The following is a 57,671-nucleotide window of genomic DNA, read 5'->3' on the forward strand; positions in this document are numbered from 1 at the left end:
GGAATTTGGGGCATTGACCCTGTGAGATATGGGAGGTTTGCCGCCAGGGAGACATGTGGATCATAACGGCCGCAATATTGTGAAAATGTATGGTTGCGACCGGCATACACATGCACTTCCTAATAATTGAATGTCTGTTTATATTACCCATAAGGACTCATTTCTAATAAATGAAATATTGTGAATAAGTGAGATTTTAAGAGAAAAATGAAGATCATAGAGGGAGGTAAAACTAAACAAAAAATCAACACCCAGCTATCCCCGGTTAAAAAAACCGTGCGCGTACGCAACGGTTCGAACACCATAAAGGCAGGCGCCGCCGGAATTTACAGGAAATACCGGTGGCGCCTATGCCCTATTTTTTATAGGGATTAAACCGCTTGAGACTGAGCGAGTTGGTCACCACCGAGACCGAACTGAAGGCCATGGCGCCGCCGGCAATGATCGGGTTCAACAGGCCCAGGGCGGCAAAGGGAATCCCAAGCGTGTTATAGATAAAAGCCCAGAAGAGATTCTCCTTGATTTTGCGCATGGTCTGCCGGGAGAGGCGGATGGCGGCGGGAATGGTCAGCAGATCCCCCCGCATCAGCGTGATATCGGCGGCTTCCATCGCCACGTCCGTGCCGGTCCCGATCGCCATCCCGATGTCGGCGGTGGCGAGGGCGGGCGCGTCATTGATGCCGTCCCCCACCATGGCAACCACTTTTCCTTGCTTCTTCAGTTTCTCCACTTCTTCCGCCTTGTGCTCGGGCAGCACTTCCGCCAGAACATTGGCAATCCCGACCTGTTTGCCGATGGCGGCCGCGGTACGCCGGTTGTCGCCGGTGATCATATAGACCGCAAGCCCCATCCGCTGCAGTTCGGCGATGGCTTCCTTGGCGTTCTCCTTCACGGTGTCGGCGACCGCAATGATGGCGGCGAGCTTCCGGTCCACCGCCATCAGCATGGCGGTTTTTCCTTCATCCTCCAGTTTGGCGATGGCCTGTTCGCTGGCGCCCAGGGTAATCTCCTGCTCGACCATGAGCTTCCTGGTGCCGAGATAGATTTCTTTCCCCTCCACCACCGCCATGACCCCGCGGCCGGGAAGGGCCGTAAACTGTTCCGGGTCGGGAAGACTCCCGTATTCTTTTTTCCCCTTCTCGTAGATGGCAACCCCCAACGGATGCTCGGAACTTTTCTCCGCAATCGCCGCCAAACGCAGAATTTGGTCCGCCGCAAGCCCCCCTAAGGGCAGGATATCCGTCACCTCGGGCTGGCCTTTGGTGATCGTCCCGGTCTTATCAAAGACCACGGTATTGATCTGGTAGGCCATTTCCAGATGTTCGCCGCCTTTGATCAGGATCCCGCTTTCCGCCCCTTTCCCGGTGCCGACCATGATCGCCGTCGGAGTGGCCAGCCCCAGGGCGCAAGGGCAGGCGATGACCAGCACGGAAACGGCGTTGACGATCCCCGCCGTCAGATCACCAGCCACCAGATACCAAAGGAGAAAGGTAACCGCAGCAATTCCGATCACGACCGGAACAAAGACCCCGGAAACCTGGTCGGCAATCTTCTGGATCGGCGCCTTCGACCCCTGCGCATCCTCCACCAGCTTGATGATCTGGGCGAGGACCGTATCCTTCCCCACTTTCGTCGCTTCAAACTTAAAAGTACCGAATTTATTGATCGTCGCCCCGACCACCGGATCGCCGACTCTCTTTTCCACCGGGAGACTTTCGCCGGTTAACATCGACTCGTCAATGGCCGAGTGCCCCTCGATAATCTTCCCGTCGACCGGCACTTTTTCCCCCGGCCGGACCACGATGATATCGCCGACCTCCACTTCGGCAATGGGCAGGTCGACTTCCTCCCCGTTCCGGATCACCCGCGCCGTCTTCGCCTGCAAGCCCATGAGCTTTTTGATGGCTTCGGAGGTTTTCCCCTTGGCGACGGCTTCCAGGTATTTGCCAAGCAGGATCAGAGTGATGATCACCGCGGCCGCTTCAAAATAGAGCTCTTTCATCATCATCCCCGGCCTCGCCGGTGCAAAGAAACCATTGTAGATGCTAAAGAAATAGGCGGCCGAGGTCCCCATGGCAATCAGCACATCCATATTGGGGCTTTTCGCCCGGAGGGCATGATAGGCGTTTTTGTAAAAACGGAAACCGAGCCCAAATTGAACAGGAGTGGCGATGATGAACTGGAAGTATTCGTTGTGCAGAAACGGCACGTCAATCCCGACTAAACTCAAGACCATCGCCAGGAGTAACGGCGAAGTGAGGACGGCGGAGATGGTCAGTTCCTTCCTGAGGCGCCTGATCTCCTTCTCCCGCGCTTCCTTTTCCCGGTCCCGGCTGACTTCCTCCGCCCGCGCGGCCTGGTACCCAAGCGTTTCCACCGCCCGCAGCATGTCGGTGACTTTGACCTGCGCCGGATCGTATTCCACCACCGCCTGCTCGGTGGCGAAATTGACCGCCGCTTTGGTTACGCCGGCAAGACTGTTTAGCTTTTTCTCAATCCGCGCCGCGCAAGCCGCACAACTCATGCCGGTGATTTTGAGGGTCACCTTTCCTTCCGGCGCCGGATTGACCAGATCGTAACCTAAGTTTTTGATCACTTCCTTAAACTTTTCAACGTTCACCAGCTCTTCTTCATATTCAATGGTTGCCTGTTCGAGGGCAAAATTGACGTTGGCCTGCCGGACGCCCTCCAGTTTGCTCAGGTTCTTTTCGATCCTGGCCGCGCAGGAAGCGCAGGACATGCCGGCTATTTTCAGGGAGGTTTTTTTCACCATGCCAATCCCGACCTTTCACTTTTTTTAATATCACGAACCGTTCTTTTGTAAGCCTACTGCTTCAAAAGACTTTCGTCGTTCGATCCTCGTCACTCGCCAATCGTGTAATTGATTGCCCGCGGGCAAAAGCCGGCGTGGGCGGCTCCCTAGTGACAACTGGCGCCGCCACCGGATCCGATGCTTACCGGTTGGTAGTTTTCCACTTCATTCTTGATCGCTTCCAGATTAATCCGCTCAAGACTGGGCACAACCTTCACATACCCCTGGAGCGTCCCGTCTAAAAAGAGGAGAGTAAAATCGGCGACCGGAGTAAACTGGATCTCATTTTTACCTTCTTTAAGTTGCAGGAGCGCCCGGTATTCCGGCAAGATCAACCCGCTGTTCTCCTCGCTCAGCGTCTCCCCGTTGATCACCCATTTGGTGGGAACTCCTCTTTCCAGAACGAGCACCGCCGGGGATAAACGGTCCGCTTGTACAGAGAGGGTTATATACTGCACCCCGTCTTTAATTTCACCGACCCCGATTTTATCGGTGGGAATGCCGTTCCCCCCGGGGAGCCAGTTCGCCCCCGGGTCTCCGCCGTTCGTGACCGCGTTCAGTTCCTCCTCCGAAACCGCCGCCAGATCGGGCACGACTTTAATCGTACTGCGGATCATCCCCATCCAGCAGGTATATATGATGGTACCTTCCTCCTCGGGCGTGAACTCGATGAGATTATCACCAACCGTCAGTCTTTTCTGGATCCCGTATTTTGGGATGGTGATGGGGTTGTTGCACCCGTTGAGGTCACCCGGTTCCACCCGGATGGTCCATTTTACCGGAATCCCCTTTTGGACAACGATTGGTACATATCTCCCCGGTTCCATTTCGGTGGTGACGACCTGCACATTGCCTTGAATACGCGCAATATTTCCGGAAGCGGACGCCGGAAAACCGGTCCCCAACCCGGACAAGGCCAGTCCCCTGGTGGTCATCACGAGCCCGAGCATTACAATCAAAAGGGCGCTGCCTTGCATCATCTTCCGGGTAAACCTCCGGCTCAGCATGGAACTGACGGCCCCGAAACTAAACATTAAAGGCACGGTGCCGATACTGAAAACCAGCATCGACAATGCTCCCGCCGTAAAGCTTCCGGTCCCTAAGGCGTAAAGTTGCATCGCCTGCAGAGGTCCACAGGGCATCAGTCCATTGAGCAATCCCACATATAAAGGGCCATACTTTCCGGGCTGCCCAGCGATTTGTTTTCCGAAAAGCCGCGGCAGCCGGGGGCTTAGTTTCCGCAGCCAGGGAAAGAGGTCCAGCATATTCAACCCCAGGATCACCATAAAGCCGCCGGCAATAATGGCGACCATCCCCTTCGCCGGACCGGAAAAGCTGATTACGGAACCAAGAGCGCCAACCAAACCGCCCAGGACCGTATAGGAAAGAACCCTGCCGCCGTTATATAAGAGGCTTGGCCTTAACCTTTCAAACTGGCTTTGCCGGCCGTCCTCTCCCCGGGCGGTAACACACTGTGACAGGTTAAGCCCGCCACACATGGCGATACAGTGCAGCGAAGTCACCAGCCCGGTCAGCAAGAGCAGCCCGTAGCCCATTGACTGGTTAACCTCGGGAATAAAATTAAAACCAACGGTCTTCTTGATCATAACATAAAACGCCAAAAGGATCAGCCCTATCCCCAAGAGCTGACCGGCGGTAAGCTTGTCCTTCCCTTCCTGCGGTACCGTTTTGGCCGCCGTCGCTTCCCCGGAGGAGGGTTCGTGCTTAACCATATAGCCCAGTTGCTCAATGGTGGCGATGATCGTCCCGAGGTCAAGATGATGTGCATCATAGGTAATATAAGCATTAGAGCTGCTATAAATGACCTTGGCTTCCACTACCCCATCCAGTTTTTGCAGGGCGTTTTCGATCCGCGCCGCGCAGCTCGTACAAGTCATCCCCTCAATTGGTAATACTTTACGGAGCAAGTTTTGTCCCATCCTCATCCCCCTATATTGACCCGGAAGTATTTCCGGTCCCCTCAGCCCTGGTTACTTTAGTTTTTTCTCGTTCTCCGGCCGGTTCAACTGACAACAATCCAGTGGTCCTTTGGGAAAAGCTTTTTCGTTTTCGTTCGCCAGTTTTTCGAGAAAACGATCGATGGCTTCTTTCAACCGTTTCAGCACCTCAATCTCCCCTATCTCCGCCAGTTGCTAAAGCAACCTTTGTGCGATGCCAAGGAATCTTGGGCGATAACAAGGGATTACCACCCTTTCCGGACTTATTTGATTTATTTATTGAAGAATTTATCACGTTTTTGTGGAGATTTTATGAAGATCCCTGTTTTTCCTTAAATGTGTCAATGGAACCGTCGCCGGTAAACAGCTGCAGGCGCAACTTGGCATAACAATATAAAAAAACCGGGTCGCTTCTACGACCCGAGTTTTTTTATTTACCCCTTTTGCCCCCGGAAACCATCCGTATCTTTTCAGGCAAACATCACCAAACTGGCCGCCATGACGATCATCCCCAGGATCAGACCGTAGATGGCGATGTGGTGCTCCCCGTACTTTTCCGCAGTGGGTAATAACTCATCCAGAGAAATGTAGACCATAATCCCGGCAACGCCCGCAAAGATCAGCCCAAACATGGCCGGAGTAAAGAAGTTATACAGAAGAAAGAAGCCGATAATCGCGCCTAACGGTTCCGAAAGTCCCGACAGGAAAGAATAGCGAAAGGCTGTCCGCCTGTTTTCGGTGGCGTAGTAAACCGGGACCGAGACGGCAATCCCCTCCGGGATGTTATGCAAGGCAATGGCCACGGTAATGCTGATCCCTAAGGCCGGGTCCTGCAGCGCACTGACAAAAGTCGCCAGCCCTTCCGGGAAGTTATGGATCGCAATGGCGAGCGCCGAAAACAAGCCCATGCGTAGCAAAGAGGGGTCCCCCGCCTCCGACACCTCCATTTCGTTCACATCCCGCATGGCGTGGGGGTTTTCAACGTCCGGCACTAACTTATCGATCAGCGCAATCAAGAAGATGCCGCCGAAAAAGGCAATGGTCGTGACGAGAAAACCCGTTGTCGTCCCATAAACAGCCTCCAAGGAGGTTCGGGCTTTCGCAAAGATCTCAATCATCGAAACGTAAAGCATCACCCCGGCCGAAAACCCCAGGGTTGCCGATAAAAACTTCTTATTCGTCTGCTTGGTGTAGAAGGCAAGGATACTTCCAATTCCGGTTGATAAACCGGCGATCACGGTCAATCCGAATGCCATCAATATATTTTCTGTTGTCAACACCATGGCAATGCCTCCTTAAGCTGCTGGACAAGTTTTTACCTCCAGCGATAAAATCGTCCGTTCTTTTCCCCTTCGCAAACGGGGCTGATTGTTTTTCCATTACCCATTCTATTAGTTATTTCCCGCTTTTTTCCTGCCGCCGTCCGCTTGCGTCCCGCCTCTTCTCTCTAAAAAGTCAAATCACATGGGATTGGCGTTCCCGTAATTTGCCTGCTAATTTGCCTGAATTATTGGCTGAGGTATAACCGACACCTCGCAAGGTAAACCTATCGTTATAGAAAACACCTAGTCTGATAATACGAATTGGCGGAGTAGCTCATGGATAAGCAAAACATGCCGAATGATGGGTTAAAAGAGCCCCAAACAATATATACCGTTCCCCATGGAGAGTTCAGCGCGGATCTCCAGACCAATCTGGCGCTAATCAGAAGCAAACTGGGGTCGGACCGGCTTAAGTTCAAATTCTTAAGCGTCGGTAAATTGAACCCAAAAGAGCTTGTCATCGCCTATCTGGAAGGAATAGCCCAGCCCCAACTATTGGAACGGTTAATCACGAAAATTAATGAGTTAAAACTGGACAAACTGGTGGGCGCCGGCCAACTGGAAACCCTCATCAAAGATTTCCCGCGTTCCCTCTTCCCGCAGTTTCAAGCCACCGTAAAGCAGGATCATGCCATCAACAATTTACTGGAGGGAAAATTCCTTATTCTCCTCGAAGGCACACCCGTAACCCTGAGCGCACCGGTCAATTTCTTTGACTTTTTCGCCAAACCGGATGACCTGAATTACAATTGGTTGTTTCGCCCCTTTATCCGTTTCCTGCGTTTTTTGGCCATGGGGCTGGCTATTTTTCTTCCCGCTCTCTACGTTGCCATCATCTCTTTTCACTTCCATATTATCCCGGTTAATTATCTCATCCCGCTGGCCGAATCCCGGGCGCATGTTCCTTTCCCGCCTATCATTGAGGTCTTATTCCTTGAAATCATAATTGAACTCCTCCACGAATCCGCCTTCCGGTTCGCGCCTAGCCTTGACCCCGGCATCGGCATTTTATCCGTCATCTTGCTAGGGGTGGCGGCTATCTCTACGGGAATGGTCAGCGCGGTGACTGTCGCCGTTAGCATGGTAACCCTGATCGCTTCTTTAAGCCTGCCCCCTTATGATCTGGGCGTCTCAACCCGGTTTTTCAAATTTACCGCCCTCTTCTTCGCTGCGCTCTTCGGGGTTCTCGGATTTATCGTAACAGCTTCAGTGACCTTTGCCCATCTGATTACCTTGGAATCCTTGGGGCAGCCTTATTTTCAGCCTTTGATCCCCTTTAAATGGGAAAATATTATTGGAAAAAGGGGCCGCATTGATGGAAGACCGAAATCAAATCACCGCTAAACAGTTGGGAGTTTTCATCTTATCAGCTCAGATCGGGTTGGGGGTAATCGGTTTTCCATCCAATCTTGCTAATGAAATCGGACGCAACGGTTGGCTTTCGATTCTTTGCGCCGGGATTCTGAGCACCATAATCGCTGTTATAATTACAGCCCTGCTGCAAAGGTACTCCGGCCAATCCATCTTTGAAATCAACCAGTATTTATTCGGGAAATTCCCGGGGCAAATCATCAACTACATTTTAATCCTCTACTTAAGTTTTTTAATGGTGATTGGTTTTCGCTATTTTACGGAGTTCATTAAGTTATTTACCTTGGAATCGACCCCCGATCTCTTTCTGGCGCTCTTGATCATTGTCCCGACCGCTTATCTCAGTTGGCACGGGTTAAAACCGGTTGCTCGCTTCTCCCAGATTATTTTTTTCATTCTTTTCTTTATTTTGGTACTGTGCGTGTTAACAATTAAAAGAGTCCGGTGGACTTTCTTAATGCCCGTCCGCGTCCCGGATCCAGCCACCCTCGGACAGAGCATCGTTCCGGCCATACTTGCTTTTATCGGGTTTGAACTAACAATTTTCCTTTACCCTTACATCAGTGATAAACAAAACGCCCGAAAATGGTTGGTTGCCGCCAATCTAGGCGCGACGGTCTTTATTGTCATTATTTTTTTGGTCACCGTAGGAGTGTTCGGCGAAAACCTGGTAAAAACACAGGCCGCCCCGTTGTTTAATCTGGCCCGGTTTTACCGGGCACCTTACTTCGGCCGGGTTGATCTGTTTTTTATCCTCTTATGGTTTCCCCTTTTGGAAGGCACTTTCCGTTCCTATTTCTTCACTACCTACGACAGTCTGCGGCGGTATTCCCCCGGCAAAAACCAAAAACTGGTCTACGGTTTGTATACCGCCCTGACCATTTTGCTCAGCCGTCTTCCCAGGGATCTCATTCAAGCCGTCCAACTGGCGAAGGCCGTCAATCTGGCCGGCATCGGCGTTTTCGGTTTTTTGATCCTCTGCTACCTCTATTCCTTGGTTAATAAAAGGGGCGTCAAAGTGAAATGAGGAAAAGTCTAATCGTCTTCATTACCGTCATCGGCAGTCTGTTTCTTTTTTCCGGTTGTTGGGACCAGAAGCTGGTTGAGCAAACGGGATTTACGTTACAGTTGGGGGTTGAGTTGTCTCCAGAGAACAAACTACTATTAACCAGTTGCTATCCAGCTATTGACGCCAAAGAAAAAAACCGGGATGAAATTATAACCGCCGAAGCATATTTACTGCGGGAAGCTAGAAACAAACGAGAAGCAACCGCCTCCAAAGTAATCGACGGCGGGAAAATCCAACAACTTCTTTTCTCTAAAGAACTGGCCACGTTAGGGATTCAAGAAATAATGGAGATTCTGGAACGGGATCCGCTCAATCCCCCCCTCTCCTATGTGGTAATTGTCGACGGCAGTCCGAAAGAATTGCTGGAAAAGGCACAGACCTTTCCCAACAAGCCCCGGGTGTCGCTTTACATCCACCAACTACTGGTGAACAATATTAACTCCGCATACACACCAGAAACTAAAACCTATGACTTTTTTATCCGTTATTTCGCCCCGGGTCTAGACCCCATTACCCCCCTCATTAGGCTAGACACCGACGGGATCCGGGTTCTGGGGTCGGCCTTGTTTGCCGGGGATAAGCTGGTCGGCACCATCGACACCCAGCAAACCGCTTTCTTGTTGGCCATGATGGGCCAGTTCAAGAAGACGGAATTATTTTTCGCCCCCGTGGCGCCGCAACAGGCTGAATCCATAAAAAAAGGCCTTTCCCTCACCAATGTCCAGAGCCGGCGCAAAATCCGGGTTACCATTGAAAATGATCGCCCGGTCGTCGACCTCGCTTTGGCTTTCACCGCCTCTCTAGTCGAATACCGCCGGGACGGCCTGGACCAACCGCCCGCGCAAGAGCAGATCGAAGAGGGTCTTGCCCGGCAAATAAAAAAGGCATGTCTGGAGATTATCCGTTATACCCAAGAGATAGGCAGCGACCCAATCGGGATCGGCGATCTGGTTCGGGCCAAATATCCCGATTATTGGCAACAGGTGGACTGGCGCACGGCTTACCGGGAGGCCGTCGTAAACCTCAGTGTGAAAATGGACCTATTACAATATGGGGCGATTCACTAACGCCTCTCTCCCGGCTCACTCCAGTTCAAAGGTACCGGTATACAGTTGGTAATAGCGGCCTTTTTTCGCCAGTAACTCCTCATGGGTTCCCCGTTCGATGATCCGCCCGCCTTCCAACAGCAGTATGACATCGGCGTTCCTGATGGTCGAAAGGCGGTGGGCAATGACGAAAACCGTCCGTCCTTCCATTAAGGCATCCATCCCTTTATGAATAATCACTTCCGTTCGGGTATCAATACTCGAAGTCGCCTCATCCAGGATCATCACCGGAGCATCCGCCACCTCGGCCCGGGCAATCGCCAGCAGTTGTTTTTGCCCCTGGGAAAGCTCAGTGCCGTCCCCCGCCAAGACCGTGTCGTAACCCTGGGGGAGCATGGAAATAAAACCGTGGGCATTGGCCTGTTTTGCCGCGGCGTAAACTTCCGCATCGGTGGCCGCCAAACGGCCATAACGGATATTCTCCCGCACCGTTCCGGTGAAAAGGTGGGTATCCTGCAGCACAATCCCAAGGGACCGGCGGAGATCCCGCTTCTTGATCTGATTAATGTTAATCCCATCATAGTGAATTTCCCCGGCCGTTACATCATAAAACCGGCTGAGCAGATTGGCGATGGTCGTTTTCCCGGCCCCCGTCGCCCCGACCAAAGCCACCTTCTGCCCGGGCTTCGCGTAAAGCGAGATTTTGTGCAAGACCTGGTTTTTGCCATCGTAGCTGAAATCCACCTCGTAAAACCGGACGTCCCCCTTCAGCTCCGTGTAAGTAACCGACCCATCGGGCTGCGGCTGTTTCCACGCCCAGATCCCGGTCCGTTCCGGGGTTTCCACCAGTTTCCCGTCGACGAACTTGGCATTAACCAGGGTGACCGTACCCTTATCCTCTTCGATCTCTTCGTCCAGCAGGGCAAAGATGCGTTCTGCTCCCGCCAACGCCATGACCACGGCGTTAAGTTGTTGCGCCACATGGGCAATGGGGCGGTTAAAAGTCCGGCTTAACTGCAGGAAACTGGCGATTGCCCCCAACGTGATGCCGCCGTTTCCCCAGACCGCAAGGGCACCCCCGACGATGGCGACAAAAACATATTGAAGATGACCAAGGTTCCCCATCACCGGCATCAGAATATTGGCATAGCTGTTGGCCTCCGTTCCGTACCGGCGCAGTTCCTCGTTGAGCCGATCGAATTCGGCTTTCGCTTCTTCCTCATAACAAAAGACTTTGACCACTTTCTGGCCGTGGATCATCTCTTCGATATAGCCGTTGGTCCGCCCCAAGGCTTCCTGTTGCCGCATGAAGTATTTCCCGCTGTTGGCCGCTATCCGTTTGGTGATGTATAAATTCAGAATGAGAAAAAGAACAACCACGCCGGTTAAAGAAATACTCGTCGCCACCATGGCCGCGAAGACCGTCACGATCGTAATCACCGACAGGAAAAACTGGGGCAGACTCTGGGCGATCATCTGGCGCAAGGTGTCGGTGTCGTTGGTAAAGCGGCTCATCAGATCGCCATGGAGATGGGTGTCAAAGTATTTAAGCGGAAGGAACTGAAGATGGGCAAACATTTCGTCCCGGATCTGCTTTAAAACCCCCTGGGCAATGATGGCCATCATCCAGTTGAAGAGAAAAGTAGCCGCCACTCCGACCAGAAAGACCCCGGCCATCGCCGTGATCGCCTGCAATAACCCGCCAAAATCCGGATCGGTCACCCCCAGCAGCGGGGTGATATAGTCGTCGATTAAGACCCGGAGGAAAAGTGAGCCCGCCACCCCGGCCAGCGAACTTAAGACTAGACAGCCCAGGACCAAGACCAAATGCCACTTGTATTTTCCAGTGATATAGGCCAGCAGCCGTTTAACCGTTTGGCGCTGTACTTTGGGCGGCTTTTGCAACGGCGGTTTTCTCAGTTTAGGCGACATCATGGCCATCTCCCCTTCCTTGCCGCTGTGAGGTATAGACCTCTTGGTAGATCCGGTTCGTCTGCAAGAGTTCATCATGGGTCCCGACCGCCACCACCCGCCCGTGGTCCATCACGATAATCTGGTCGGCGTCCATGACGGAAGCCACCCGCTGCGCAATGATGACCTTGGTCGTCCCCGGGAGCAGCTCCCGAAGGGCTTTCCGGATTAAGGCTTCGGTCTTCATATCCACCGCACTGGTGGAGTCATCCAGGATCAGGATCTTCGGTTTTTTCAGTAAAGCCCGGGCAATACACAACCGCTGCCGCTGCCCGCCGGAAAGATTGACCCCGCCCTGCTCAAGACGGGTGTCATACCCGTCGGGGAAAGACCGGATAAACGCATCGGCCTGCGCCAACCGGCAGGCGGCAACCAACTCTTCGTCGGTCGCGTTTTTGTTTCCCCAGCGGAGATTCTCCTTGATGGTGCCGGAGAACAACACATTCTTCTGAAGCACCACCGCCACCTGCTCGCGAAAGGCCCGGAGGTCATAGTCACGGACATCAACCCCGCCGACCAGCACTGCTCCAGCCGTCACATCATAGAGGCGGGGAATCAATTGCACTAAGGTTGTCTTCCCGCTGCCGGTCCCCCCGATGATCCCGACCGTTTGCCCGGCCTTGATCTCCAAATTCACCCCGGACAGACACAAGTTATCCGGGTCGTTGGTGTAACTGAAACCCACATTCACAAAACGAATATCGCCGTTTTTCACTTCCAGGACCGGATGGTCCGGGTTTTTAAGGTCGCTCTCTTCACTCAGGACTTCGACAATCCGCTCGACCGAAGCCCGGGCGATGGTAATCATGACAAAGACCATCGAGAGCATCATCAGGCTCATCAAGATCTGGAGGGTGTAGGAAAAGAGGCTGACCAGTTGCCCGGTGGTCATCGCGGTCGCCACAATCATCCGCGCCCCGACCCAGGATAAAAAGAGCAGGCAGACGTAGACCGAAAACTGCATCAGCGGCGCGTTTAAAGCCAGGATCTTTTCGGCTTTGATGAAGTTGGAATAGATCGCGGCCGACACCCGGTTAAACTTCTCCTTTTCGTGCTCTTCCCGGACAAACGCCTTCACGACCCGGATCCCCCGCAAATTCTCCTGGACCACCCGGTTTAACCGGTCATAGGCCTGAAAGATCCGTTTAAAGACAGGCAGCGACCACCGGATGATCAAATAGAGCCCCAAGCCCAAAAAGGGGATCACCAGAAGAAAGACCAAGGAGAGCCGGGGGTTGACCTGAAAAGCCATAAAAAGTGAGAAGAGGAGCATCAACGGACTCCGGACCGCAACGCGGATCACCATCTGGTAGGCATACTGCACATGCGTGACGTCGGTGGTAAGACGCGTCACCAAACTGGCCGCGGAAAAACGGTCAATGTTGGCAAAGGAAAAATCTTGTACGGCGTAATATAACCTTTTGCGCAGGTTGGCCGCAAACCCGGCGGAAGCGCGGGCGGCGTAAATCCCGGAGAGCACCCCGAAGGCCAGCGAAAAAAGGGCGGCAATAATTAAGGCCACGCCCAACTGCAGAATCACGTCCATCCGTCCGCCCATAATCCCCCGGTCGATCAGTCCCGCGACCAGAAACGGGATTAAAACCTCCAGGATCACTTCGCCGGTGACGAAAAGCGGGGCCAGAACCGAGGCTTTTTTATACTCCCCGACGCTTTTTAACAACTGCCTGATCATCTAAATCCTCCATCTAGTAGTTGATTAATCCCTTGTTCGCAACTAAATCCTGAACATCTCGATTTTATCATTAACAAAAAATCCCCTTTTCCTGTAACGAAAAAACTTGCCTGAAGTTTCCTCCAGACAGTTTTCCCTCGGTAATAGTCTTTAAATCAGTTTAATCATAATCACTTACGCCGGCTAAATATTTTGGATAACATGAAGGTTTTTTCGGGGTAAGCTAAGAAACCTTAATTAAAACTCCAGGAGCAAAAAAGACCCGAAAAATAACTGACTGGAGGATGACAGTTCATGAAAAAAATCGCTTTGATTGCCCATGACCAGAAGAAACACCAGATCATTGATTTTGTAAAACGGTATAGAAACATCTTTGCCCAGTGCCAACTGGTCGCCACCGGAACGACCGGCCGCCTGATTGAACAGGAGTGTAAAATCCCCGTCCAGCGCATGCAGTCGGGGCCCTTTGGCGGCGACCAGCAGATCGGGGCCATGGTTTCGGCCGGTGAAATTGAGATGGTCATTTTCTTACGCGACCCGTTAACCGCCCAGCCCCACGAACCGGACGTCACTGCTTTATTACGCGTTTGCGATGTCCACAATGTGCCGCTGGCGACCAATCTGGCCACCGCCGAACTGTTGGCCAAAGCCCTGGGCGAAAAGGTGAAAAGCATGGATGATAAGTAAGATCACTACCACTCCGCGATGGACTGCGCCTTGGTTGCCTGGGCAAGAGGATAAAAAGTGGGGATTATGGTAGAGGGTAAAGAGTAAGTCCGGAAAAACATAAAGAGGACTTAAAGAAAAACCCCCCTGCGAAAAGGGGAGCTTTCACTCATGCTGCTTCCGGGGTAACAAAAGATGATAAGCGAAGTCCATCCAAATCCCCGCCGGTTAAAACAGGGTTTAGAAAAATAAAACGACATAAGCCCCAACAGCTAAAAACGGCGCAAACGGAACCGGCTGTCGACGACCGATCCGTCCCTTCCACACCAAAGGAAATAAAAGAACAACCCCGCTTAAACTGCCCCAGAAAAGCGTACGCAGAACACCGTCGACACCCAGGAAGATTCCTAAAAAGGTCAACAACTTAACATCGCCCATCCCCATTCCCTTCGGGTAAAGAAGGCAGATCAAAAATAAGAGCCCGCCACCGACCAAGCCGCCGATGAGGGCCGATCCAAGCGCGTTCTGGGCCCATTGGTAAACCAAACCGCCCAAAATCATTGGGTAAGTCAGACAATTCGGAATCAAACGTGTCTTGAAGTCAATGACCGCAATAACAATCATCGTGTAAGCCACGATCAACCGCCAAAGTTCCGAAACTTGACTGTCAAAACGTAGCGCCCAGGCCACCGTCGTCAAACCGGCAATCAGTTCAACGACAGGATAAGTAATATTAATTGGGCCCTGACAATAACGGCATTTTCCCCGCAACCATATATAACTGAGAACCGGAACCAGATCACCGGCCGCTAGCCGGTGCTGACAAGCGGGACAGGTGGACGGCGGCCACAGAAGCGACCCGCCACGCGGAAGGCGGTAGATAACCACATTTAAAAAACTGCCGATACAAACGCCAACAATCAATGCGAACAGTATACCGCTAAATTCAACCATCCGACCACCCAATCCCTCTCTCCGCGCGCGGGAAAATTTGGCGTTTTACTTTTTCCGCTGTAACCGCTCATTTCGATAGTACAAAATAATATCGGTACTGACCATTAGCCCATTGAGAATGTAAAGATAGATGACACCGTCATAGGCAAAGAAGAGCTTGTGCAAGACCCCGGAGATATACCCGATCAGGATCGCATACAAAAACAATACGCTTTTACCCGCTGTTTTTTTGGAAGTCCATGATTTGTAGATCGAAGCAGGCCACGCGGCACCAAAACAAACCAGCATTAATACTTCAAAAATACTCATTCATCCTACCTCTTTCTTTTTACAATTGTTTTTTGTTTCTTTTCCTTGATATATTTCCGCGCGTTTTTCATCCCGCCGAAACCTTTGAACATCGCATTGAACGTCTTTTTCTCGATTTGTTTAGAATTCATGCCGTTTATCCTTTGGGATGTTCCTGGGCCTTTCTTTAATTATCCCGCGCTCACCTCCCCACCCCCACAGGCTCTCCTTTGCGTTCTTTATACACAAAACAACAACACCCTTCGGGCATTTAAAATTCCTTGTCTTTTTTCTTTTTCGGATTTACTTTTCTTTCACTAGTCAACCCACGAAATCGCCAACTTAGATCCATCCATTATCCGAAAACGCTCTCCATCCTTTTATAGTATAGTAATTAATTATAGCGAAAACAAGAGTATCATTTTACTAGTAATAACAAGACGGGAGAACTTCACGCTCCCCCGTCTCTTACCTGAGTAGTTATTTGTTTACGTTCCCTTTTCCCGAAAAAACACCCATCCCAATTTTCGCCATTTTTTAAGCAAAAGTTTGAACCTGCGTTTCCCGGTATACTTTGCGGTCGCCGCTTTCTTCGGCAAGCGCTTTAATCTCCTGGTATGCCCGCAGATCCGTATAGAGTTCGCCCAGATAAGGATTGCGCTTTGTCTTGACGACCTTGTAAATCATGTAAACAAATACGGCTATATTGGCAACTAACGCAGCAAAACTGGTGATAAATAAGGCAGTTGTATTATACGTGGAAGCAACGGCAAAGGCCCCTTCATCGAGAAAAGCCGGGAAGGTCTGGGCAAACATACACCAGATGGCCAGGGTGTGGGCGCGGTGCTGGAGCCATGCTCCTTTTCCGACCGTAAAGGCGCAGAGCGTCGGGGCCAGCAACAAGGCAAAACCGCAATACCAGGCATGACCCGGTAGACAGTTATAAGTATAAGCGAAGTTCCAGAGATCATAGGCGACGATCCAAAACCAGAGCATATCAGGCCAGAGCATATCTTTACTGCGGTCTTGCGGGGTCTCTTTGCGCAGACAGATCCCGTACCATCCCGTAATGGTGACAATGTTCAGGAGTCCGGCGATGGCATTCATGTAATTCCAAGAACCACCGACCACATACATCGCCTGGTCAGCGAGCATCCCGCCGCCGGCATATTGGATCCCAATCTGAAGGTCGCGGGCGACCGCCTCCAGAATGTTGATCGCCAGGATCAGCGGTGGGTACCATAAAGCCCATTTTTTCTCCACCAACCGCCATTCTTCCCCGGTTGCCTTGTTTTTCCCGCGCAGATGCCGGAGGCACCAAAAACCAAGACATCCGGCAGTGGCGGAATAGACCTTGGCCAAATGGAACCAGTCGGTATAAGTCTTGTCTTTCAGTACGGTAAACCAAAGGACCGAAAGGATAGCCGGCAGTACGGTGAAGCTAAAAAGACCAACATACTTCCAGCGCCGTGAAACTTCATTAAAAACAAAAAGGGCGATAAAGACAATAAGCCAGACACCCCAGACGCTGAATAACGTTGCCCCTGCGGCATAGTTAAAAGTAAACAAACTACCTCCTCCTTTTTGTATCAATTTATAAAATTAATTCTGTTAAATCTATATTACATCTCTGCCCAACGCACGGCAATAGACATTTATCTGAATCTGTCGAGCCATGGGGTTAAACGAACAGCTCTGTAACCAGTTCGATGAAAAACTCCGTTATCAGTTCGATTATTTATACTATGAACTTATTTGTTCTTTTCTTCGTGAAAAGCCGTAATCGCACGGGTAATTCCTCCTCTAATCATGATTAAAAGTTTTTTGAGCACAAGCTCCGGTTCTTCCTTCATCCCTTCCCTCGCCCAGTCGATGATCAACCCATTAAAGGCCCGCCGGTAAAAATTGACTATAAAGCGCCGGTCATTCTCCTCCAACTGGACCCCCAGATCTTCCATGCACTCGCCAATCACCCTGTCCAACAAGCGACTGGAAAGGGTACCACAGTATGCCCTAATCTCCGGCCAGTACGAGGAGTGCAGGACATTTATGATCATCGCGGCATTGTTCCGCAAATAGTTCAACGTGGCCAGAAACCCTTTTTGCCAGGTGCCAAGGGTTTTGTTGGGCCCGACCGCCCTTGCCAAGTCCTCATAAAAAAGAGTTTTAAAGAGGTCCAGTATATTGTCAAAATGGTTGTAAAAAGTCTGCCGGTGGAGATTACACTGTTCGCAAATTTCCTTCACCGTAATCTTGTCTAATGATTTCACCGCCAGCAATTCTTTAAACGCAGCCATCAGAACAGTTCTTGCGACTCTTTTCATCGACTTAATCCTCTTTTTTTACCAATCAACGGCGTCAATTACCGAAATTTAATACCAATGTATCCTAAACTTACTAATACTGAACCATCCTTATTTTACCGGCAAACGGAATATACTTTTGTATTCAATAAAAGATCGGGAAACCCTCCAGAAATCCCCAGAAAAAGGCCTTGGGTGACAAAAAACCGCAATTAAGCAACTTCTTTAAGAAAAACCGCGGTGGGAAAATCCCCACCGCGGATTCGTGAAAAACAGTACCAATGTTTCCTTTAGAGTGCTTGGATTATTTACGGTAACAAGAAGTGGCATTACTTAAAGTAAACTACCCATCACAGCCACAGGCTGGCAATAAAGGTGGCCAAGAGCCCGCCCAAAGCCATGGAGATATTTGAAATGCTCAGCGTTTTTAAACCAGTTTTCATGTCAAAGCCCATGCAGTTGGTGTAGACCCAGAAATAACTGTCGTTCACATGGCAGCAGGAGCGGGCACCGGCACCAGAGGCCAAGAAGATCAGTATTGGATCCAAGCCAAGCTGAGCCGCAATTGGTGCGGAAAGCGTCGCTGCCGTAACGACCGCAACCGTACCCGACCCTTGTACGATCTTCAGGACGGCTGCAATGGCAAACGGGATCAGAATAAACGGTAAGCCGGTATCAATCACCATCTGGGCAAGTTTATCGCCGGCCCCGGAAACCTTTAAGATCTGGCCGAGGGCACCACCGGCAGCTGTGATAAAGACAATCGGGCCCGCATCCTTCAAAGATGCATCCATCGTTTTCATAACTGCTTTCGAGCCCAGACGTTTTCCCAGCAGGGCGATGGCCAGTAATGTACCCATGGCCAACGCAACATTAGGATCCCCGATAAAGCTGGCAACTTTCACGACCAGAGAAGTCTTTGGCAGCAACATATTACAGGTGGTGTTCAAGACAATTAAGACCAGCGGAACCAGTAACGGCACGATCGAGGTGAGGCTACCCGGTAATTTGGCCTCGTCCATCTCCACTTCCTGCTGGGTTTCCGCATCTTCCCGGAAAGTGTAGAAACTCTCAGGTTTATTGCGGAAGTAAATCTCAGCAAAGAGCCAACCGGCACCGGCCATAAAAACCGAAGCAAAAAGTCCATAAAGAATAGCCCGGCCGATATCAATTCCCAGCATACCAGCGGCTGCTAACGGACCCGGTGTCGGCGGCACGTAAACATGGGTGGCCAAAAGTCCGGCCGAAAGGGAGACCGCCAGAATGGCTAAAGGAATCTTCGTTTTTTTCGCGATCGCTTTAACCAAGGGCGAGAGGATAACAAAACCGGCATCACTAAAAACCGGAATTGAGACGATATACCCGGAAATGGCCATCGCCAGGCTGGAACGCTTCTGACCGACCAATTTTACCGTATCCAAAGCCATCCTCGTCGTCGCACTGGAGGCTTCCAGGTAATTACCGAGCATAATACCGAAGATGATCACAATCCCAATACTCTTCACCGTACTGGAAAAACCAGTGGTGATCGCCCCCATCACATCGGTTGCCGGCATCCCGGCCAACAGCCCCATCACCACAGCGGTGCCCAGTAGCGACATAAAAGCATTAACCTTTACCTTTAACGCCAGGAAGAGAAGAAAGGCCATTCCAATTAAGAAGACAATTTCAATTGGCAGCATAAGATACCCTCCTTTTTTATCCTTTTATTCCTTTATCCCCAGTTGGGCCCGGAACAAAGGCTTTATCCCACCGGCAGCCAGGATCTTCGCCGCATGTTCCCCGAGCCTTTCACAGGCTAATACCTCACCCGTCTCCTGGATTTTGACGGTACCTTGGTCCAAATCGACTTCCAGCGTCTGACCGGCTTTTACCTTTTGGCTAATGCCCTGGCAAATCACCAGCGGCAACCCAAGGTTAATCGCATTCCGGAAGAAAATGCGGGCAAAGGATTCGGCAATGACAAGGCTTGCCCCCATATTAATCAAGGCAATCGCCGCGTGTTCCCGACTGGAGCCGCAACCAAAGTTCTTGCCCGCCACCACAATACCGCCGGGTTTAAAATTCGGAGCGATCTCCGGATCAACCCCAGCCAGGCAATGACGGCCAATCTCCTTTGGGTCAACCAGTTCCAGATAACGCCCGGGATAGATCTGGTCCGTATCGATGTTATCTCCCAGAACAATTACCTGCCCAATGATGGTTTTCTGCATCTTTACCCCTCCTTTCTTCCTTAAAGCAATGTTCTGGGATCGGTTAAATACCCGTTCAGCACTGAAGCAGCCACCGTCGCCGGCGAGGCCAGATAAATCTCTGCTTCCGTACTCCCCATTCGCCCCGGGAAGTTCCGGTTCGAAGCGGTTACGCAGACTTCACCCGGAGCCAAGACCCCTTCGTGGGCCCCCAGGCAGGGACCACAGCCAGGACTGGAGAGCGTAGCACCCGCTTCGATTAAAGTTTGGATATAACCCTTCTCCAGACAAGCCTGCATTACTTCGGCTGAAGCGGGAATCACCACAAGGCGGACATAAGGCGGAAGCTTTTTCCCCTTTAAGATCTGTGCCGCCACCGCAATATCTTCTTCCCGCCCACCAGTACAACTCCCGATAAAGCCCTGGTTGATCCGGACCTTTTCCACCGATTCCAGCGGGCGGACATTATCAACGCTATGGGGAACCGCCACTTGGGGGGTTAAGTTACTGACGTCAAAGACATAGCTTTCAGTATACACAAAATCCGCATCGGAATACTGAACTTCAAAGGGCCGGACGGCTCTTTTCGCCACATAGTCCAAGACTTTTTGGTTAGGCTGCATATATGCGGTTTTAGCCCCCATCTCCACCGCCATGTTACAGATGACCATCCGGCCGGCCACGTCCAGCTGTTCAACATAGCTGCCTGTAAAATCAATGGCCTTATAAACGGCACCATCGGCTTTGATCTGCCCCAGAATATGGAGGATCACATCCTTGGGGTAAACCCCCTTCGGCGGAACGCCTTCAATCCGTACCTCAATGATCTCCGGAACCCGGAACCAAAGTTCCCCGGAGATTAAGACCGTCGCCATATCCGTTGCCCCCACCCCGGTCCCAAAGGCACCAAACGCACCGTGGGTCGTCGTGTGGGAATCGGTGGCAACAATAATCATCCCCGGATAGATCACTCCCCGTTCCGGCATTACTTGATGGCAAACCCCGCAGTTGATGTCAAAATGGTAAGTCAGGTTGTTTTCCTGGGCAAAGGCCCGCATTTCCTTATGGATCTGGGCTGACTTAATGGTGGGTGCCGGGGCATAATGATCGAAAACAAACGCCACCCGGTCCTGGTCCCAAACCTTCTTCCCGCCCATCTCGCGGAAAGAGTAAATAGTCTGGAGGTAGAGGTCGTTGATCTCGGCAAAATCCACTTTGGCATTGACGATCTCGCCAGTCGTCACCCGGTCCTTGCCCGCGGCCTTCGCCAGGATCTTCTCAATGGCATGCACTTTCATTCCACCTTTCTAGCGTATTTTCTCTATTCATCAGTATAATTGCATTATACATTTTTCATATCGTATATCGTATACAATTTCTTGTCCTAATCGTACCATTAATTATTTCTCGCGTCAACATCTTTGATTTCAATTCTTAAACATATTATTAAGATTTACATAACATAAGTCCCTTTTTCGCCCCTGCCCTTGCTGGAAAAAAGAATTGAACGTGCCAGATTTTGCGATTATAAAAAGAGGGCTAATGCCCTTCGGCGTTCCCCCTTAATTGACAGTCTTATGGAGCTAATGTTATAGTTATATTTAGGATATTTGGCAGGTGACGACTTTGGAACTGGAACAAGTAGAAATTATGCCCGCCCGGATTCGCGTTGCTTCCATCCTTCGGAAAGCAATTTTAGCTGGTGAATTCCAGTCTGGGCAGAAACTTTCCCTCACCGAACTCGGAAAAAACCTAGGTGTCTCCCGGACCCCAGTGCGCGAAGCATTACAAATGTTGGCCTCCGAGGGCTTGGTTGAATTACGCATGAACAGAACGGCGGTCGTTAAGAAGATCGACACCAAATTTATCATGGACCACTATGAAATGCGCATTCTTTTGGAATGTGAAGCGGTGGTACGGGCCACGAACAACCAGATGGATACCTCCTTTCTCGACGCGCAACAGCAGAGGATCCTTCAAAAAATCAACGAGTTGACACAAGACGAATATGTTGCATATAACCAGGTCTTGCACACCACCATCTGGAAGGCGGCCAACAATCAGAAACTCTACAATTTCCTAATGGATCTCTGGAATGGTCCGTCGATCGGCAGAACCACCAAAGCAACGGATCATCGCCTTAAATCCATTGAAGAGCACGGAGAGATCATTCACTTCATCCAAGCACGAAACCCTGAAAAAGCGAAACAGGCCATGGACAAACATATCCGGCGCAGCATGCATAATATATTGGAAAGCTATAATTTCAATTAAGCTCCGGTCCCTTCAAGATATCCAGTTCCAAGGTGGGCAAGGGTACGCTCTTGATTCCCACTGTAACGGTCATAGATCTCGTTTATCTCTTCATGGATGTCCATAAAAACCTCAACAATATCCGGATCAAAGGCCTTGCCGCTTTCCTCCTGGATGATCTTAACGCTTTCGGCATGGGAAAAGGCATTCTTGTACACCCGTTTAGACCGTAAGGCGTCGTACACATCGGCGATCGCCATGATCCGCGCCGACAAGGGAATGGTCTCCTCCGCCAGGCCGAAAGGATACCCTGTCCCATCCCATTTTTCGTGGTGGAAATAGGTAATCCCAATCGCCATATCCAAAAACCGGTTGTTTGGGAATTTCTCCTTTACCTCCTGGAGGGTCTTCGCCCCGATTGTGGTGTGCTCCTTCATTACCTCATATTCTTCCTCCGACAACCGTCCCGGCTTCAGCAGAATGTAGTCGGGGATCCCCACCTTCCCAATATCATGCAACGGACTGACCTGGGTAATTTTTTCGATAAAGTCCGCATCAATGTAATCTTGGTATTTTTTACGCTTCCGTAAGTTGGTGGCCAGTAACCGGCAGATTTGGGCGACCCGTTCGATGTGAGCACCTGTGCTGTCATCCCGGGATTCGGCCAGTTTAACCAGGGAATAAATCATAGCCAGCTTGGATTCGGCAATCTCTTTTTCCTTTTTTACCCTTTCCTGATACACATGCCGGTAATAGTCGGAGAAAAAACCAATGACAAAGGCGTTTACGGCGTAGATCAGCATGCGGACAATCCAGTTAATCGTCTTTTGACTTATCCCCAACACTCGATCCAAGGGCATGAAGGGGCCAATCAACAAACTGCTTATGATGCCGTGAATCACCCCGTGCCATTTGCCGTGGGTTGACGCCATAATGGCAATAGGGATATACATCAGATTGGCATAGGCGGTAACTGTCCCGCCTGTCCAATAAACAACCGCGGTTATGATGATGGAAAGCAAATAAGCGATGAACCACGCGCTAACTTTCCCCTTCCGCTGCCATGTGTCCCATAGATCTTTCAAAATAGAATCAGAACTTCGCATCGGTTGCCGAGCCACCCCCCTCTTCAGGGCCACGCACTTCCTCACTTTTTCGGCCGCAAATTTTTAACATATAATTTACATATAATTGTGACACAATTTTACCATATCTTTTTCCCTTCGACAATTCTTTTTGCAAAAAAAATCTATTCATGCGGATAGATTTCTTCTCCGAAACTTGTTACCAACATGCGACCCGTCGTATTAAACCGTAGTTCCAGGCAAGATCCATTGCCGAAAGAATTGTATTTTTAATCGGTGATCTCCGGAAACCAGATCGCGATCTCGCGTTCGGCACTGTCGACAGAATCCGACGCATGAACAAGATTTTCACCCTTCGTAAGGGCAAATTGTCCCCGAATCGTCCCCGCCTCCGCCTCCGCCGGGTCGGTCGCACCGTTGATTTTGCGCACCGTTTTGACTGCATTCTCCCCTTCAATGATCAACGCACAGACCTTGCCTCTCGTCAGATAATCAACCAAGCTTTGGAAAAAGGGTTTCTCTTTATGTTCCTGGTAATGGGCTTCCACAATTTCTCTGGTCGGTTTGAGCATTTTCAGCGCAGTGATATTAAGTCCCTTTTCTTCATAAATAGCAATGATCCGCCCAACCAGCCGGCGTTCAACCGCATCAGGCTTGAGTAACACCAGAGTTTTTTCCATTTTCCCACCCCGTTTCTTTATCTTTGCCTATATATTTTTTGTTCTCGGACGCCCATTTTTTCCCTTGTTGAAAGGGAAGATTCTTTTGGGCAGGAATCAACGGTGGTCATCACGAACTGTCTTTGGTAAAAAGGAGGTAGTCTGATGGCCTGCGATTCAAAAGCAAACTGCACTTGTACTTACCCTTGTTCCCGCCGCGGGAAATGTTGCGAATGTGTCGCCTATCACCGACGGTCCGGTGAAGTCCCCGGATGTTTCTTTTCGGCGTCGGGAGAAAGAACTTACGACCGCTCGATCGAGCATCTTTACCGGGATTATTATAAAAAGGGTTAAATAGTTAAGCCCTTTTATGGCCTCAACAAGGGCCGGCATGCGCGCCGCGCGCCTGGCAGGTCGAGCGGGACGGGCGGCTACCCGGCCAGGAACTCTGCACTGGCGGAGGAGGGAAATTGATGCCGAAGGCGAGATTACTACTGTCCGGCATAATCATCATCACCGTTGTCGGGGTAGCGTACCTTCTTAACCGGTTACCGAAGACGGTCGCGGTGATGGAGCCCACGAACTTTCCGTGGCTCTACCACCCGTTAATTGCCCACCGGGGCCTTCATGACAATAATCATCTGGTTCCGGAAAACTCAATGCCGGCGTTTGCCAAGGCCATCGAAGAAGGTTATGCCATTGAATTGGACGTCGCGATGACCAACGATCAGCAACTAGTTGTCTACCACGACAAAAAACTCCGGCGGGGAATGGGGGTCGACCGTTATTTAGCGGAGCTGACCTTTGCTGAACTGTCCGCGTACAAGATTTTTGGTTCGGAGCAAACCGTTCCCCTCTTTCGCGATGTCCTGTCCTTGGTCGCCGGGAGGGTACCCCTTTTCATCGAAGTGAAAAACGAGGGTAAAGTGGGGGAAATGGAACGCCGGCTCTACGAAGAGTTACAAGGATATCCGGGGCCATACGCCATTATGTCTTTTAACCCCTTTACCCTTCAGTGGTTTCGCCAAAACGCACCGGAGGTTCCCCGTGGGCAACTGGCGGGTAGCTTTGAAGTAAGCGATTATGAAGTAGAATACGCGGGAACGACCCGCCTGCCGTGGTATAAAAAGATCGTCTTGGAACATCTGCTCCTAAACTTCATCAGCCGCCCGCATTTCATTGCTTATGAGATAAAAAATACCTCCCCAGACAGGCTGGCGAGGCTGAAAAAATTGGGGATACCGCTGCTTGGCTGGACGGTGAAGAATAAAGCGGAGTATGAAGAATACAAAGGAAAATTTGATAACTTGATTATCGACGCGGTTTTACCCGAATTATAGGTGAGAGATAGTTTAATTCTAATTGAGAATATGAAAAAGGAACCTGGAATACCAAACAAAAACAGCAGGGATCCTCTTTCCTGCTGTTTTTGTTAGACCCGCGCATACCACTGGTTAAGGCAAAATATATTTATATTTCCTTACTCTTGTTCTTTCTTTGCTTCTTCCCCTGCTTCCTCGCGCGTTCGTTTCCGTTTACGCTTTTTTGGCGTCAGGGGCAGTTCCCACCAGGTTATCGTGACGGCAAGCAAAGCATTGGTGATATTGCTGGCCCGGTTGACGATTAAAACCAGTAAAATATGGCCCGGTGGCAGAATTATCCGGCCCCGGAAATTCTGTTCAATCTCACCGCTGGGATAAATGTTACTGAAGTGGACAGGTCCCAGGTCAAAGTCGTCTACCGTCCGCACCAGCAAAGTACTGGTCCTTGGTGAACCGCTCAGGTTATTAACCGGCGTCAAAGTCTCGTCCACATCCCGGACCTGTGGAATCTGCGCTACGAGGAGATCTATGGTTTGTTCGTTGCCGACCCGCTCTCCAGTTACCTCATTGACAAAGATCCCAGCCGCCACCTGTTCCAGATACATCACTTGACCATTGGTAGCCGGGTTTTCAAAAGTCAAAGCGATAAACGGACCGCCCGTCGGCAGGACAATGGAATCAGTGACCGAAAAGAGCCTCCCCGCCTGTGCATAAACGGCAGCGTTCGGCAGGACACTGACCGCTCCCTCCGTATCCACCTGCACCGGCCGGGCGAGACCGTCGATTCCTTGACCACAGCTCAAAACCGAATCGGTTTTACAATCCAGGTAGCGGGTATCCGGTTTAAAGGGCCGATCGTAACTCCGGTCCAAGATCTTCCCCCCTTTTGACCTCATGAACCTCAATAATGCATTCAACCCGCTTCTTGGTCACCTCAACTCTTCCCATCACTTCTTGTTGAAGCTTGGGTATGGTTATGATATGCAAATCATGCCCCCTTGGCCAGCACACAAAGGAACAATTGATTACGGCGGAAGTATAATTTTAAATCTCAACCCGAATGCCGGAAGAGCCAAGCCCGTAAATACTTCAAATCTTCCCGGTTTGGATCGTCGGGCGGGCATTCGACCTTTTCCAGTTCCCGCACCCGTCCGGGATCGGCCGAAAAATAAAGGATCAATTTATGGATGAACTTCATGGTCTCCGGGGTAATGTAGTGTTCCACCCCCTCGACCTGCTCTTCGACCTTAACGTTTTCCGGTGATAAACGGAAAAACTCCTTCAGCTTTTCGTCGCGCCAGACCAAAAAGCGGCCATAGACCATCCCTTTCTCGGTCAATGCAATATTCCGGTACTTTTCGTATTTGATAAAACCGGCTTCATCCAGTTTTTTAATCATCCTGGTCACGGAGGACGGTTTGACCTTGATGGCATTGGAGAGATCGATCGGCCGGATGTAGCCCTGCTGCGCAACGATCCGGTAAAACATCTCCAAATAATCTTCCATACTTTCGGTTAAGACCATTTCCACCGCAAGCGGCCTCCTTACAAAAGGAGCAGGTTCGAAACCTGCCACCAAATGCTTTCCTTTTAGCCTATGCTAACGATCTTGCCTTCAGAACTAAACGAGCCCGGCCAGTCTAACCAGTTGGGTGAGGAGGAAGCAAACCAGGATGGCGACCCCGGTCGGGATTAACGCCGCCAACACCGTCCATTTGGTGCTTTGCGTTTCCTTTCTGACGGTTAATAAAGTCGTCCCGCACGGGAAATGAAGGAGCGAAAAAAGGATCATATTCAAAGCCGTCAGCCAGGTCCAACCGTTGGCCACCAGCAGCGCGCGGAGGGCTTCAATACTATCCAGCTCCAGCATGACCCCTTCCGCCAGATAACTCATGATTAAGATGGGGATAACCAGCTCATTGGCCGGCAATCCAAGAATAAAAGCCAAAACGATGTAACCGTCCAGCCCGATTAAGTGGCCGAAACCCTGCAACCAACCGGCCAGGTGCCCGATGATACTTAGATCGCCTGCCTTGATATTGGCCAAGAGCCAGATGAGCGCCCCGGCCGGGGCCGCGACTGTCACCGCCCGCATCAAAACAAAGAGCGTGCGGTCCATAACCGAACGGATTAACAAACTGCCGATTTTAGGCCACCGGTAGGAGGGAAGTTCCAGGGTGAAGGTGGAAGGCACCCCTTTCAGCAGTGTTCGCGATAAAAGCCAGGAGACAAGCAAGGTCACCGCGATCCCCAGTACCACCACCCCCGCTACGAGGAGCGAAGCGTAAAAGGGACTGGTATTTCCAACCAACGCGCCCAACAGCACCATGGCCATGGTAATCAACAAGGGAAAGCGGCCGTTACACGGTACGAAATTATTGGTCAAGATGGCAAGCAAACGTTCCCGGGGCGATTCAATAATCCGGCAGGCGGTCACCCCCACCGCATTACAACCAAACCCCATACACATGGTCAGGACCTGTTTCCCGTGGGCCCCGGCACGTTTAAAGAGCCGGTCCAGGTTGAAGGCCACCCGCGGCAGGTACCCCAGATCCTCCAAAAAAGTAAAAAGCGGAAAAAAGATGGCCATTGGTGGCAGCATTACCGAGACAACCCACGCGAGGCAACGGTACATGCCCAAAATAAGCACCCCGTGCAGCCAAGCGGGCACGTTTAGCCGCTGGCAAAACGCGGTAAGATGGTCTTGAAAGCCAAAGAGCAGGTTGGACAAGAGTTGTGAGGGATAATTCGCCCCGCTGATCGTCAACCAGAAAATCACGCCGAGCAAGACTAACATAAGCGGATACCCGAAGAGCTTCGACGTCACGACATCATCGATCTTCCGGTCCAAATCATAGGCCGGCCCGCGGCGCCTCACGACCTGGTCGGTGATTAGTCTGGTTTGGTCGTAAATCGCCGCCACGATTAAATCCCGCACGGGCCCCACCCCGGCCCCAAGCGTCTGCGCTTCAGTAATGACCTGCTGTAAACCTTTTTCCCAACTACTTATAGCACTTCACCACCTCAAGCCCGCCGGCCCCTTGCTCCCTTGGCGCCGTCCCCGCGGTCTCCTCTTGGAGGTATTTGGTAATCTCCGCAATAATGGTGGTGTCCCCATCCAACAGCCGCAGCGCCACCCACCGGGCATCAATCTTCCCCTGGAGATACGGTTCCAGTTCCTTTTGGATTTTGGCAACCGCCGCTTCAATCTCCTGGCTGTAACGAACCGGCCGGGGCCGCGGATGTTTGTGCAGAAAGACCATTTGGTGGATGGCCTCTTTCAGGGTGTTCAACCCCACTTTATCCCGGGCGGCCGTCGGCACCACCGGTACGCCTAAAAGCGCCGCCAGTTTATCGTAGTCAACTTCAATCTTCTTCCGTTTGGCCTCATCGATCAGGTTGACACAGAGGATCACCTTTGGTGTTATCTCCATAACCTGCAAAGCCAGGTTTAAATTCCGTTCCAGACAGGTGGCATCGACCACCACCACAGTCGCATCGGGCTTTGCAAAACAAATAAAGTCCCGCGCCACTTGTTCATCGGCCGAATTGGCCAAGAGCGAATATGTTCCCGGTAAATCCACCAAAGTAACCAGTTTGTTCTTATAACGGTAGTTCCCCTTCGCCAAGGTCACCGTTTTCCCCGGCCAATTACCCGTATGCTGGTTAAGCCCGGTCAAGCCATTAAAGACTGTGCTTTTACCGGTGTTTGGGTTCCCGGCCAACGCAACCACCCCATCGCTCCGGGGTGGATTTAGCCTCGCCAAAACCCCCCGGGCACCCACCACTGGGCTCTTCATCGTCTTTACCTCCTTACCGCCAAGGGCCGAACCGTAATCAACCGGCTCTCCTCCGACCGTAAAGCAATAATTGCTCCCCGGATGTTATAGGCTACCGGATCGCCCGCCGGGCTTCTCCGGACGGCTTCCACCACGGTCGAGGGGACCAAACCCAAGTCTAAAAGGCGGTTACGGGTTAAACCCGCCACTCCCACTTTAACCACGCGCGCCCGGTGACCTACGGGAAGAAAAGCCAGGGGTATCTCGGGCTCACCCATCGGCCCCACTCCTTTCGATGCCGAAATGACCTTTGCGCAGTCTTTCGCCACCGGCAACAGTTTTGCCCGCGGCTAAGATCTGCTTTTAATATATGACCCCGGGTGGAGAGCGGTGCACACCCGCCAATAATTCCCATGAAAAAACCACCGCTCACAGACGGTGGTCGACAAAACGGTTACGTTAGTTTGCTTGATACACTGCATAAAATTAAAATTATTGTCGTGTTGTCCCTAAATGCGGTAGCTTTTCTCCGGCTACCGGCTTGGTTAAACAAGCGGCGTTCTTTATTTTTCCGGCGTTAGTGGCTTAAGAGGGTTATTGGCCAAAATCTCCTCTACCTCTTCGAAACCAAGCGGAAAAGCGTAGTTATAGCGGGCAGGCAGGGCAAAAACGTACTTCTCGTTGCGGCCCAGTTCCTGCGGCCCGACCGGTGCCGCCCCGACACTGAATTTCATTCCTTCTAAGTCCGCCCACTGGTCCAAGGTAAAAACCATGATGGGGATATCTTGCCGGGGCTCTTCTTTCGTCCACTCTGGATGCCGGATCTTCAAGAACGGACCGCGGGCCGCCACTTTCCCTTCTTTCTCAGCTTCCAGGGACAAGCCTTCCCATTCCTCGTTCATCACCTGGAAATCCTGCCACCCGGTGGGAAGATTAAAAGTAAACCCGTATGCGGTGTTCGCATAGACGAGATCGGCGGACTCCTCCGGAGCAAAAACCCGAATGCTTTTGGCCTCGGCGGTAACCGGGTAGATCATGAGGCGGGGACCGTCGGTGAAGGTCACTTCGACCGCAACGCCCTCCTGCAAGGCCTCGACCGTCAGGACCTGATCGGTATAGCCTTGATAAATCTTGGTCTTTGACGTAATTTGGACGTTGGCTTGGTCATAACCGCTCAAGATGGTCTTCTTCCCTGCAACAAAGACCGCTTTGACCTTGTTCTCTTCATCAAAGGTAATTTGGGTGATCTTCCCGCTGACTTCAACCGGTTCCAGGGCGGAAATTACCCACTTATGCCCCTCCTGCTCAACCGTCACCGCAGTTTTGGCGTAAGTGGCGTTCTTGGTCGCATCCGTATACTTAAACTCCACCGTATACCGGTATTTCTCCGCACCGGTCCGGTAGACTTCGGTCACCCGGTAACTTTCCACCCATGGACTGGAAGCCCCGGTTGACCAGTTTAAACCGGCAAAATAATCATAAGTTTCCTTTTTTAACACCGGCGCCAGCACGGCGTATTGTAAAGCGCCATTGCGCCGTTTGACCCCTTCGGCCCAGGTTTCCACGGCCACCCGCGGTTCTTCCGGCGTGAAGAATTCCTCCAAGCGCTGGATTTGCGCCGTTAAAAGCTCCCGGTCAGCACCTTCCACATATACTGCACTTTGTTCCTTATCCCAGTGGACGGTCAAACCCAACTTTTCCTCAAGGATCTCCACCGGCAGGTAGAGGTGTTCGTCCACGATACGCAAGGGAAAGTCGGTCTCCACCTGGTTGCCGTTGAAAAACAGTTGCAGCTTGGTGGAATAGGCCCCGGCCGCAAAAGCGGAAGATAACAAGAGGACAGCCAGAACCAGGGCAATTTTTTGTTTCATTGGTATCCCTCCCACCTTGGATGACGTTTCACCACATCAAAAGTTCCAACCGGGAGGGAGACACATCTTACCAGCGGCGTTTTCTCGCGTCGCTTAGCCTAAGCCGTTCAGCTCCCTGCGGATCGCCTTCCAGTCCGGTAAATATCTGGTCAAATAAGCATAAAAACGGGCGTTATGATACCGTTCAAGCAAGTGAAGCATTTCGTGGACAACAACATACTCAAGGCAACGGCGGTTCTTCTTTACCAACTCCAAATTGAACCAGAGCCGGCGGGCTTGTATATTGCAACTTCCCCACTTGGTTTTCATCTTCCGCACGTTCCACTCTTTAACCGAAACACCAAGCTCTTTTTCCCACTTTTCAATATAGGCGGGGATGGCCGTCTTCAATTGCCGCCGGTACCACGCCGTCAAAACCTTCTCCCGCTCATCCCGTGTGCTATCGGGCCGGACATACAAATTCATGACTCCGGCGGCGCTTAACGCCACCCGTGGCCGGCCGCCGGTCTCGATCACGTTGAGGACGTAAGGTTTACCGAAAAAAAAGTGGCTTTCGCCATTAACATAGGTAAAGGCCGGCTGAACCGGCCGGGCGCGTAGCTTGGCTTGTTGTTTTCTGATCCAGTCCAGTTTGGAACGGGCAAAGGCAATAATGGTCTCCTGGTTCATCCGCGCCGGCACGGTCATACGGACGCAACCACCAGGCGGACGCACCGAAAGATAAATATGTTTGATCCTTTTCCGGATCACTTCAATCGCAATGTCCTCAATGATAATCGTCGCCATTAGGAATTTTTCATCATTACGCTCTCAATTACTTCCGAAACCTGTTCACAGGCGTCACAGCATTTCTCCATATATTCCAAGGTTTCACGCCACGCCATAATTTGGATCGGGTCTTTTTCGTTGACAAAAAGGTTCCGCATCGCGTTCACAAACAGGGCGTCGCCCTCTTCTTCCAGGCGATTAATTTCCACAATCAACTGGTGAAGATGTTGGGACTTCCGGAAATTGGCGAACTCGGCTAGCGCTTGCTTTAGCGCCTCACAGCACTGGACGATAATGGCCGCCATTTTAACGGCATCTTCACGCATCGCCGTAATATTGAACATATAAAAGCGAAGCAAAACGTCCTCAATGGTATCGGTCACGTTGTCAATGGCGTCACCCAAGGCGATGATGTCTTCCCGTTCAATGGGGGTGATAAATTCCCGGGCCAGTTTCTTTACCATCGCGTGCCGCCCCTGATCCCCGGCATGCTCGATCTCGTGCATCTCTTTCATTCTTGTTTCCAGTTCTTCCGCCTTGTAATCATTGATGATCGCATTTAAAAGCGCGGCCGCATCACAGGAAAACTGGACCAATTCGACAAAAGTAGTAAAATAATTGTCCTCTTTTCTTCTCGCCATTTACCTTTAACCCCTTTCTCCTTTTGTCCCGTTGATCATTAATGCCGGCAAGACAAGCCTCAAAAGACCCAGATAAAAAATTTGGCCAGGAGATACCCGATCAAGCCACAACCGGGGAAGGTAAGAATCCACGCCGAAATCATCTCTTTGACAATGCCCCAGTTGACCGAGGACAACCGTTTCGCGGCACCAACCCCCATAATCGCGGTGGTCTTCGTATGGGTGGTACTGACCGGAATCCCGGTAATCGAGGCCACAAACAAGGAAAGAACGGCTGCCAGATCAGCGGAGAACCCCTGGTACTTTTCCAGCTTCACCATGTCCATTCCGACTGATTTGATAATCCGTAAACCCCCAATGGACGTCCCGAGCGCCATCACCGACGAACACAGCATCATCAACCAGACTGGAATCTGGAACTTCGTGACCTCCGCTTGCCCCTGGACCAAGAACAGACCCAACATAAAAACCGCCATAAACTTCTGGCCATCCTGGGCCCCATGCATAAAGGCCATCCCCGCCGCCCCGGTTATTTGAGCGTTGCGGAAAAAACCAAAAGTTTTACGGCGGTCCATCCGGTAACAAATTTTCTCGATCAGTTTCACCACCAGCCACCCGGCGCCAAAACCCATCCCGGTCGAAAGCGCCAAACCGTAAAGGACTTTCACCCATTCACTGGGGTTAATCCCGGCAAGCCCGCCCTGCAGGGCAATCGCAGCGCCGGAAATACCGGCGATCAAGGCATGACTTTCACTGGTCGGAATGCCAAACCACCAGGCGGCGGTCGCCCAAATCACAATGGCCATCATCGCCGCACAAAGGGCAACCAGGGCTTCTTGGGAATTTCCCCGGAAATCCACCATTTTATAAATGGTCTGCGCCACCGTGGAATTAATCAACGTCATCACAAAGACGCCTATAAAATTAAAGACGGCCGCCATAATAATCGCAGTCCGCGGACTCATTGCTCTCGTCGAAATACATGTGGCAATCGCGTTTGGCGCATCAGTCCAACCATTAACCAGAATTACCCCCAAGGTTAAGACCGAAATTACCAAAAGCGCCGGAGTTGAGAACAGTTGTCCTAAAAATTCCAGCAGTGAAACGGTCATTCTTTCCCTCCTCTTATTTTACCGTATCCCAATGAGTTCCCCTTTTATCCTTTCCCTGGTGTTTTATATGTTGGTTTATTGTCAAGTGCGGTATCGGTTTGATTAAGATGTATCCAGTATCCATAGGAACATGCCTTTTCAATTGTAAGAAAGTTCAGAGGCAAAGTAAAGTTCTTTAGTGTAAAACTCCGGCCGTCGATGCCTAATTAATGTATTTTTAACAAAGAAAATCCAGAAAATACCTGATCTTTAACGGGAACATACTAAAAAAAAAGAAAAGACGCTTAGCCCGGCCAGCCGCGAACGCCGGCGGACGAACAAGCGTCATTTCCTCACTGGTCACCCTTGCCTTCAGCTTCAACACTGGCTTGTCCATTGGCTTCACCGGTGGCTTCCTTCGGATCACCGTTGGCTTCTTTGACGGGAAATGGTTTGGAATAAACCGTCTTCGCCGTTACATTCGGCAACATACCCAGTTTCCCCGCTAAGGCGCTGATCACATCGTTCGGGGCATCCAACACGATACAAATGATCGAAACCCCCCGTTGCCGGTAGGGTATCCCCAAGCGCCCGATGATGTAGTTGCTATAGTCGTGCAAAATATTGTTAAGTTTGTCCACCACTTCAAGATTTTCCACAATAATGCTGACCGCCGCAATCCTGGTTTGCATCCGTGCTCTCCCTCCTTAGCTTATGACCTCTATTTTAAAAAAAGCAACCCGTTACCGACCCGCCACCCGCTGCTTGTCGCTTCTACTCGATCACAAAATCAAAATATGTATTGGGAAAAGGCTCGTTTTTTAGGCGGTAATGCCACCACTCTTCCTCGTAGGGAACAAAACCGTGTTTGACCATCAAGTCCCTTAACAATCTCCGGTTTTTGGCTTGCTCCTCGGTGATAAGGGGACTGTTATGACGGGAGATTGGTCCGAAGAAATCAAAGGGACTGCCCATATCCAACTCTTCGCCCGTTTCAAGGCGGATAATCGTCAGGTCCACCGTACTGCCCCGGGAATGGGCCGACCGCGAAGCAATATAACCCCGTTTGAACAACTCGCTTTTCTCCAAATCCGGATAGTATTGTTCCTTCATTTTCTGGTCGCGCGGATCCTTCCCCCACTGGAGAAAATCATTAACCGCCCGCACCGGCCGGTAGCCGTCGAAGATCTTAAGCCCCAATCCTTTGGTCTTCAGTTCTTGTTGGACGCGTTGCAGGGCTTGGGCAGCGGCTACGGTCAAAATTGCCCGGTTGGCATTATATCCCGCCACGGGCCGTCCGGTAAAATTATTGCTCCCGTAATACCTGAGCTCTTGCACGATATCGGGAATTACTTCATCCACGTAAACAAAACCTTCCGGTAAGGAGCGGTCCGCTTTCTGCGCCGCCCAGGAAACGGCGGCCAGAGCCGTCCACAGCAAGACAATGACGAGTAAGCCGGTGAGGAGCTGCCTTTGCTGCTTGCGGAATTCCATTCCCATAACCCCCTTAACGATGATCCCCTTTCCTGCCGGTACTTTGGCCAGGACCAGGTTCGCTTTGTTCTTCAGCCTTCTCCCCTTTCTCCCGCCGCGCGGTTCTCCCTTCTCCCCTCTTTACTGCCTAAATTGTCTATTTTCTCCCTGTCCTATCCTTTCCCTTCTCCCCGCACCGAATTGAGTAATCCTCTTGCCAAAACTGCCCGCGTATGGTAAATTTACTAAAAATCAACATACCCTGGCAGAAAAGAGGTTAAGGGGGCGAAAGCTTGCAGATCGTAACCTTGGGCCCGAAAGGAACCTTTTCCGAGGAGGCCGCGCTGCTTTACCAGAAACGGATCTTAGGCCGCATCGAGCCGGAAAAGATCAAGTTTTCCAATATCTACGACTGCCTGCAAGCGGTGGAATCATACCAGGCCGACCGGGCTGTCTTACCCGCGGAAAACATGGTGGACGGGATCATCGGGATTACCTTTGACGCCTTGATCGAGTTCCATGATTTTATCAAGGTCAATGATGAGGTCCATGTGAGCATCCAGTACGTCTTGGCGGGCAAATTGGACCACCCCGAAAAGGTGGAGCAGATCTTTTCGCACCCTTCAGCCCTCAACCAGTGCGCCCAAAACCTGGAAACTCTTTTTCCCGCCATTGTGCCGGTCCCGGTGGCCTCCACGGCGGAAGCAGCCGTCAAAGCCGCGGAAGAACCGGGCGTCGCTGCATTGTGCTCACCCCGCACCGCCCGGGAATACGGTTTGCATATTCTCCATGAAAACCTGGCTGATTATCCCGGGAACGAAACCCGCTTCTTTGTCTGCGGACTAACCGATCATGCCCCCACCGGCAATGACCGCACCCTGCTGGCGGTCCGTTTTGGCGTGAACCGTCCGGGCCAATTGCACGAGATCACCGGTTTCTTTGCGGAAAACGGGATCGACTTGACTTTTGTCCAGTCCCGCCCGTATAAGGTACGCCCCCAGGAGTATGTCCTGCTTTTCGAGGCGGTCGGGCACAAATCCGAACCCAGACTGAAAAAAGCCCTCCACCAAGTGGAACAAACAATCCGGAAGACCAACGGTTGGAAAAAGGTCCTCGGGAGTTACCCCCACCGCCAGAAGGAGGAAAACGGTCTTGACCGGACCGGTGACCGCTGACCACCCGGCCAGCGACGCTATTCACCGGCGCTGATCACCTCCAGGCCATCCCGGTCCAAAATTTCAATCCCCCGCTGCCCTTTCAGCGCGATCAGCCCTTTTTCTTGGAAAGCCGACAGTTTACGGCTCAAGGTTTCCTGGCTCATACCAAGCTGGGAAGCGAAATCCCCCTTGGTCATCTCCAGGACCACTTCCCTCTTCCCAGCCGCCAGATTCAATAAGAAACGTGCTAAACGCTGTTCCACGGTGTTGAGATTAAGTGTTTCAATCAAATGTTCAGCCCATTCCAGGCGCCGGCTCAGTTCTTCCATGATCTTAAAGGCAATCGAGGGGTATTTCTTCATCAGCTCCTTCAGCTTAGCCCCTTCGATCAGACACATGGTACAGTCTTCCAGTGCCTCCCCGTTGTCGGTCATTGGTAAAGAGCTGAACAGGGAGAGTTCGCCCATAAACCCGCCGGGTCCAACCACGCGGATCACCTGTTCTTTACCGTTGGCATTGATCCGGGAAATCTTGACGCGGCCGCTATGTAAGACATAAAGCTTTCCCGCCTGGTCGCCCGCCATGTAAACCAGATCCCCTTTTTTAAAGGTTCTCGCCGTCGTAATGGCGGCAATCTCCCGCCGCTCTTCTTCAGATAAACTGTTAAAGATGGGCACCCTTTCGATGCAACTGGCATGCGCTTCGTGCCGGCAGTGGTCCGCCATGGCCAAGCCCCCTCCAATTTTGTTTTAATTATACACCAAAGAAGCAGTTTTTTGCCATTTGTCAAAACTTTTGGTTACGCTCCATTTGCCCATAAAAAAAGACCGGCGGTCGTTTAGTTTTCCTTTTTCGGAATTGGGTTTATTAATAATTTAAGCCATGGTTGACAAACTAGTAAAAATATGATATTTTGAGAAACCAGTTTGCTAAAATCGGCAAATTTTGTTTTTTACGGGCTACTTCTTGACTTTCGCTGAATAAGTTAACTATAATCCAAGTGATTGACGAGCCGCAAAGACCGTTTCCCTTTTCCAAAGCGAAGTTTTTGCGGTTAAGTATTATCCAGTGTAAATGGGGGATAGATAACTCTGTTGGGGGGTAGATAAATGAAAAAGAACACCAAAATCAAGCTGCACGGATTTAACAACCTCACCAAGACCCTGGCTTTTAGTATGTACGATATCTGCTATACCAAAACAGTGTCCGACCGTAACGCGTATATTGCCTATATTGATGAGCAATATAATGCCGAGAGGCTAACGCAGATTCTGAAAAACGTGACCAAAATCATTGGCGCTAACATTTTAAGCATTGCCAACCAAGATTATGACCCCCAAGGCGCCAGCGTTACACTTTTGGTCTGCGAGGGAAATGGTGGCAATACGATTCAGAAGAAGCAAACTGCGGAATCTTCCTCCCTGGAGCCGGAGGTCATCCTTGCTCACCTGGATAAAAGCCATATTACTGTCCATACCTATCCGGAATACCATCCCCATGACGGGGTGTGCACCTTCCGGGCCGATATTGATGTTTCAACCTGCGGACAGATTTCCCCGCTTAAGGCCTTAAATTACCTGATCACCAGTTTTGATACGGATATTATGACCATCGACTACCGGGTTCGCGGCTTTACCCGGGATATCACCGGCCGGAAGATTTTTAATGACCACAAATTCAATTCAATCCAGGACTATATTGACCAGAGTATTTTAGACAAATACCAAATGATCGACGTCAATATCTACCAGGAGAATATTTACCACACCAAATGCAAGCTCAAGCATTTTGAGTTGGACAATTATCTGTTTGGGTTTTCCGAAAAAGACATTCACCCGGGAGAAGCACAAGAAATAACACGCCGTTTGAAGAAGGAGATGGATGAGATTTTCCACGGCGTCAATCTCCCGTAACGGTAGGTCGGAGGCACTTTTGATGGACTTCATGAAACACTCCGCAACGCCACTTTATACCGGACTGAAAAACTACACCCAGAAAAAAATCGTCCATTTCGATGTCCCCGGACATAAGAAAAACCCGGCCTCTCCGCTGGCGGAGGCTTTCAGCAAACAGATCGTCCTGTTCGATGCCAATTCCACCAAAGATCTGGATGTGCTTTCGAACCCAACGGGGATTATCAAAGAAGCCGAAACCTTGATGGCCGATGCGTACGGTGCCGATTATGCTTTTCTGCTGGTGAACGGTTCGACCTTTGGCGTGATCACGATGATCATGTCCGCCTGCGGGCCAATGGACAAAATCATCATGCCGCGCAATGTCCACAAATCGGCCATCAACGGGGTTATCCTCAGCGGCGCGATTCCCGTGTTCATCGATCCGGAGATCGATCCCGAATACGGGATCACCAACGGGATAACCTTTACGGCGGTGAAGGAAGCGATTAAAGCCAATCCCGGGGTCAAAGCCGTTTTTCTCAATAATCCTACCTATTACGGGACGGTCTCCGATCTCAAGGCGATCGTGCGGCTGGCGCACCGCCACGGCATCCCGGTCTTGGTCGATGAAGCCCATGGTTCCCACTTTCCCTTCCATCCTGATTTACCGGACGCGGCGATGCAAGTTGGCGCGGATATGTCCACGGTCAGCCTCCACAAAACCGGGGGCTCCCTGACCCAGACCTCCGCCATCCTCCTTAAAGAAGGACTAATCAGTAAAGAAAAGGTCCGCACCATCATTAATTTGATGCAGACCACAAGCGCTTCCTATTTATTGCTGGCCAGTCTTGACCTGGCGCGGAAACATTTGGTTTTCAACGGCCGGCAGATTTGGGGGAACCTCCTTGCCCTCAGCACCAAGGCGAAAACAGAAATCAGTAAAATCCCGGGACTAAGTGTCATCATCCGTGACGATTACGTCAACGGCAAAGAGATTTACGATTATGACGAAACCAAACTAGTGGTCAGGGTGAACGAACTTGGCCTGACCGGTTTCGAAGTTTATGATCTCTTTAAGGAAAAGTACAATATCCAGTTCGAACTGGCCGAAACCTATGTGGTCCTCGCGGTCACCGGTCCCGGCGATACAGCCGACAATCTGACGCGGCTCGTCGAAGCCTTTCGGAAATTGAGCGAAGAATATTACGGCAAAAAACCGCCCTTTTACCTGCCGCAGACGGATTGCTTCGTCCGTCCGCAAACTGTGGTCGCTCCCCGCGACGCGTTTTACGGCATAAAGAAGCAGGTTCCCATCGCCGAAGCCTGCGGCGAGATCAGCGGGGAATCGGTCATGATTTATCCGCCCGGGATTCCCCTGGTGATCCCGGGTGAGCGGATCACCAAGCAGATTATCGACCATTATAACTTTTACCGGGAACAGAAGTGTATCATCATGAATGACGACGGAAATTTAGACTTCATTAAAGTCCTTGGCAAATAGCACTTTTGGGCGATGTCGCCCCAAAACCGGACAAGGAGGGTAAATAATGATTGATCTGTGGTTCTCGGAAAATTATACCGATGATGTGCGCTTATCGATTAAAGTTGAACCGCTTTGGTCCGAACAAACAAAGTTCCAAAGGATCGATTTCTTCAAAAACCCGACCTTCGGTACTTTTTTCACCCTTGATGGCCTCATCATGGTGACCGAAAAGGACGAGTTTATCTACCATGAAATGATCTGTCACCCGGCCTTTGCCATCAATCCCGGGATCCAAAGGGTATTGATTATCGGCGGCGGTGACGGGGGGACCGCCCGCGAGGTGGCGCGCTACCCAACAGTTCAGCAGATTGACCAGGTGGAGATCGATGAGCGGGTGGTCCGCCTCTGTCAACAGTATTTACCCCAAACCGCTTCCGTCTTCGCAAACGAACCCCGCCTTCAGTTGCATTTCGTCGACGGGGTGGAGTTTATAAAAAACGCGCCCGATGGGAGTTATGACTTAATCCTGGTCGACTCCACGGACCCGATCGGTCCGGGTGAAGGCCTGTTTACCCTTGAGTTTTACCGCCACTGTCACCGGGCCTTAACCGCCAACGGGATCCTGGTCAACCAGCACGAAAGCCCTTATTACCCGCGTGAAGCCCAGGAAATGAAGCGAGCCCACCAAAAAATTAAAGCCACCTTCCCCATTGCCAGGGTCTATCAGTTTTTTATGCCGACCTATCCTTCCGGCCATTGGTTGTTCGGTTTTGCCGCCAAAACCCTCGATCCGGTCACCGATTTTAAACCCGAACGGTGGCAGCAGTTTAACCTAAAAACCAGATATTATAATCCCGGTGTACATACCGCCGCGTTCGCCCTCCCCACTTATGTCCAGGAGATGCTGACCGAAGATGCTTAAGGCAACCGGTTCAACCTTCATCGGCTGCGCAAGCGATTTTGCCGACGCATCGCTCGTCCTGTTCGGGGCGCCCTTTGACGGGACGGTCTCCTTTCGTCCGGGTACCCGTTTCGCCCCGGCCCAGATCCGGCTGGAATCGGTCGGGCTTGAAACCTACAGCCCTTACTTTGACGCCGATTTGACCGATTTTGCCCTCTGTGATCTGGGCGATCTGGAGCTTCCCTTCGGGACCACCGCAAGAGCACTACAGCTCATCCAGGAACAGGCGCGGCAGATCTTCCAGAACAAGAAGAAGCTGATCATGATCGGCGGTGAACATCTGGTCTCCCTTCCCGCCGTCACCGAAGCAAAACGCCTATATGAGGATCTGGTCGTGCTCCACTTTGACGCCCATACGGACCTCCGCACTGAATACCTGGGCGAACCCCTTTCCCACGCCACGGTTATGCGGCGGATCTGGGAAGTGGTGGGTGACGGCCGGATTTGGCAATTTGGGATCCGCAGCGGAACGCGGGAAGAATTTCACTGGGCCAAAGCCGGGCATACCTTCTTACAACTGCACGATTTTACCGGCTTGGAAGCAGCCATTGCCGGAATTGGCCGCCGGCCGGTCTATCTGACCATCGACCTGGATGTGCTTGATCCTTCCGTACTGCCGGGGACCGGAACCCCCGAGGCCGGGGGCGTATCTTTCCTTGATTTGATGACCGCCCTCCAAGCGGTCTCCAACCTTAATATCATCGGCGGCGACCTGGTCGAACTTGCCCCCCATTATGACCCCAGCGGCGTCTCCACCGCCGTGGCCAGTAAAGTCTTGCGGGAACTGATTTTCACGGTAAGTTTATAGTTGGTGCCAAAGGCGGCTTGTGAAAAAAGCCGCCTTTTTTCTTTGCACCGATAACTTTGTCAGCATACAAATTTAGCCATCAAAGCGGAGCAGGTTGATCTACGCCCTCTCCAATGGTATGATTGGCGTAGTTATAAGCTGGGCAACAAGAAATAACATCTTGGATCGCGAGAGGTCCTTATTTAAGCACAAAAAGGCCTCAAAATTTAAGAGTGAAATTAATGTAAAACCTCTTTTATAATAGAAAATAGAAATATGATCGTTCTCGCTCGCATCCGCCCCATAGTTGCTCCACCTGTCATCATCCTATATAATTCTAAAAGAAAGGAAGTGACTATTTGAACGTTCTGCTCCAAAAATTGAAAGAAGTTCTTTTCGCGGTAATACCGGTCACAGTAATTGTCTTAGTACTCAATTTTACACTTACCCCGCTTGACCCTCACTTACTGGTGCGGTTTCTCCTCGGCGCTTTCTTGATCGTCATCGGACTGACTATCTTCTTGTTCGGTGTTGAGATCGGCGTCACCCCCATCGGTAACTTGATGGGTAATACCATCGCCAAGAGCAACAATGTCTGGATCGTCGGTCTCGCCGGTTTATTTTTGGGTTTTTTTATCTCCATTGCCGAACCCGATCTGCACATCTTGGCCGGTCAAGTTCAGGCGGTAACGGCCGGCGTCCTTTCCCAAGCGAGTATCGTCGTGGTCGTCTCGGTAGGGATCGCCGTTTTACTATCCCTCGGTCTTTTTCGCATTGTTTATAACCTCCCATTAAATAAAATGTTGACCCTCATCTATCTGCTGATCCTGACCCTAGGCATCTTCTCTTCCTCTGAATTTATCGCGATCTCGTTCGATGCGTCCGGTGCCACTACCGGTGCTCTAACCGTCCCGTTTATGCTCGCCCTCGCCTATGGCGTTTCTTCGTTAAAAAAGAACGGCACCGCTTCAGAGGAAGACAGCTTTGGCCTGGTGGGGGTAGCTTCGGCCGGAGCCATTCTGGCGGTAATTGTGATGAGCCTCTTTTCTCAGAACAACGAACTGAGCGGCAGCCTGGAATTGCACATAACTCAGTCGCCTTCTATTTTTGCTCCTTTTCTGCACGAACTGCCTGTCGTCGCCGGGGATATAATCTTGGCCCTTCTCCCGTTATTACTAACCTTTTTGCTCTTTCAAACCCTCTCCTTTCGCCTTTCCCGGCGCGCTTTCAAGAAAATCATGAAGGGCCTGCTCTATACTTTTATCGGTTTGGTTTTATTTTTAACCGGAGTAAACGCCGGTTTTATGGATGTCGGTAGTTTGGTCGGCTATCGTCTCGCTTTATTGGAACAACCGTGGATTGTGTTCCTGGTCGGTTTTATTCTCGGTTTAGTCGTTATCCTGGCCGAACCGGCCGTCTATGTTTTAACGACACAGATCGAAAACGTCACTAGCGGCTACGTCAAGCGTAGGATTGTCTTATTCGCCCTTTCGCTGGGTGTGGGGTGCGCCGTCACCTTTTCCATGGTGAGAATTATCATCCCCGGGGTCCAACTCTGGCATTTTCTGTTGCCAGGGTATTTAATCTCACTTGCCCTCTCTTATGTGGTACCGTCCTTATTCGTCGGAATTGCCTTTGATGCGGGGGGTGTTGCTTCCGGTCCGATGACCGCCACCTTTGTATTGGCCTTTGCGCAAGGAGTCGCCGAAGCAACGGAAGGCGCCAATGTTTTAATTGACGGTTTTGGTATAATTGCAATGGTCGCTTTAACACCATTAATTGCCCTACAGGTTTTGGGATTTATTTATAAAATCAAATCACAAAAGGCGGGTGTTCATCATGAGTAACAACTCCGGAATCGACGAATGGGTTTTGCTATGCGCGATAGTAAATTTCGGCGTTGGGAGCAAAGTAATAAATATTCTTAAGCAGCAAGGAGTCACCGGAGGCACCATCTTTTTAGGTAAAGGCACAGTCAGAAACCATCTGTTGGAAATATTGGATTTAACCGATATCCGGAAAGAAATTGTGCTGAGCGTCACGGTGTCGTCTTTAGCTGACCAGGCACTGGAGGCGCTCAATAAACAGTTGGCTTTATATAAACCGCACCATGGGATCGCGTTTACCATCCCGGTCAAAGGCCAGGTTGGCGTCCATCATCCTGAAGCGCCGGGCCAATCAAAGGAAAGAAGAGGTGTGATTAAACCGATGTATAATGCGATCTTTACGATTGTGGACAAAGGCAAAGCCGAAGAGGTCGTTGAAGCGGGCAAATCCGCCGGCGCGCGGGGAGCGACCGTCATCAACGCCAGGGGCTCGGGGATCCATGAAACACAAAAGTTATTTGCCATGCCGATTGAACCGGAAAAAGAAATCGTGATGATCCTTGCCCAAGTCGAGCTTACAGACGCCATTGTGTCGAAGATCAAAGCACAGCTCCAGATCGAGGAACCCGGGAAAGGGATCATGTTTATCCTCAATGTGGATAAGACTTACGGTTTATATAATTAAAAACAAAGCCCGGTTGGTCACACCAACCGGGCTTTTCGGCTGTATTATCATTTATTCATATTTAATTCCTGTTCGATTCGGCCCAGATCCGCCAATGCCATCTCTGCTTCGCGCAGGACGTGGCTGGCCAGTAAGGGCGAAATCAGACTAAGCACTTTACAGGTTTCTACCAATTCCAAAGCAACCGCTTTAAAATCCCTGATCTCCATGGTGGCCGCGATGACTTCCCCATTAAACCGCTGCAGTCTGGGGATGACGAATGGTTCCTTGAGATTCCCAAAGCCCGGTGGTAACGGCTGGCCCATCATATCGGCCGGTAAGAGGTGGTTTTCATAGTCCCTGGGGACCAGCATTGATTGTAAATCCTCCCCTTGCAGACGCAGGGTTTCAAAATTCATCCCGAATTGGGTCGCCCTCCGGACCAACGGCCGTTCCGATGGATCCAACAAATGGGCAATAAACCTGGCGTGATCCCCCATGATCCGCAGCCAAAAGATCTCTTCTTCCAGCGCCAATTCGGCCAGCGGCGTCTGGATATTGTTGTTCAGTTTCAGCAAGTTTGCCCGGAAACGGATTGCTTCCCGGCGGATGTGGTCCAACAACAACGGATAATTAAAGCCGCCAAGGCGACAGGTGATCATGCGTTTTAACACAAAAGTCTTGAACTCGATGATCCGGTCCAGGGCCTTAATTATATCTTGATTCAGGGCGCAAACCGCCGCCCGGTCGCTGGGCGTCTGGTCGGCGCGGGCTTTTAAACCCGCGAAGATCTCCTCCAGCTGCCGGGCTTCCTCAATTAACGCAGTTTCCATACAGGGTAAGCCTTCGCGGATGAAGAGGGCGTGTTCGGACATGATCTGGGTCCAGAACCGGTCCTGTCTTAATGACTCGGTAACAAAATCATTCCGATCCTTGATTGGTCTCACCTCCCCGTCACCGCTCTCATTTCATTATAGTAGAGACCGGACGGGGATGTGTTCGTCCACCGTGAGACCGAAAGCAGAATTACCGGCCTTCTTCCGCCCGCTGATTTGATTTAATTATAGATTAATTATTATAGAGCAGCCCCCAAGCAATCGAGGGTTTGGTATCTCAAACTCAGACATGCCGCGAACCTTCCATCCCCCGTCGACCCATAGCAGGCTGATTTCATATTCTCCTCCTATCCATCCGGTTGTGGTTTATTTTTTTATAAACACCTCCAAAGGCCGCATCATACCATAACTCTCCAGAAAAATCCCGAATTTCCCATAAAATCCTTATTTTTACCTGTTAGCTTGTCAAGAATTAGAGAAATTTGCCGATATTTTAGGTACCTACATTTTCTTGAAAAAGGGGTTTTTTACATGTCGCTACGGTTCAAATTGCCGCTGATCATCGTCGGAATTGTTGTTATAGCCATCTCCATAACCGGAATTATCATTTTCTATGGTGCGCAAGATATATTATTAAGACAAAGCAAAAAAGAGATGATCTCCGTCGTCGAGCGCGGGACGGAGACAATTTCCGCCCTGCTCGAGGCCGCAATTCGGGAACTTCAAGTCTTAGCCGGCGACGACCTTTTTCTCAAATTGGTAGCAGATAGTCCTTATTCCGGAGAGTTTGGTCAAACCCAAGCCGCAGTCCAAACCAGGCTGAATGCCTATGTCGAAAAATGCGAACATGTAGAAAGGGCGTTCATCGCGGATTTCGCGGGAAAAATTATCGCTGACAGTAACCGTATCTACTTGAATCGACAAATTGGTGATTATTTTAATCTAAACCGTATTTCCCCCAACGAACCCCTCCTCAGCCAGGTCAGGAGAACGGACATCTCTGGTGAATTAATCATCTTCCTCGCATACCCAATAATTAATGCACAAGGGCGGGTCAATGGCTTTATTGGCAGTTCCGTACGGTTAAGTTATTTTTCAAAACATCTAAAGGATATTCAGATCGGCCAGCACAACACCAGTTACGCCTATCTGGTTGCCGCCGACAGGACGATGCTTTACCACCCGGAACCAAGTAAAATCGGCCTTCCAGTGGAAAATGAGACCATCAATCGCGTAGTTACTCAGATCCAAGCCGGTGAACAGATTCAAACCGCCGTTGAAGACTACCTGTATCAAGGCCTGATTAAGCTGGCCGCTTACCGGCTGATCCCGGAGGTGAATTGGCTTTTAGTCGTAACGGGAGACGTCAAAGATATTACTTCTCCTGTACGGCAACTGGCCGGATACATCTCTCTGGTGGCTTGCCTGGTTGCTCTGGGCGCTACTTTAATTGGCGTCGGCATCTCGGCCCGTATTACCAAACCCATCGTTGCCCTGGAAAAATGTTTTCTCCAGTCGGCACAAGGGAATCTCCAGGTTCAAACCAAAATTGAAAGCCGGGATGAACTCGGTCGTCTCTCCGCCAGTTTCAATCATATGATCTCCGAGCAAAAGGAGATTATCGAAAACATCCTCTCCGCTTCCGAATCGGTGCGTAACGGTACCGAGGAGATTGCCCGGGGAAATGATGATCTTTCCCAGCGCACACAAGAACAAGCCGCCACGCTGGAAGAGATCGCCACCACCATGGAGGAGATCCATCAGGCAAATACGACCGTGATGGAAAACGCGGAGCAAGCGGAGAAAATAGTCCAAACCACTTTAGAAGCGGTCTCCGCAGGGGAAAAATCAATCTCCCAAACGCGCACGGCAATGTGGGAAATCTCCGAAAGCAGCAAGCAGATCTCGGAGATTATTCAAGTGGTGAACGACATTGCTTTCCAAACCAACTTACTGGCCTTAAATGCCGCGGTGGAGGCCGCCCGCGCCGGCGAGCATGGCCGGGGCTTTGCCATCGTTGCCGCCGAGGTCCGCAACCTGGCCGGTAAATCCGCCGAAGCGGCCAAAGAAATCGAAAGCTTAATCAATGAAAGTGTGAACCGGGTAGAAATAGGCAATCAATTTATGGAGCATTCCGTCAAAGCATTGCAGCAAATCATCGAAAACGCGAAAAAAACTTCGGCCGTGATTTTGGAAGTAACCAATTCCATCCGGAAACAAACCATGGCCTCACAAGAGATCCAAACATCCATTAACCAACTGAACGAAGTCACGCAGCAAAACGCCGCCATGGTGGAAGAAATCAACGCCACCAGCCAAACACTAAAACACAAAGCGGAAGCATTAAAAGAAAAAGTCAGCCGCTTTAAAGTTTAGGGCACACGTATTTACACTATTTGAAGGGCTTCCGGTCTATAAAGGACAATAGTGACAGGCAATAAAGGGCACCTAATCGCAAAAGGGATTGTTTTATAAAACAATCCCTTTTATCTCTGGACAGTTTCAGAATTCCATCTTCTTCTCCATAATCCACCCGGTGATAAAGAACAAAAGCGCAAACTCAATAAGCATGACGATAAAGGTGATCGACAACGCCTGTAAAGCCCTGACATCCGGAGAAAGCTGGGGAATGTTCAAGGACAAACCGGGAAGAAAAGATAATAACCCGGTCAACAATTCGCTGACTTTGGCGGAGATATACACCAAAAAAACGGTAGAGGCGAAGCTGACCAAGCCGGTAAAACGGTTGACTAACCGGCCGATCAAGTAGGACAGTTGGAGAATGGCCGCCCCCAAAAAGATCCCCAGAGCATAATTCGTGCCGAAGGCCGTCAGGATCTTCATGATCTCCGTAACGGGTGGCAAATCACTTAGCGGCACCCATTCTGCTCCACATAACGGAGCGGCGGCATAGAACAAGCCGGAAAGGGCGAGGCTGGTGAGGTTAAGCCCAACCCATTCGGTAAATGCCGCCAGTAGTTTGGCCCCGATGATACTCCACCCGCTGACTGGTAATGACCGAAGAAATGGCGCTGTTCCTTCCCGCCATTCCCCTCTCGTTAAAGAAAGAGGTCGGAAAAATCCCCAAAAGATTAGAAAAGCCAGGGGGAGAAAGGTAAAGACAAAAGCCGGCTTGTAACCCCAGGCCTTAATTCTGGTGGCCAGAAAAACATCGAGGCTGAGAATGAGACCGCAGAGAATCAGAAAGGTATTCCTTGCCCCACTCAGCTCTTTTCGGTATAAGGACCAAAACATTTTCATGCCAATACCTCCTCAAAAAGTTCCTCCATCGAACGGCCGGTTTCCTCCCTCAGTGTCTCCGCCTCACCTTCGAGCGCAATCCGGCCTTCGCGCAGGAAAACCACATGGTCAAAAATAGGTTCGGCCTCCTTGACTTCGTGGGTTGAAATAACAATCGTCTGCCCTTCCTGACGGAACTCACCAACGAGAGCATGAAGTATTTTCGCCCGGGACGGTGGATCAATTCCGGCCAACGGTTCATCCAGGAGCATTAATTCGGCTTGGCGGGAAAGGCCCACAATTAGCTTGAGCCTGGCCTGCTGACCCTTTGACAGAGCCCCGATTTTCACCTCACCCTTTAGATTCATAAATGACTTAAGCGAGTCCGCCTTTTCAAGATCTAAATCCGGATGGAAGGATTTAACGAATTCAAGTAAGTCATCAACGGTCATCCAGTTATAAAAGGTGTTTACTTCCGGTAAAAAAGCAACCCGTTTTTTGGTCTCAGGCCCCGGGATCATCCCAAACACCCGGACCTGACCTCTGCTGGGCCGTCTTAACCCGGCAACAATCTTCAAAAGCGTAGTTTTTCCGCTTCCGTTAGGGCCAAGCAACCCGACCACTTTACCGCGGTCAATGGACAAATTTACACCATCCAGCGCCTTGGTTAAATGATACCTCTTCACTAAATTTTCCAGCATCACAACCGGAAGTGTCATTTTTCTTTCCCCTCCTTTAGCTCAGCCACCAAACGCTGCACTTCTTCATTGGTAAAACCAAGCTCTCGAATCTTTACTAAAAAGTCGGCCCAGATTTCCCGGGCGGTTTTTTCCCGACATGCTTTAATGGCCTGGGTATCATTGGTCACAAATGTTCCCTCCCCGCGCCTGGTCTCGACCAAGCCGGTCCTTTCCAACTCCTGAAAGGCTCTGGCCACCGTATTCGGATTGACCCGCGCAGTTTCAGCCACTTCCCGGATGGAAGGCAATCTCCCCCCGGGCGGCCAATCACCGCGGGCAATCTGCCTGATTAAGGCGTCGGTAATCTGCCTGTAGATCGGTTGCCTTTCGTCAATTTCGAACCGCACTAACCCACCCCTTTAGTGTATTATTTAACTAATACACTAAGATTATAGAACAAGGCCACCCTTCATGTCAAGACGTTTCGGTTATTCAATAGAAATCTTCATGTCAGTTTTCCATTCTTGCTTTGAGTTTTTTTAATTCGGCCAATACTGCATGGTATTCTTGATCAAGCGCCCCGAGATCATCATTTTTCGCCGGCATCGCTAAACGGCCAATAATCGCCGACAAACGATTTTCCAAGACGGCAATCTGTTTTTTTACCTCCTCCCCTTCCTGCTTCAAAGCCACCTTTTCCCGGGCCAAAAACTCCTCGTATGTCCCGTGAAAAGTTTTGATCTTGCCGTTCTCGATCGTCATAATCTGGTCCGCCACCGCACTGATCAACCGCCGGTCATGGGAAACCAGCAATAAAGTTTGGTCGTACTCCCGCAGAACCTCCTCCACCACCTCCAGCGAGTTCAGATCCAGATAGTTGGTCGGTTCATCCAGGATTAACAGGTTCAAGTCTTTTAAAATTATTTTGGCAAAAGAGACTTTCACACGTTCCCCGCCGCTCAAGACGGCGACCCGCTTAAAAACATCATCCCGTTTAAATAACAACCGGGAAAGCAAAGTCCGGGCAAAGGTTTCACCGTAGATACTATCGGCCATTACATTCTCAAGGATGGTCCGTTCTTCATCCAAGATGTCCATCTCCTGACTGAAATAACCGATGGCAGCCTCCGGCGCGATGCGAATCCCCGCCTCCCGGTTAACGATCATCTTTAACAATGTAGTCTTCCCGCAACCGTTGGGACCGAGTAAAGCAACCTTCGTACCGTTGGTGATGATGAACTCCGCGTCTTGAAAAATAATCTTTTCCCCAAAACTTTTATTTAAATTATGGCCTTCAACCAAGACTTTACTGTGGATCTGCTTTACGCTTGGCATATCCAGCTTAATAACCTCTTGCTTCCTCGGCTTCTCTTTAACCGGCAGTCGTTCAATTCTGGCCTCAATACTCTTAACGGCACGCTCCAGGGCCGCCTTGGCCTTTTGGTTTCCCATCTTGTGCAGCCGTGCTTCCGAATTACCCATCCGCTTCGGTGTTTTCTTAAGCGCGCGGGCTTTTTGCCGGCGCTCAATGGCCGCCCGTTCGAGCCGCTTTTTCTCGCTTATATACTGTTCGTATTCAAACTGAGCTCTAGCTTTCTCTTCCTCTTTTTGCTGCCGATAGGCACTATAATTACCGTTGTAGAGTTTTACTTTACCGTACTCCACCTCCAAAATTTTGTTGCAAAGCCGGTCAAGTAAACTCCGGTCATGGGCGACAAGCACAAGCGCCCCTTGGTACTCAGCCAACCGCTTTTCCAAAAGTTCAATACCTTCAAGATCGAGATTACTGGTGGGTTCATCAGCAAAAAGGAGCGGACAGTCCGCCGCAAAACCGGCGGCCAGTTTAAACCGGGTTTTCTCGCCGCCGCTCATCGTTTCATGCCAAACCGTGGGCACCCCAAACTTGGAAGCCAGCTCCGGACGGATCTTCTTCTGTTCGGGTGGTTCCAGTTGCGACACGTAAGTACATCTGGTATACAGCTTAACCCACCCTTCATCCGGTTCCAGCCTTTGGCTTAAAATATTAAGCAGGGTGGTTTTTCCGGCACCATTTGGCCCCACAACCCCAATCCGGTCGTCCGCATAAATCTGCAAACTCTCAAGGTCAAGCACCAACCGGTCACCAAAATACTTTTTGATCTTTCCGCACTCCAATAGCAAAATAAAAACCCCTCCTTACAGAGCTGGAGAGGATAGCATTTCAAAAAGATATGACTTGCCTTTGGTCGCCCAAACATTAAGCAGATGGGAAACCCCCACGCCACATTACAGACTCGACCGGGTTATATGGGGTTTATTCCCAGTTTCTAAGGCAGGCCGCAGTGATCATACTATCCACTCACAGCAAACAAAAAAGCAACCATGAACAAAGCCATTCGTTTGAATGACTTGTCGAAGCTTCTATTTTTCTTCTTCATGAGTGGATTAGTTGAACATCAGCTGCTGTTACCTTGCCCTTTCTAAAATTTTTATCGAAATACCCTTTCTAATTATAAAAATCCTTTTGCCCACTGTCAATTGTTAAGACCGCCACTTCATATGCGGCAGTTGCCGGGCAGCGTGGACGACAAGCTTGCTTTTTCGAGGACTTTAATAGTATGATGGAAGAAATGGTGCTTTTAGTAGGTGAACAAGATGCTAAAGTTAAAACAGGATCAACATGGACTATGGAGTGTGCCCGGCCTTTGTGCGCTTGACTCCTCTACTGGCCAAGTCGTCCTTGATCGTACCCGCTTACCCCACACCGCCAAGGAGATATATTTCGGACGAGGGGTAGGCCGCAGGCAGTTGGTCGCGACCATCGAAAAAATATCTTCCCCCGCTCTTATTGTCGTCGGCAGCTCCAGCTCAAAAACGCCGATAATGCAAGCGTTGCTGTCAAGTCTCAAACAAACAGCAACCAATACCCACATCTATCAGGTTCAAGGCCATGCCGACCACCAGGCGATCCGGAGCGGAATCGAAATGCTACAGCAAACCCGCGCCGGTCATCTGATCGTTATCGGCGGGGGAACCACCCTTGATGTCGGTAAGGCCATTGCCGGTTTAGCCCATCAGGAAGGCGGGACAGCGATCACCCCGTTCCAAACCGGGGAAAGAAAGCTTAACCCGGAGAAGGCTCTCCCGTGGATTGCCGTCCCGACCACCTCCGGGACCGGTTCGGAAAGCACAAACAATGCCGTCATTGAACTCGGCGAGGAAAAACGAAGCATTCGAAACATCCCCCCACCGGCTATAATCATTGCCGACCCCAGCTTTACCGATTCTCTCCCCCTCGCGTACACCATAATTTCGTTGGTCGATGCCGTAGCCCAGTCGCTTGAGGTCATCACCCATGAAAAAGCGACGCCGGATGGGCAAGCCCTCGCCCTTGCCGCTTTCCTCAATCTGGTTCAAGGGATGCGCGGCTTGATCCAGGAAACAAATAACGCACCCGGAACAGGGGCGTTTTCAGAACAGGATCGCTCCATTACGGAGCCGTCTGCTTCCGGGGCCGCTTCAAAACACCAGATCAGCCCGCAGATCCGTGATTCGCTAAGCTGGGGTAGCCTCTTAATGGGGATCGCCTTTGCCCATGCGGGGTTGGGTCTGTCCCACGCCTTGGTCCATTTCTGCAATAAATTCGGCCTCGCCCATGGCCATATGGTTGGGATTTTACTGGTTCCTGGGTTAACCATCCAAGCAGAGCATGATCCGGCAACCGCCCGGCGGCTGGCCCGCATCGCGGAAGCCTTCGCCGGTGCCGCGCAAGACAAGACAATTCCTTTTCCCTTCGAAGAGGTCGAAGACAAGGTAACGGCTCCGGTAAATCCCCAATCAAGCAGGCTTTTGGCCTGGTTGGACCAGTCCATCACTGAACTGTTTAATCGTGTCAAGCTTGCGACCTCTCTACAACAAGCCGGCCTAAACCCAGTCGACCTGGACTGGATTGCCGACCAGGAACACGCCTTAGGTGCCTCCTTTGCCATCCCGAAACGGCGGGCAACCATAGAGGAGCTCCGGGCGGTACTGCAAACGGCGTGGTCCAAACTTCCAAACATTTTCTAGCATTGCTTTTTCAGTGAAGAAGGAAAATAATGGACGAAGCCGAATATTCTAGATTAATGGTTGTTATTAACAACAAGATTACTCGTCACTATCATTACTCCTACCAGCGTCGTTGCGACAGGAGTTAAAAATGGGGAGGGGCTGTCTTGCCGGAAAATATTCTAGAAAAATACGACCAAGCTCGTATTAATAGATTTAATGTCACTCTGATCTGGACATTCTCTACAATCCTATCACTCGAGGGCTTTCTCACCATGGGACTGGTTTATGGTCTTAAGGTTTTACTTTTGACCTATGCCGCTTCTATTTCTGCTTCTTTGGTGTATCACCTCAATAGAAAAAACATCCTCCCCTTGACCTTTACGGGGATTGCCATTTGTATGGCTCCGCTTCTTTCCGGAACAATTTTGACCATAATCAAGCAGGGTGCATCATCACCACGGATTTTTATGGTCTATAAAACGATTCCGGTCATGGTGGCATTGTATTTCCGCACAAAGATGCTCCTGATCTTCACTCCTATACTAAATGCAGTCATTATCCTTGCCTATCTTTATTCACCGGCCGGACTACTGGGTCCAAACCCCACCGTGAATGAGTTAGTAGCACGCTTGGTAATTATTAATTGCGGAATATTGGCTGTTTATTTCCTCACCAAGTGGGGGAATGAATATATCCAAATTGCCCTGGACAAAGAAGAACAAGCCCAAAATTTATTACAAAAGCTGAGAAATACCCTGGCCAAAATTGAAGAGAGTGTGAAAGTCCTCACCAGCAACATCATCAACACGAACAATAGTTTAACCGCGATTAAAGATTCCAGCTCTTTAATTGTCACGGCTACGCACGAAATGGCCACCGGCATAATGAACGAGGCCAATAGTGTGCATGAAGTATCCCAGATGATGGATACCGTAAAAGCTTCAATCGATGAAACGCAGAAGTTTTCCGATTTAATCCGAGAAGTCTCGACGCAGATGAATAACGCCGTAACAAAGAATAGTAATGAGATCGAGCAGATGACCGAACAGATCCGAACCATTAACGATGTTGTTGGTACCGCCCTGGTCACCGTCATCGAACTGCGGGAAGAGATGCAGAATATCAGCCAGTTTTTGTCCAGTATCTCCGAAATAGCGGAAAAAACGAATTTACTGGCGTTAAATGCTGCAATTGAAGCAGCCCGGGCCGGCGAATACGGACGCGGTTTTGCAATCGTGGCCGATGAGGTGAAACAGTTGGCCGACCAGAGTGCCCGCGTGGTCGCGGAAATTCACGGGATTATCGACAACATTGTACAAAGAACCCAGGAAACCTATGACCGGGTAAGCCAAGGAAACATTGCGTTAGAGAACGGCAATGTGATCGTCCAAAGGGTTAAGGCGGAGATGGCGAGGGTCCAATCGTCCTTCGTTGAAACGCAAAAGGTGATCGCCAACGAAAATATCTTGATTAATAAAGTAACGGAGACATTTGGACGGATCTACCAAAGATTAGAAAGCATCGCCGCCATCTCAGAAGAAAACTCGGCCGTCACCGAAGAAACCTTAGCCGCCATCGAGGATCAGAACAAAAGGGTCAATGCGATTGCCGAATCGATGGACAAGATCAGCGCGCTAAGCAAAGAATTGCAGGAGATGGGAAAAGGCGAAATGCAGTAAGTAAAAAACCCCTGGCTTTACGCCAGGGGTTTTCTTTTCTTATTGTTAACCGTATCAATTCTTTGGTTTGTAACCGTTTCAAGCACAAGTCATCGTTTCGGTGCCACACCTTATAACAACAGGGACAGCGTCCCGGCGACAATGAGGACCATACCGGCCGTTGATTTGGCGGTTAGTTTCTCTTTGAGGAAAAAATAGGAGAAGGCAATCGTAAAGATAATACTCAGTTTGTCGATGGGCACCACAACACTGGCCGGTCCGGTCTGTAAAGCCCGGTAATAACACAACCAAGAACCGCCGGTGGCAAAACCCGACAGGACCAGAAAGATCCAGCTCTTTTGGTCGATCTCCCTAATCGTTTTCTCCTTCTTCGTAGCAAAAACAATGATCCAGGCCAGGATCAGGACAACAATAGTCCGGATCGCGGTCCCCAGGTTTGACTCGACCCCTTCAATCCCCACTTTACCAAGGATGGCGGTCAAACTGGCAAAAATGGCGGCCCCAAAAGCATAAATCAGCCACATATTACTTTTAGGACTGGGCGTAACCGGTTCTTTTTTCTTATGGATCATCAGATAGGTACCCACCCCAATCAAGAGCATCGCCCCGGCCTTGAGCAACGTAATCTTTTCCCCCAGTAACACAAAGGCCAGAAGCATCGTCAAAACCGTACTTGATTTGTCAATCGGGGTTACTTTATTTACATCCCCGATCTGCAGGGCTTTAAAATAGCAAAGCCACGAAGCCCCGGTTGCCAAACCGGATAAGATAAGAAACAATAAAGTCCGGCCACTAACACCGGCAAGTGTCCGCTGGGAACCGACGATGAACACCATTAACCAGGAAAACAAAAGGACGACGACCGTCCTGATGGCCGTTGCCACGTTGGAATCGGTGTTTCTAATCCCAATCTTGGACAGAATGGCCGTCAGCCCCGCAAAAACCGCCGACCCAAAGGCAAACAAAATCCACATCAGCAATTCTCCTTACCTTTATGATTTTATGGTTTGTCCAATGCTGAAACTTGGTCCCACCCAAAAATTTCTGCCTCTCGTTTTATTTTTTAAGTAATCACTAATTCCTCCTGAAGTTACTTTTTTTTAATCAGACTTACCGCCCCGCCCGGAAACCATAATCCTGGCTCACCGTCCTCCCCATTTGGTGAAGGAGCGCCTTGATCCTGGCAAGTTGGGTTTCGGCATCGGTCTTCCAGCCCTCTTTCCCCGGGTAAGGGGCATACAGCCTTTTGTATTCACACCACCCCATATTCGGCATAATTACATTGGCGCCGCAACTTAATCCCTTTTGGTAACCGTCGGGATCCTTGACGCTCAGGGCAGTAGTCGCCGGCATATTGATCTCCGGCATAAGGAGACGGGCTAACGCCATCATTTTGAGGACCAAATCGACCTCACCACCACCGGCTTGTTCCAATGGCGTCCCCGGACTGGGGATAAACGGACCGATCCCAATCATGTCCGCATCCAACTCCTTAAAGAAGACAAGATCAGCGGCCAGCATGGCTGCGGTCTGCCCGGGGAGCCCAATCAGAGAGCCCGTCCCCGTCTCATACCCTAATTCCTTCAAAATATAAAGGCACCGCACCCGGTTTTGGTAGCTCATCTCCGGGTGCATACGGGCATACAACTGTTCATCAGTGGTTTCGATGCGGAGCAGAAACCGGTCGGCCCCGGCCTCCCTCAAAGCTGCGTAAGTGCTTTTTGACCGTTCGCCGATACTGAGGGTAACCGCCACATCCATCTTTTTTATCGTCTGTACGATCGCACAGAGTTCCTGTACGCTATAATACAGGTCTTCTCCGCTCTGGAGGACAATCGTTTTCAGCCCTTGGCGAACGGCAAAACGGGCCGCCGCCACAATCTCCGCCGGTGTCATCCGGTAACGCCGGATCCGGGTATTCGCCGCCCGTAATCCACAGTAAAGGCAACTCCTCCGGCAGTAGTTGCTGAATTCAATCAACCCTCGGAGGTGGACTTCGTCGCCGACGGTCCTTTTGCGGACCCGGTCGGCCGCCCGATAAAGCGGGGTGGCCTCAGGGGCGGTCAAAGTCAAAAGCCGGGTTAACCCGGCCTGGTCTAATGTGTGCCCCGCTTCGAGGAGTTTTACCAAACCGGTAATGGTTTGCATCTCCGCTATCCTCCTCTCACTCAGACCCGGATATCCCTTTCCCCTTGTTCGAGCCGGGCCAAAGCCTGGCGGAGAAAGTCTTTTCTTTTACCCTCGGCCATCTGGTCCACATATTGTTGGATTGCCCTATCTCCTGCTTTTCTGGTTTCCTCCGAAGCAAAATCCAAAAGGTATTCCTTTAAGGTTAAAATCGCATTGGGCATACAGAAGTTATGAACAAAACTGGATTTGGCGACCGCCATGAAATCCTCACCGGTACGCCCCACCCGGTAACACGCGGTACAAAACGAAGGGAAATTTCCCATTAGACAGGTTTCGTAGACAACCTGATCCAGGCTGCGGGTATCGCCCAACTGGAATTGTTCCTTTGCCGGTAGCATATTCCCGGCGGCCTGCCGGTAACCGCCCACCCCAATCCGGGTTCCGGCGTCGATCTGGGTGACCCCGAGGGGTAGAACCTCCCTTCTGACCTCCGGTTTTTCCCGGGCGGTCAGGATCAGCCCGGCATAGGGAACCGCCAGGCGCATGATGGCAACGATCTTTTTAAACTCCGCATCACTGACCGCATATTTGGGCCGCACCGAAAAGGGTGTCCCTATGGCCGGTTCAATCCGGGGAAAAGAAATGGTATGGGGGCCAACCCCGTTGTACTTTTCTTCCAGGTGGATGGTGTGGTATAAAAGACCCATCAACTCAAACCGCCAGTCATAAAGGCCGAACAAGGCCCCGATCGCCACATCATCCAGACCCGCATCCAAGGCCCGGTCCTGGGCATAGAGCCGCCAGCGGTAATGGCTTTTAATAGTCCCCGCCGGATGCATCTCCCGGTATGTTTGGTGATGATAGGTCTCCTGAAAGACCTGGAAGGTCCCGATCCCGACCTCCTTCAGTTTCGCCAGTTCCGCCCGGGAAAGCGGGGCGCAATTGATGTTGGCGCGCCGGATTTCACCGTTCCCCCATTTTGTCCTGTACACCTGGCGTACGCTGTCACAGATAAAATCAATGCCGGTCTCGGGCGATTCCCCGTAGACAAGGACGGTCCGCTTCTGCCCTTCACTGATCATGGTTTTGACTTCATCCGCAATCTCTTCCAGCGTCAGGGTGCGCCGCTCGACCAGTTTGTTTTCCCGGCGAAACCCGCAATAGCGGCAGTTATTGGCACATTTATTGCTAATGTACAGCGGAGCGAAGAAGACAATCCGGTCGCCGTAAACCTCCCTTTTTACTTTGTTGGCCAGGGCATACATCTCCTCGATGGTTCCCTGGTCCTGGTTCTGAATCAGAATCGCCATCTCCTCCGGGTCCAAACGAACCTTCCGTTCCGCCTTGGCCAGCACCTTCCGGACCGCCGTTTTGGAGGAGTTGGCGGCCTTGTGCAGTTGGTCCCAGATTTTGTCGTCATCGATAAAATCCCTGGTCATAGCGTCGTATTCTCTAAACTCCGCTTGGTATTTATCGTAAAAATTCATCGCGAAACCTCCTTTGTCCAGCTAATTCACCTAATTCACCGGCAAAGGGCTTGAGCGCCCGCTCCAGAATCCCGTGGAGGTAGGCCAAGAGAATGCCATAATTGACCATGGGCACGCCCTTTTCGCCGGCCAAATCCTGCCGGTACGCCATCTCCCGCCGGTTTAACATGCAGGCGCCACAGTGGATCACCATTTTATACCCAGTTAGATCCGCCGCAAAAAAGCCACCG

At 50.8% G+C, this 57,671-nt stretch carries 53 protein-coding genes (1 of these 53 running past the window's edge); 17 read left to right on the forward strand and 36 right to left on the reverse strand.

The genetic code is table 11. The features are described 5' to 3' along the window. Positions 1-355 precede the first annotated feature (355 nt). The 4 genes from G5B42_RS03850 to zupT form a co-directional block, all read right to left on the reverse strand. Positions 356-2,773, reverse strand: coding sequence for a heavy metal translocating P-type ATPase (locus G5B42_RS03850; RefSeq protein ID WP_181339134.1), 2,418 nt, complete (start codon positions 2,771-2,773; stop codon positions 356-358). Positions 2,774-2,919: 146 nt separating this feature from the next. After that, on the reverse strand, positions 2,920-4,752 hold the full coding sequence (locus G5B42_RS03855) for an urease accessory protein UreH domain-containing protein (RefSeq protein WP_181339135.1): 1,833 nt from the start codon (positions 4,750-4,752) through the stop codon (positions 2,920-2,922). A 51-nt stretch (positions 4,753-4,803) separates the two neighbouring features. Next, positions 4,804-4,938, reverse strand: a complete 135-nt coding sequence (locus G5B42_RS12080) for an LDCC motif putative metal-binding protein (RefSeq protein WP_331274031.1) — start codon at positions 4,936-4,938, stop codon at positions 4,804-4,806. Between the two features lie 302 nt (positions 4,939-5,240). Next, a complete protein-coding gene (gene zupT, locus G5B42_RS03860; protein ID WP_181339136.1) occupies positions 5,241-6,053 on the reverse strand; it encodes a zinc transporter ZupT in 813 nt (270 codons plus the stop codon). A 315-nt stretch (positions 6,054-6,368) separates the two neighbouring features. Between zupT and G5B42_RS03865 the strand changes: the two genes are divergently transcribed. From G5B42_RS03865 to G5B42_RS03875, 3 genes are read left to right on the forward strand one after another with little or no spacing between them, the layout of a single operon-like run. After that, positions 6,369-7,436 carry a spore germination protein gene (locus G5B42_RS03865; protein WP_181339137.1) on the forward strand — a complete coding sequence of 356 codons (1,068 nt, stop codon included), beginning with the start codon at positions 6,369-6,371 and terminating at the stop codon, positions 7,434-7,436. Further along, complete coding sequence (locus G5B42_RS03870; RefSeq protein WP_181339138.1) at positions 7,408-8,490, forward strand: GerAB/ArcD/ProY family transporter; 1,083 nt, start codon at positions 7,408-7,410, stop codon at positions 8,488-8,490. Before G5B42_RS03865 ends, G5B42_RS03870 begins: the two co-directional genes overlap by 29 nt. Beyond that, on the forward strand, positions 8,487-9,599 hold the full coding sequence (locus G5B42_RS03875; protein ID WP_181339139.1) for a Ger(x)C family spore germination protein: 1,113 nt from the start codon (positions 8,487-8,489) through the stop codon (positions 9,597-9,599). The genes G5B42_RS03870 and G5B42_RS03875 overlap by 4 nt, the downstream gene beginning before the upstream one ends. 15 nt (positions 9,600-9,614) lie before the next feature. Here G5B42_RS03875 and G5B42_RS03880 read toward each other — a convergent pair whose 3' ends face one another. Next, the gene (locus G5B42_RS03880) at positions 9,615-11,519 is read right to left on the reverse strand and encodes an ABC transporter ATP-binding protein (protein WP_181339140.1); all 1,905 of its coding nucleotides are present in this window, start codon (positions 11,517-11,519) and stop codon (positions 9,615-9,617) included. Next, positions 11,500-13,242, reverse strand: coding sequence for an ABC transporter ATP-binding protein (locus tag G5B42_RS03885; RefSeq protein WP_181339141.1), 1,743 nt, complete (start codon positions 13,240-13,242; stop codon positions 11,500-11,502). Before G5B42_RS03885 ends, G5B42_RS03880 begins: the two co-directional genes overlap by 20 nt. 294 nt (positions 13,243-13,536) lie before the next feature. Between G5B42_RS03885 and G5B42_RS03890 the strand changes: the two genes are divergently transcribed. Next, entirely contained in the window at positions 13,537-13,929 is a 393-nt protein-coding gene (locus G5B42_RS03890; RefSeq protein WP_181339142.1) for a methylglyoxal synthase, read from the forward strand. 219 nt (positions 13,930-14,148) lie between these two features. Here G5B42_RS03890 and G5B42_RS03895 read toward each other — a convergent pair whose 3' ends face one another. The 7 genes from G5B42_RS03895 to G5B42_RS03925 all read right to left on the reverse strand — a co-directional run bounded on the left by G5B42_RS03895 (position 14,149) and on the right by G5B42_RS03925 (position 20,937). Next, positions 14,149-14,862 (reverse strand): prepilin peptidase, encoded by a 714-nt coding sequence (locus G5B42_RS03895; RefSeq protein WP_231133221.1) that lies wholly within the window; start codon positions 14,860-14,862, stop codon positions 14,149-14,151. 45 nt (positions 14,863-14,907) lie between these two features. Beyond that, the gene (locus tag G5B42_RS03900; RefSeq protein WP_181339144.1) at positions 14,908-15,171 is read right to left on the reverse strand and encodes a hypothetical protein; all 264 of its coding nucleotides are present in this window, start codon (positions 15,169-15,171) and stop codon (positions 14,908-14,910) included. Between the two features lie 516 nt (positions 15,172-15,687). Then, positions 15,688-16,719 (reverse strand): DUF5692 family protein, encoded by a 1,032-nt coding sequence (locus tag G5B42_RS03905; RefSeq protein WP_181339145.1) that lies wholly within the window; start codon positions 16,717-16,719, stop codon positions 15,688-15,690. Between the two features lie 182 nt (positions 16,720-16,901). Continuing rightward, positions 16,902-17,474, reverse strand: a complete 573-nt coding sequence (locus tag G5B42_RS03910; RefSeq protein WP_181339146.1) for a TetR/AcrR family transcriptional regulator — start codon at positions 17,472-17,474, stop codon at positions 16,902-16,904. 329 nt (positions 17,475-17,803) lie between these two features. Then, positions 17,804-19,132 (reverse strand): GntP family permease, encoded by a 1,329-nt coding sequence (locus G5B42_RS03915; protein ID WP_181339191.1) that lies wholly within the window; start codon positions 19,130-19,132, stop codon positions 17,804-17,806. A 27-nt stretch (positions 19,133-19,159) separates the two neighbouring features. Further along, positions 19,160-19,666 carry a LeuD/DmdB family oxidoreductase small subunit gene (locus G5B42_RS03920; protein WP_181339147.1) on the reverse strand — a complete coding sequence of 169 codons (507 nt, stop codon included), beginning with the start codon at positions 19,664-19,666 and terminating at the stop codon, positions 19,160-19,162. A 20-nt stretch (positions 19,667-19,686) separates the two neighbouring features. Next, positions 19,687-20,937, reverse strand: a complete 1,251-nt coding sequence (locus tag G5B42_RS03925) for a 3-isopropylmalate dehydratase large subunit (RefSeq protein ID WP_181339148.1) — start codon at positions 20,935-20,937, stop codon at positions 19,687-19,689. 325 nt (positions 20,938-21,262) lie between these two features. On the opposite strand from G5B42_RS03925, the gene G5B42_RS03930 reads away from it, so the two are divergent. Beyond that, a complete protein-coding gene (locus G5B42_RS03930; protein ID WP_331274033.1) occupies positions 21,263-21,919 on the forward strand; it encodes a GntR family transcriptional regulator in 657 nt (218 codons plus the stop codon). On the opposite strand, the gene G5B42_RS03935 is transcribed toward G5B42_RS03930, so the two are convergent. Continuing rightward, entirely contained in the window at positions 21,916-22,983 is a 1,068-nt protein-coding gene (locus tag G5B42_RS03935; protein ID WP_231133222.1) for an HD-GYP domain-containing protein, read from the reverse strand. The two genes, G5B42_RS03930 and G5B42_RS03935, sit on opposite strands and share 4 nt — an antisense overlap. A 269-nt stretch (positions 22,984-23,252) precedes the next feature. Then, positions 23,253-23,663, reverse strand: coding sequence for a nucleoside-diphosphate kinase (ndk, locus tag G5B42_RS03940; RefSeq protein ID WP_181339150.1), 411 nt, complete (start codon positions 23,661-23,663; stop codon positions 23,253-23,255). 144 nt (positions 23,664-23,807) lie between these two features. Between ndk and G5B42_RS03945 the strand changes: the two genes are divergently transcribed. Then, the gene (locus G5B42_RS03945; RefSeq protein ID WP_181339151.1) at positions 23,808-23,996 is read left to right on the forward strand and encodes a DUF6485 family protein; all 189 of its coding nucleotides are present in this window, start codon (positions 23,808-23,810) and stop codon (positions 23,994-23,996) included. 119 nt (positions 23,997-24,115) lie between these two features. After that, the gene (locus G5B42_RS03950; protein WP_181339152.1) at positions 24,116-24,982 is read left to right on the forward strand and encodes a glycerophosphodiester phosphodiesterase family protein; all 867 of its coding nucleotides are present in this window, start codon (positions 24,116-24,118) and stop codon (positions 24,980-24,982) included. A 140-nt stretch (positions 24,983-25,122) separates the two neighbouring features. Here G5B42_RS03950 and G5B42_RS03955 read toward each other — a convergent pair whose 3' ends face one another. From G5B42_RS03955 to G5B42_RS04005, 11 genes are all read right to left on the reverse strand, one after another. Beyond that, the gene (locus G5B42_RS03955; protein WP_231133223.1) at positions 25,123-25,860 is read right to left on the reverse strand and encodes a hypothetical protein; all 738 of its coding nucleotides are present in this window, start codon (positions 25,858-25,860) and stop codon (positions 25,123-25,125) included. 155 nt (positions 25,861-26,015) lie between these two features. After that, the gene (gene mntR, locus G5B42_RS03960; RefSeq protein WP_231133227.1) at positions 26,016-26,489 is read right to left on the reverse strand and encodes a transcriptional regulator MntR; all 474 of its coding nucleotides are present in this window, start codon (positions 26,487-26,489) and stop codon (positions 26,016-26,018) included. Positions 26,490-26,585: 96 nt separating this feature from the next. Then, complete coding sequence (locus G5B42_RS03965; protein ID WP_331274034.1) at positions 26,586-27,902, reverse strand: nucleoside recognition domain-containing protein; 1,317 nt, start codon at positions 27,900-27,902, stop codon at positions 26,586-26,588. A gap of 64 nt (positions 27,903-27,966) precedes the next feature. Beyond that, positions 27,967-28,764 carry a FeoB small GTPase domain-containing protein gene (locus G5B42_RS03970; protein WP_181339155.1) on the reverse strand — a complete coding sequence of 266 codons (798 nt, stop codon included), beginning with the start codon at positions 28,762-28,764 and terminating at the stop codon, positions 27,967-27,969. Between the two features lie 5 nt (positions 28,765-28,769). Beyond that, positions 28,770-29,021: a FeoA family protein gene (locus tag G5B42_RS03975; RefSeq protein ID WP_181339156.1), complete on the reverse strand. Its 252-nt coding sequence runs from the start codon at positions 29,019-29,021 to the stop codon at positions 28,770-28,772. A 285-nt stretch (positions 29,022-29,306) separates the two neighbouring features. Next, positions 29,307-30,614 carry a stalk domain-containing protein gene (locus G5B42_RS03980; protein WP_181339157.1) on the reverse strand — a complete coding sequence of 436 codons (1,308 nt, stop codon included), beginning with the start codon at positions 30,612-30,614 and terminating at the stop codon, positions 29,307-29,309. Between the two features lie 93 nt (positions 30,615-30,707). Then, on the reverse strand, positions 30,708-31,400 hold the full coding sequence (locus tag G5B42_RS03985) for a M48 family metallopeptidase (RefSeq protein ID WP_181339158.1): 693 nt from the start codon (positions 31,398-31,400) through the stop codon (positions 30,708-30,710). Beyond that, positions 31,400-32,023, reverse strand: a complete 624-nt coding sequence (locus G5B42_RS03990) for a DUF47 domain-containing protein (RefSeq protein ID WP_181339159.1) — start codon at positions 32,021-32,023, stop codon at positions 31,400-31,402. The genes G5B42_RS03985 and G5B42_RS03990 overlap by 1 nt, the downstream gene beginning before the upstream one ends. A gap of 59 nt (positions 32,024-32,082) precedes the next feature. Next, complete coding sequence (locus G5B42_RS03995) at positions 32,083-33,135, reverse strand: inorganic phosphate transporter (RefSeq protein ID WP_181339160.1); 1,053 nt, start codon at positions 33,133-33,135, stop codon at positions 32,083-32,085. A 332-nt stretch (positions 33,136-33,467) separates the two neighbouring features. Beyond that, on the reverse strand, positions 33,468-33,806 hold the full coding sequence (locus G5B42_RS04000) for a TM1266 family iron-only hydrogenase system putative regulator (RefSeq protein ID WP_181339161.1): 339 nt from the start codon (positions 33,804-33,806) through the stop codon (positions 33,468-33,470). Positions 33,807-33,888: 82 nt separating this feature from the next. Continuing rightward, complete coding sequence (locus G5B42_RS04005; protein WP_181339162.1) at positions 33,889-34,608, reverse strand: M15 family metallopeptidase; 720 nt, start codon at positions 34,606-34,608, stop codon at positions 33,889-33,891. A 272-nt stretch (positions 34,609-34,880) separates the two neighbouring features. Between G5B42_RS04005 and G5B42_RS04010 the strand changes: the two genes are divergently transcribed. Next, positions 34,881-35,762 carry a prephenate dehydratase gene (locus tag G5B42_RS04010; protein WP_181339163.1) on the forward strand — a complete coding sequence of 294 codons (882 nt, stop codon included), beginning with the start codon at positions 34,881-34,883 and terminating at the stop codon, positions 35,760-35,762. Between the two features lie 17 nt (positions 35,763-35,779). Here G5B42_RS04010 and G5B42_RS04015 read toward each other — a convergent pair whose 3' ends face one another. Then, entirely contained in the window at positions 35,780-36,469 is a 690-nt protein-coding gene (locus tag G5B42_RS04015) for a Crp/Fnr family transcriptional regulator (protein ID WP_181339164.1), read from the reverse strand. Between the two features lie 384 nt (positions 36,470-36,853). Between G5B42_RS04015 and speD the strand changes: the two genes are divergently transcribed. The 6 genes from speD (at position 36,854) to G5B42_RS04045 (ending at position 43,381) form a co-directional block, all read left to right on the forward strand. Beyond that, positions 36,854-37,657, forward strand: coding sequence for an adenosylmethionine decarboxylase (gene speD / locus G5B42_RS04020; protein ID WP_181339165.1), 804 nt, complete (start codon positions 36,854-36,856; stop codon positions 37,655-37,657). Between the two features lie 22 nt (positions 37,658-37,679). Beyond that, positions 37,680-39,140 carry an aminotransferase class I/II-fold pyridoxal phosphate-dependent enzyme gene (locus G5B42_RS04025; RefSeq protein ID WP_181339166.1) on the forward strand — a complete coding sequence of 487 codons (1,461 nt, stop codon included), beginning with the start codon at positions 37,680-37,682 and terminating at the stop codon, positions 39,138-39,140. A gap of 46 nt (positions 39,141-39,186) precedes the next feature. Then, entirely contained in the window at positions 39,187-40,044 is an 858-nt protein-coding gene (gene speE / locus G5B42_RS04030) for a polyamine aminopropyltransferase (RefSeq protein ID WP_181339167.1), read from the forward strand. Continuing rightward, positions 40,037-40,891: an agmatinase gene (speB, locus tag G5B42_RS04035; protein ID WP_181339168.1), complete on the forward strand. Its 855-nt coding sequence runs from the start codon at positions 40,037-40,039 to the stop codon at positions 40,889-40,891. Before speE ends, speB begins: the two co-directional genes overlap by 8 nt. Positions 40,892-41,229: 338 nt before the next feature. Then, positions 41,230-42,717 (forward strand): DUF1538 domain-containing protein, encoded by a 1,488-nt coding sequence (locus G5B42_RS04040; RefSeq protein WP_181339169.1) that lies wholly within the window; start codon positions 41,230-41,232, stop codon positions 42,715-42,717. Then, entirely contained in the window at positions 42,710-43,381 is a 672-nt protein-coding gene (locus G5B42_RS04045; protein WP_181339170.1) for a P-II family nitrogen regulator, read from the forward strand. Before G5B42_RS04040 ends, G5B42_RS04045 begins: the two co-directional genes overlap by 8 nt. A gap of 47 nt (positions 43,382-43,428) precedes the next feature. Here G5B42_RS04045 and G5B42_RS12240 read toward each other — a convergent pair whose 3' ends face one another. Continuing rightward, positions 43,429-44,307 (reverse strand): DUF2935 domain-containing protein, encoded by an 879-nt coding sequence (locus G5B42_RS12240; protein WP_181339171.1) that lies wholly within the window; start codon positions 44,305-44,307, stop codon positions 43,429-43,431. A gap of 420 nt (positions 44,308-44,727) precedes the next feature. Between G5B42_RS12240 and G5B42_RS04055 the strand changes: the two genes are divergently transcribed. Beyond that, positions 44,728-46,572 carry a methyl-accepting chemotaxis protein gene (locus G5B42_RS04055; RefSeq protein ID WP_181339172.1) on the forward strand — a complete coding sequence of 615 codons (1,845 nt, stop codon included), beginning with the start codon at positions 44,728-44,730 and terminating at the stop codon, positions 46,570-46,572. A 126-nt stretch (positions 46,573-46,698) separates the two neighbouring features. On the opposite strand, the gene G5B42_RS04060 is transcribed toward G5B42_RS04055, so the two are convergent. From G5B42_RS04060 to abc-f, 4 genes are all read right to left on the reverse strand, one after another. After that, a complete protein-coding gene (locus G5B42_RS04060; protein ID WP_181339173.1) occupies positions 46,699-47,457 on the reverse strand; it encodes a hypothetical protein in 759 nt (252 codons plus the stop codon). Then, entirely contained in the window at positions 47,454-48,155 is a 702-nt protein-coding gene (locus tag G5B42_RS04065; protein ID WP_231133224.1) for an ABC transporter ATP-binding protein, read from the reverse strand. Before G5B42_RS04065 ends, G5B42_RS04060 begins: the two co-directional genes overlap by 4 nt. Next, positions 48,152-48,523, reverse strand: coding sequence for a GntR family transcriptional regulator (locus G5B42_RS04070; RefSeq protein ID WP_181339174.1), 372 nt, complete (start codon positions 48,521-48,523; stop codon positions 48,152-48,154). The genes G5B42_RS04065 and G5B42_RS04070 overlap by 4 nt, the downstream gene beginning before the upstream one ends. Positions 48,524-48,626: 103 nt before the next feature. Continuing rightward, entirely contained in the window at positions 48,627-50,276 is a 1,650-nt protein-coding gene (gene abc-f, locus G5B42_RS04075) for a ribosomal protection-like ABC-F family protein (protein WP_196784110.1), read from the reverse strand. Between the two features lie 474 nt (positions 50,277-50,750). On the opposite strand from abc-f, the gene G5B42_RS04080 reads away from it, so the two are divergent. Further along, positions 50,751-52,163, forward strand: coding sequence for an iron-containing alcohol dehydrogenase family protein (locus G5B42_RS04080; RefSeq protein WP_181339175.1), 1,413 nt, complete (start codon positions 50,751-50,753; stop codon positions 52,161-52,163). Positions 52,164-52,417: 254 nt separating this feature from the next. Further along, on the forward strand, positions 52,418-53,824 hold the full coding sequence (locus G5B42_RS04085; protein WP_181339176.1) for a methyl-accepting chemotaxis protein: 1,407 nt from the start codon (positions 52,418-52,420) through the stop codon (positions 53,822-53,824). Between the two features lie 110 nt (positions 53,825-53,934). Here G5B42_RS04085 and G5B42_RS04090 read toward each other — a convergent pair whose 3' ends face one another. The 4 genes from G5B42_RS04090 to hydF all read right to left on the reverse strand — a co-directional run. Next, positions 53,935-54,798 carry an EamA family transporter gene (locus G5B42_RS04090; RefSeq protein WP_181339177.1) on the reverse strand — a complete coding sequence of 288 codons (864 nt, stop codon included), beginning with the start codon at positions 54,796-54,798 and terminating at the stop codon, positions 53,935-53,937. 136 nt (positions 54,799-54,934) lie between these two features. Next, positions 54,935-55,972: a [FeFe] hydrogenase H-cluster radical SAM maturase HydE gene (gene hydE, locus G5B42_RS04095; RefSeq protein WP_181339178.1), complete on the reverse strand. Its 1,038-nt coding sequence runs from the start codon at positions 55,970-55,972 to the stop codon at positions 54,935-54,937. Positions 55,973-55,992: 20 nt separating this feature from the next. Next, positions 55,993-57,441: a [FeFe] hydrogenase H-cluster radical SAM maturase HydG gene (hydG, locus tag G5B42_RS04100; RefSeq protein WP_181339179.1), complete on the reverse strand. Its 1,449-nt coding sequence runs from the start codon at positions 57,439-57,441 to the stop codon at positions 55,993-55,995. Beyond that, positions 57,425-57,671 carry the end of a [FeFe] hydrogenase H-cluster maturation GTPase HydF gene (hydF, locus tag G5B42_RS04105; RefSeq protein ID WP_181339180.1) on the reverse strand. The gene runs 1,004 nt beyond the window's last position, so only the last 247 of its 1,251 coding nucleotides appear in the window; its start codon lies off the right edge, out of view; it ends in the stop codon at positions 57,425-57,427. Before hydF ends, hydG begins: the two co-directional genes overlap by 17 nt.

It is taken from the genome of Capillibacterium thermochitinicola (genome assembly GCF_013664685.1).
Taxonomy (GTDB): Bacteria; Bacillota; UBA4882; order UBA10575; family UBA10575; genus Capillibacterium; species Capillibacterium thermochitinicola.

What these genes read in the sequence shown, in the direction of transcription:
- G5B42_RS03850 (WP_181339134.1), bottom strand. Translation starts at nt 2,773, where the DNA reads ATGGTGAAAAAAACCTCCCTGAAAATAGCCGGCATGTCCTGCGCTTCC.
- G5B42_RS03855 (WP_181339135.1), bottom strand. Translation starts at nt 4,752, where the DNA reads ATGGGACAAAACTTGCTCCGTAAAGTATTACCAATTGAGGGGATGACT.
- zupT (WP_181339136.1), bottom strand. Translation starts at nt 6,053, where the DNA reads ATGGTGTTGACAACAGAAAATATATTGATGGCATTCGGATTGACCGTG.
- G5B42_RS03865 (WP_181339137.1), top strand. Translation starts at nt 6,369, where the DNA reads ATGGATAAGCAAAACATGCCGAATGATGGGTTAAAAGAGCCCCAAACA.
- G5B42_RS03870 (WP_181339138.1), top strand. Translation starts at nt 7,408, where the DNA reads ATGGAAGACCGAAATCAAATCACCGCTAAACAGTTGGGAGTTTTCATC.
- G5B42_RS03875 (WP_181339139.1), top strand. Translation starts at nt 8,487, where the DNA reads ATGAGGAAAAGTCTAATCGTCTTCATTACCGTCATCGGCAGTCTGTTT.
- G5B42_RS03880 (WP_181339140.1), bottom strand. Translation starts at nt 11,519, where the DNA reads ATGGCCATGATGTCGCCTAAACTGAGAAAACCGCCGTTGCAAAAGCCG.
- G5B42_RS03885 (WP_181339141.1), bottom strand. Translation starts at nt 13,242, where the DNA reads ATGATCAGGCAGTTGTTAAAAAGCGTCGGGGAGTATAAAAAAGCCTCG.
- G5B42_RS03890 (WP_181339142.1), top strand. Translation starts at nt 13,537, where the DNA reads ATGAAAAAAATCGCTTTGATTGCCCATGACCAGAAGAAACACCAGATC.
- G5B42_RS03895 (WP_231133221.1), bottom strand. Translation starts at nt 14,862, where the DNA reads ATGGTTGAATTTAGCGGTATACTGTTCGCATTGATTGTTGGCGTTTGT.
- G5B42_RS03900 (WP_181339144.1), bottom strand. Translation starts at nt 15,171, where the DNA reads ATGAGTATTTTTGAAGTATTAATGCTGGTTTGTTTTGGTGCCGCGTGG.
- G5B42_RS03910 (WP_181339146.1), bottom strand. Translation starts at nt 17,474, where the DNA reads ATGAAAAGAGTCGCAAGAACTGTTCTGATGGCTGCGTTTAAAGAATTG.
- G5B42_RS03920 (WP_181339147.1), bottom strand. Translation starts at nt 19,666, where the DNA reads ATGCAGAAAACCATCATTGGGCAGGTAATTGTTCTGGGAGATAACATC.
- ndk (WP_181339150.1), bottom strand. Translation starts at nt 23,663, where the DNA reads ATGGAAAAAACTCTGGTGTTACTCAAGCCTGATGCGGTTGAACGCCGG.
- G5B42_RS03945 (WP_181339151.1), top strand. Translation starts at nt 23,808, where the DNA reads ATGGCCTGCGATTCAAAAGCAAACTGCACTTGTACTTACCCTTGTTCC.
- G5B42_RS03950 (WP_181339152.1), top strand. Translation starts at nt 24,116, where the DNA reads ATGCCGAAGGCGAGATTACTACTGTCCGGCATAATCATCATCACCGTT.
- G5B42_RS03955 (WP_231133223.1), bottom strand. Translation starts at nt 25,860, where the DNA reads ATGAGGTCAAAAGGGGGGAAGATCTTGGACCGGAGTTACGATCGGCCC.
- mntR (WP_231133227.1), bottom strand. Translation starts at nt 26,489, where the DNA reads ATGGTCTTAACCGAAAGTATGGAAGATTATTTGGAGATGTTTTACCGG.
- G5B42_RS03970 (WP_181339155.1), bottom strand. Translation starts at nt 28,764, where the DNA reads ATGAAGAGCCCAGTGGTGGGTGCCCGGGGGGTTTTGGCGAGGCTAAAT.
- G5B42_RS03975 (WP_181339156.1), bottom strand. Translation starts at nt 29,021, where the DNA reads ATGGGTGAGCCCGAGATACCCCTGGCTTTTCTTCCCGTAGGTCACCGG.
- G5B42_RS03980 (WP_181339157.1), bottom strand. Translation starts at nt 30,614, where the DNA reads ATGAAACAAAAAATTGCCCTGGTTCTGGCTGTCCTCTTGTTATCTTCC.
- G5B42_RS03985 (WP_181339158.1), bottom strand. Translation starts at nt 31,400, where the DNA reads ATGGCGACGATTATCATTGAGGACATTGCGATTGAAGTGATCCGGAAA.
- G5B42_RS03990 (WP_181339159.1), bottom strand. Translation starts at nt 32,023, where the DNA reads ATGGCGAGAAGAAAAGAGGACAATTATTTTACTACTTTTGTCGAATTG.
- G5B42_RS03995 (WP_181339160.1), bottom strand. Translation starts at nt 33,135, where the DNA reads ATGACCGTTTCACTGCTGGAATTTTTAGGACAACTGTTCTCAACTCCG.
- G5B42_RS04000 (WP_181339161.1), bottom strand. Translation starts at nt 33,806, where the DNA reads ATGCAAACCAGGATTGCGGCGGTCAGCATTATTGTGGAAAATCTTGAA.
- G5B42_RS04005 (WP_181339162.1), bottom strand. Translation starts at nt 34,608, where the DNA reads ATGGAATTCCGCAAGCAGCAAAGGCAGCTCCTCACCGGCTTACTCGTC.
- G5B42_RS04015 (WP_181339164.1), bottom strand. Translation starts at nt 36,469, where the DNA reads ATGGCGGACCACTGCCGGCACGAAGCGCATGCCAGTTGCATCGAAAGG.
- speD (WP_181339165.1), top strand. Translation starts at nt 36,854, where the DNA reads ATGAAAAAGAACACCAAAATCAAGCTGCACGGATTTAACAACCTCACC.
- G5B42_RS04025 (WP_181339166.1), top strand. Translation starts at nt 37,680, where the DNA reads ATGGACTTCATGAAACACTCCGCAACGCCACTTTATACCGGACTGAAA.
- speE (WP_181339167.1), top strand. Translation starts at nt 39,187, where the DNA reads ATGATTGATCTGTGGTTCTCGGAAAATTATACCGATGATGTGCGCTTA.
- speB (WP_181339168.1), top strand. Translation starts at nt 40,037, where the DNA reads ATGCTTAAGGCAACCGGTTCAACCTTCATCGGCTGCGCAAGCGATTTT.
- G5B42_RS04045 (WP_181339170.1), top strand. Translation starts at nt 42,710, where the DNA reads ATGAGTAACAACTCCGGAATCGACGAATGGGTTTTGCTATGCGCGATA.
- G5B42_RS04055 (WP_181339172.1), top strand. Translation starts at nt 44,728, where the DNA reads ATGTCGCTACGGTTCAAATTGCCGCTGATCATCGTCGGAATTGTTGTT.
- G5B42_RS04060 (WP_181339173.1), bottom strand. Translation starts at nt 47,457, where the DNA reads ATGAAAATGTTTTGGTCCTTATACCGAAAAGAGCTGAGTGGGGCAAGG.
- G5B42_RS04065 (WP_231133224.1), bottom strand. Translation starts at nt 48,155, where the DNA reads ATGACACTTCCGGTTGTGATGCTGGAAAATTTAGTGAAGAGGTATCAT.
- G5B42_RS04080 (WP_181339175.1), top strand. Translation starts at nt 50,751, where the DNA reads ATGCTAAAGTTAAAACAGGATCAACATGGACTATGGAGTGTGCCCGGC.
- G5B42_RS04085 (WP_181339176.1), top strand. Translation starts at nt 52,418, where the DNA reads ATGGGACTGGTTTATGGTCTTAAGGTTTTACTTTTGACCTATGCCGCT.
- G5B42_RS04090 (WP_181339177.1), bottom strand. Translation starts at nt 54,798, where the DNA reads ATGTGGATTTTGTTTGCCTTTGGGTCGGCGGTTTTTGCGGGGCTGACG.
- hydE (WP_181339178.1), bottom strand. Translation starts at nt 55,972, where the DNA reads ATGCAAACCATTACCGGTTTGGTAAAACTCCTCGAAGCGGGGCACACA.
- hydG (WP_181339179.1), bottom strand. Translation starts at nt 57,441, where the DNA reads ATGAATTTTTACGATAAATACCAAGCGGAGTTTAGAGAATACGACGCT.